This is a genomic window from Bacteroides coprosuis (genome assembly GCF_020741705.1).
Lineage (GTDB): Bacteria > Bacteroidota > Bacteroidia > Bacteroidales > Bacteroidaceae > Bacteroides_E > Bacteroides_E coprosuis.
Map to the genome: position 1 here is coordinate 1 of NZ_DYYK01000009.1, position 40,431 is coordinate 40,431.

A 40,431-nucleotide genomic window follows, 5' to 3' on the forward strand; every position below is an offset into this window, starting at 1 on the left:
AAAGGATCTACATTCAGTAAATATTCCCGCAGATGATGGCAAGAAAAAAGTCGATGGAATAGCATACAACATTCCAGGCAAAGCAAGTGTTATAGTGAAGTATAAAGATCAAATCATAACACAGGGCGAGCTACCTATTACACAATTTGGAGGAGTTGAGTTCCTTGCCCCAGCTTTATTTAATAAGAAAAGTAAAATTCAAGCTATATTTGACCCTATAACAGGTGGACTAATAAAGGTTGACCAAGAAGACTTATAAGTTAAAAAGCGAGTAGACACCTACTCGCTTTTTAATTGCAGCTTACTACCGCTATAGATTATAGTATAAGTTTCTCCCTCAATGGAAGAAAATTTTAATTGAGAATTCTTATATAAAACACTACAATCTCCCCCTTTACGAGAAAATATCTGAGCTTCAATGAGTTCACACTCTTTCCAAACCATTGACACTTCAAAATTACCTCTTGCCACTAGCCCAGAAATAGAACCAGTATCCCATGCATCAGGCAAAGCGGGTAATAGATGAATAAATCCCATATGGCTTTGCAAAAGCATTTCCATAACACCAGCAATTCCTCCGAAGTTCCCATCAATTTGAAAGGGAGGATGGGTATCCCATAGATTAGGTAATGTTCCACATTGCAACAGATTCTGAAACAACTTATAAGCATGATTCCCATCTAGTAAACGTGCCCATTGATTCAACTTCCATCCCATACTCCAACCCGTTGCAAAATCACCTCGATGTTCTAAAACAACCTTTGCTGCATCTGCCAATTGAGGAGTAGTTATAGGAGATATAGAATTCCCTGGGTGCAAACCGAATAAATGATTGACATGTCGATGATTATCATTTGGATCATCAATATCTTCAGACCACTCCATCAGCTGTCCATATCTCCCTACTTGATATGGAGCTAAGTTATTCAATACTGCAATCCACTCTTGACGATTATCATCATCTTCTCGTAATAACTTACTAGCTTCTATAGCATTGCTCAAAACTTGTCTAATAACAGCATGCACAAATGTAGCTCCTCGATCAATAGGACCATGTTCGGGTGACGTTGATGGTGCTGCTGAATACATACCATTAGGCATTTTCCACAAATAATCTACTGCAAAATTAGCACTCTCTTTTATTAACTCATACCCAGTTTCTTTTAAAAAATCAAGATCTTGAGTATAATCAAAATAATCCCATACATGAGTTGCCAACCATGGTCCAGCCATTGGATTAAAATTCCAACTCATGTCTTTACTAGATAAGGGTGCCGTAAATCCAAAGATATTAGAAGAAATAGAGGCAGTCCATCCTCTTGCATTATAATAAGACTGTGCTGTTACCTTCCCCGGTTTAACCAATGTCTTTATAAAATCAATTAATGGTGGAATACATTCAGATAAATTCGCAGTAGAGGCAGGCCAATAATTCATCTGAATATTAATATTATTGTGATAATCGACTCTCCATGGACCATCAATATTATTATGCCATAACCCTTGCAAGTTTGCAGGCATAGAACCTATACGAGAGCTGGCAATTAACAAATATCGTCCATACTGATAATAAAGTTCCTCAAAAGCTTTATCTAACTTTCCCTCTTTGTACTGAGCTAAGCGTAGATCAGTTGGGAGTGATGAAAATGAATGAATAGAATTTAGATCAATATGAACACGATTAAATAAAGATTGATAATCTTGGAGATGCTCATTTAGCATTTGATTATAATCCTGACCATTCAAACGAAGCAATCTTTGAGATGTTTTAATTTCTGGTGGAAGCCCAACGTATGTCTTGGGATCAGAAAAATCAGGATTGAAATTCATTTGATAATCTGTAGCTGCCGACAAGACAAATACAACTTCATCAGCATCGCAGATAGAAATACCATTCTCTATATTCTCATAATACCCACCAATAGGAATACATTTAATTTCTAGCGCAAATTGCTGATTATTATTTAGGAGTTCCCTTTTGAACAAAATACGATCACTACCTTTCTTTATACAAACTCCTCTAGACTCTGGATTTGGGGCATAGAATAGCTTAATATTCTGCTTTGCCTTCTGCTCAGAAGTATATCGAATAACAATAACACTATCTGGATAAGAGGCAAAATAGGATCGAGAATACATTGTGTTCTTCTCCTTAAAACTAACATTTACTACAGCTGAATCTAGAGAAAGAGCTCGCTTATAATCTGATATTTCTTTCTCTTCCAACCCTGTTTCAAGATACAGCTCACCCAGAGTTGTAAATGAACCAAATCGAAATGGAGATTCATCAGTCTCTTCATAAGCCGCTAAACCATTAAAATTATTTTCGGTTAACGTTCTTACCTTATCTAAATCTTTATCCATAAATGCTTGCCTGATGATAGGTAAGTATTTGGCAGATAGCTTGTTTACATTCCAGTAATAGGATGCACCATTAGCGGTGTTAGGACCACCCCGCCAAAGAGTTTTCTCGTTTAGAGTAACTCTATCAACGGAAACAGATCCCATTATATTTGCACCAAAAGAACCATTACCAATAGGTAAAGAGTACTGTTCCCATATAGAATCTGGATTCATACCCAGACCTCTATCCTTTATCCAGACTGATTGACCGCTTAAATCTGTCGGTTTATCAAACCAAATAGAATATTTGCTATGAGAATTTGTCTGAGCAAAACCAAAAGGAATAAATAGAAATAATAATATGATCTTAAAAGTGAGTGTCTTCATAAGTTGTTCGTATATGCTATATTACAAATATAAAGTAATATTCTCTCACAAAACGAACAAAGGTAAAAAGGATATTAAATTACGACTTAAGTTTATCTCCAAGGTTGAATAAATCTTGACCAGTAGGACTTTGGAATACTCTTAAATCAAATGTGGAAATAGCGGCCAATAGATGATCAAAAACATCTGCTTGAAGAGCCTCATATTCAACCCAATTGGTAGTATCAGAAAAGAAATATAGTTCAAGTGGTATTCCTGTTTCTGTAGGCTGTAGCTGTCGAACCATGCACATGAACCCTTCATTTCTATTCACCCCAGGTAATGTGCGTAAATAATTATTCAAATAACTTCTAAACACACCTAAGTTAGTCTGACGTCTCCCATTAATTAAAATAGAATCATTTACTTCTTGAGATGCATTGTGATTTAATATCTCTTGTTCTTTTTCAACAATATAATGTTTCAGTAAATCGATCTGCTTAAACTTTTGAAGCATCTCTGGAGTACAAAACTTCACGCTTGTCATATCAATATTTATAGATCTTTTTACACGTCGTCCTTTTGCATCAACCATTCCTCTCCAGTTTTGAAAGGAATCTTTTATTAAAGCATATGGAGGCAATGTTGTGATAGTTTTATCAAAGTTTTGGACTTTTACCGTATTCAAAGTCACTTCTATAACTGTTCCATCAGCATCATACTTTGGAACTGTAATCCAATCTCCTACTTTCAACATATTGTTGGCAGAAAGTTGAATCCCCGACACAACACCCAATATACTATCTTGGAACACCAACATCAATACAGCAGCAGAAGCTCCTAGTCCAGTAAGCAAATAACCTGGTTTTTCACCTATAAAAGTACTGATTATAATAATTACACCAATTACAAACACGATTGTTTGTCCTGTTTGAAGCAATCCTTTAAGTGGACGATCTTTAAATTCTTCTTTTCTTGAATACTGATCAAATACAGCAGCCATTAAAGCCATTATTAAACGTATAATTACTGCTATAATATAGACTTTACACAATCTCAAAAAGAAAGTAACAATACCAAGCTCTAAAGAAAATAAAAAAGGTATCGCTGATAAGAGTATAAAGGGAGTTACTAATTGGCAAACGCTCTTTATTATTCGTGGAGAAAGTATATTATAAACAAAGGAGTATTCTGGAATATTATTCCTAAACTTTTTCGAGATATTTAATATTATCTTTTTAATAACAGACTCTAAAGCAAAAGCAACTAAAGTTATTAGTAATAAAGAGATCATCTGAGAAAAAAACACAGCCCATGATTCGGACAATCCCCAGCTTAAAAATAAATCATTGATTAGCTTAACTCCTGTTTCCATAATAAAATAGTTTGATAAAATAAGTTTAATCGTCGTGTATCCGATCTACGAAGTTTTTCAAATCGGAACGAAGCCAATGATAAGCAAAAAGATTCTTAAAGCCAAAGTTTTTCTTCAAAGCCTGTTCTACATCACTAATACTATTTTGATAAGATGTTAATTCATTTTCATATTGAGTCTTATGCTGAGCTAATCTTTTAATATACCGCTCTCGCTGTTGACGGAGAATAGAACAAACTGGTCGGAGAATTTTTAGAACAACTTGATCAAAAAGATGATGCCCTTGTATAAAAAGGTATGTCGTCTGAGGTATTAAGCCTAATGACTCCAATTCTTTTCCGAGACGAGGTATTAAATCTATATTCTGAGGATAATTCCGTTCTAGCTCACTGAGTTTCTGTTCGACTTTACGCTTAATCCTATCCAACGATTTTTGAGGATCATTCACTTGAAAAGAATAAACTCTTGTCAAGTTATTAAAGTTATACATAGGAAAAGCACGAGTATCTCTTTGCCTTAAAAACAAGATAGTCCATAAAAACAATGGATATACTATTTCTGAATACTCACCTAGATATCGTTCAAAATCAAAGATAACCTTATCATTTAGTGTAGCTTGCACACAAACCTCATGCAAACTCTCTGCAAAGCAAAAATAATTTTCTATGGCATAAGCATAGGTATGAAAAATATATTGATTGGTATTTAATGCTTTTGAAACAGAGGTAGCTTCTTGTAGTAAAAAATCATAGTCGCTATCTACGCAAGCGATAAGACTTTCTCCAAAGTTTTCTGCTTTTATAGAATTCATCAAAACGATTTTCTTTCCTTTAGTCAATGTATTTGCTGAAGGAAGCATTACACGAAAGCATTTTGTTTCATCCTCAAACTCCTCTAATAATGTACGCCAGAAAGCCACATCATCATAACTCTCGACATAAGCTACAATTTGTTTGCGCTCCTTTTTTGAGTATAATTTATGAGCAGCTTTAAAGTAATCTGATGATAAATTTCCCTTTAGTGATAGAGCCATAACTCACTCTTTTAAAGTTGAAATATCACTCACTTCTGTTACCGCATCTAACCACCCCTCCATTATTACAGCAGGTGAGTGCGTAGTTAATATTAATTGTGCGTTAGGATTTAACTCTCTAATTATGGAGATTAATTTTTGTTGCCATTCTATATGTAAAGAAGCTTCTGGTTCATCCATTAAGAGGACAAAATGATCAAAATCTTGAACCAAAGTAGTTAAGAGAATCAGCAACATTTGCTTTTCTCCTGACGACAGCTGATAGGGTAAGAGTAATTTACCTCTCTGATTGAACACAATCTCGTTTCTTGTTCTATCTATTTTTTTATGAGTATAAGAAAACAGCTCATCAACAATATCTTGAAATCTTGTTTTATTATGAGCAATCTCTATCGCTTTGGCACGAACATCAGGATCATTACTACCTAAACATTCTATCATTCGGTTACCTACATTCACTTGATAATCCAAGTATTTTCTTTGCAAAAGATAAAGTTGCCAATCTAATTCAGATCGAACATTTCGATCGACTCTAGAGGTTACTTCTTTTACCATTAAGGGTCTATCATAACTCCTAATGACATTATAAGGTATGTACTGAGCTTGGGGGCTGTCAAAATAGACATTCACCCCCTCAATATCCTCAGTTGGAGTAACCTTTTCCCCTTCATGCTCTTCAAGGAAGCTAATAACTCGATTCAATATGGTTGTTTTCCCTACTCCATTAATACCTGCTAAGATATTAACGTCGGGTCGTAAATCCCATTTTACAGTTAATCGATTCCAAAGGTTTTTAATTTCAATTCTCTTGATATATTTTGCCTTTTCTTCCATAATGTAACAAGTTTAGGGGAAATATAAATTCCCAAAATATTTAGTAGAGATTCTAGAATCTACTTCTTTATCTCATTAAAATAAGTATCCAATAATTTTTTTGCAGCCACAAAAGAGGTAACATTTCCTTGAAGTACAGAATCTTCATATTGAGTAAGTATTTCTTTGATATAGCTATTATTATAGAAACTTGATTTTAAGGTTTCATCAATCGATTCATACATCCAGTACTTACTTTGCTGATTTCTATGATGATCAAAATACCCATTATCTTTAACGAAGTCCATATATTCATCGACCATATCCCAAATCTCTTTAACACCTAAGTTATAGAAACCAGAATAAGTAAGAACTCTTGGAGTCCATCCAGATTCAGGAGCTGGGAAAAGATGTAAAGCATTTCTGAACTGAGTTGCAGCCAAGTTTGCCTTATCAATATTATCACCATCAGCTTTATTTATGACTATGGCGTCTGCCATTTCCATAATACCACGCTTTATACCTTGAAGCTCATCGCCTGTACCAGCCAATTGAATAAGTAAGAAAAAATCTACCATAGAGTGAACAGCAGTTTCACTTTGCCCTACACCTACTGTTTCTACAAACACCTTATCATATCCTGCTGCTTCACATAAAATTATAGATTCTCTGGTTTTTCGAGCAACTCCACCGAGTGAGCCTGCTGATGGACTAGGGCGAATAAAAGATCTTGGATGAGCCGACAATGCTTCCATACGTGTTTTATCTCCAAGAATACTTCCTTTACTTCTCTCACTGCTTGGGTCGATAGCAAGAACTGCCAATTTGCCTCCCTTTTCCAAAACATGCATACCAAAAGAGTCTATTGAAGTACTTTTTCCTGCTCCAGGCACACCGCTGATACCTATCCTCACTGATTTACCTGAGTAGGGTAAACATTTTTCAAGAACTTCTTGAGCTATTGACTGATGATCAGGGTTTATACTTTCAACTAATGTAACAGCTCTACTAAGCATACTTACATTACCCTTAACTATTCCTTCTACATAATCATTTACAGATAACTCTCTGCGCTGTACACGTTTATTTCTTAAATAAGGACTAACAATTTCTGGTTGAGCTATCCCCTTGTTTACTTTAAGACCTTTGTACTCTTCATTATTTTCGGGGTGTTTTTCCATAACTTCTAAGATTCTAAGATTATATTCTAATGCTTAATTTCTATTACAGTCTTTGTATGATAGGGATCATTGGTAATCATTAATATATCCAAATTATCACTATCTGTCAACTGTTTTTTCTTATCTATTGTAATTTTCAATTTAGCTATTTCTCCGCTGTTTAAAGAAGCTTTATTTAATTTTAATTCTACAGCAGGGCTAAATGTCTGTAATTTCAAAATTTTAAGTTCCCCATTTCCCCTATTTTGAATCATTATTTGATCAGAAACTTTATTCTTATTTGCAAAATCAGCAACTAAGTTAAGTTTAGATTTAGTCAACTCCATATCAGGAATAGCTATACTTAAATCCTTTCTACTATCTGATAAATTAGGAATTAACGTAAATGAAAAAGGTATTCTATTATCGGTTCCAACTTTATCTCCAATAAAACGAGACAGATAAAGCTCGGATTTAAACTCTCCAAAATTAACAAGCAAGTCTGTATCCAAAGTAATATTAAAACTTCCTTTACCTCCTTTGGGAATATATAAATCAGATGCTTTAACCAGCATATAAGGAGGGGTATGCATTAATATGGGGGAATAAGGAGAATCTGTTTCATTAACTATATTAATAGTAAAATCAACTTTAGAACCAGCCAAAATATCACCAAAGTTTATAGAGTCTTTATCCAAACGAATACCTCCAATCTTTAACGGATGAGATTTACTAAAATCTGTTATTTCTCTTACAACCTCACCTTTAAAGTTTAGATATACTATGTCAGGAGTAGAATTGCTATAGATTTCAACTTCCTTATAAAACTCACCCAAAGCCTTAGCATCAAATTCTACACTAATGACTCCTTGCTTTCCCGGTTCTATCGGCATATTCGGCCAAGATGCAACAGTACAAGCACATGAAGAAGTAACATTTGCAATGATTAACGGGATATCACCTGAGTTTGTAACTATATAATCCACAGTTACAGGTTTATTCCACTCTATTTGACCAAAATCAAACGATTCTTTATTTGCAGTCAAACGTGCTTGAGCCATAAGCTGCATAGAGCTTACAAGAAGTAGTATTAATATGAATGAAACGCGTCTCATTAAGTTCTGTATTTTTTGTTAGTTTACTTACAAAAATAGTTTTTTTAATGTAACTATTCTAGTCTATTGTAAATAGTTTGGAATATCATTCTACTCTTTTGTTATTTTACATTTAAATAAGCACTTCCAGAGTGGCCAGATAATTCGGGTGCAAACATGCTTTGTATAGTAACAATTCCAGACTGATATTTACCTGTTCTACTTACATAAGAACGATTCTCAAGAATATAAGTTCCCTTTTTTAATGCATTATAAAAATACTGAGTAGATGCATCTCGTACGGCTACATAAGAAGGAACATGGTTTGGTCCAAAAAACAAAACACCCCAACGATAGCCTGATTGCGTATCCATTGGTTCTAAGCAAGCAGCTCTACTATCTTTGATAAATACTAAGTCTAAATCATTTTTTACTGTAAAGTTTATTCTACTTACTACTACATATCCTTTTTCTATAAAATCTCCCTCATTCAATGACTCTAGGACTCTCTCACCCTCTTTTGTTTTTTCAATAAAATATTGAGTGTTCACAGAAATATCTCCTTGATAAGATTCTATCTGATCTAATTTTTCGGTAAACGTTGCATATACCCCACCCCAAATTATTTGAGATCCTTCTTTTAATACAGAGATATTCGCTATTTGCTGTTTATCCACATTAAAAGTTCTCTTAACATAAGGGTTTTCACGGTTTACTTTTATCCATTCATTACCCACCTTTATTTCTATGCTAGAGTTTTCTATGGATATGTTTTCACCTAAATTAGAGATTGAAAACAAAGCATCATTTAGTAATAGCCCATTAATAAAGTCTTGTCTTTCTAACTTTTGAGCCAACCAATACTTCATTTGATTTAATAAGTTCTCATCTTTACTCCAAGCATATAAAGCTTTCATAGCTTCAATATGTGTTTCTACTTGATAAACTCTGTTTCTTTGATCATATTGTCTTCCACCAAAATGGGCTCCGTCTACTTGAGAAATTAACAAATGTTCTTTAATAGAATTAGCAAAGTGGTTAGCATTCTTTTTATCTCCATCCATTAATAAAATACGCAAAGCATTCGATTTTATAAGTAAGTCGCTTTTCTCCAATAATTCTGGGACATTCTTTACGACTTGTTGATTGTACAGCTTTTCTTCCTTTGTGAAAGGGAAATCAGGAGTACCTAAAGTCAAGAGAACAACCTCTAATTGATTGTTGTAGAGGTTTACATTGCTATTGTCAAACTTATAATACTTTAAAAGATATTGATATAAATAATGGCATGCATTCTCAAACATTTCTTTCGCTTCATATTCCAAGTCTTCTTTTAGCATATTTCCTTGCATTAAATAATGCAACGATTGAGCTATCGAAAATGTAATATAATAATTGGAATCCATTCCATTATACCAACTAAAACCTCCATCTGCATTTTGATACTTACCCAACTGAGATAACAAAGAGTATATAACTAATGGAGAAGTGTTTTCTATCGTCTTTATCCTAAGCTGAGAAAAGAGTTCTTTCTCCGTTTGAGATTTCAGATTCCAAGGAGACTCTTCCATTATTATATTCCGCAAAGATTCATTTTCGCTTAACATCTTGTATGAAGCTCCTGTTGACTGATCTAATTCAAAATACAAGGGATTTTCAGATATCAATTTATAGGCAATATTACTTGCCATTAGCTGCTGGATATAAGTTAAAGAACTAATACTTTTATCATTCCATATTCTCAACATAGGCTGAATAACAAACCATGTTGGATTTGCTGTAAACTCAATTGTTAGTTCTTTATTTTTAGCTGTTTCACTCTGCTTATTAAATAAGTCAGCTAAACTTATAGTTGATTTACCAGATTCCTGTAATATAACGGGCTTACTCTCTACTAAAGGTTCCTCATTTGATAATATAGGAATTATATGCTGCTCTCCATCACTAAATTTAGAGTTACTTGCTATTATACGAATACCTACAGCATCCAAATTATCCAATTTAGGTAATTCAAAATTCACACTTTCTTCAGACATCGAATTAACATTCACTTTTTGAGATACAGTATAAATTTGTTTCTCCGTATAGGGATTAAATAGCACTAATTGAACAGATACATTTTGGTTTTTGTCTCCAGCATTCTTTAGGGTAGAAGTTAAAATCACCTCATCTCCTATTCTTACAAAGCGAGGAACATTGGGTGTGATAGAGAATTTCTTTTCCGTAAATACAACATCTTCTATTTTACCTAAGTTCATTGTTTTTGTATGAGCTAAAGCTCTTACATTCCACTTTGTCAATTGTTCTGGTGCGGTAAAACTAATACCAACAATACCTTTTTTATTTGTTTTCAAGTGAGGTTTAAAGAATGCCAATTCACTAAAATTCGAGCGAACTTGTGAAGCACCCCCTTCTGCTATAGGAGAAGCCGCATCATTTACTACTATACTTTCTTCTAAGACCATATTATTTGCCTTAGCTACACTCCCTGTAAATACTTTATCAGTACGAAGATGATAATTTGTGCGAGTAGATGCACCTCGAATTCTTAATGGTTCAACATCGAAAAGAGACAGAAGGAAAAGCTCGTCAAATTTTAATACTTTTACTTCATAACTATTATCTCTAAACTGTGAAGAATACCATTCAGTACTAATATTTGGAGAATTGACATAAACTGAAGGAATCTGAACAATTGGATTTAAAGAGAAGTTGAATTGATTTCTATGGTAAGGTATTAATTCATCAAGGGATGCATCATACATTAATGCCATAACTTCAACTTCTATTGGCTTGTCATTTTGATCAAGCACCTCCAAAGACCATTCTTCCTTTGAGCCAGGCAACAACTTATCTCTAAAAGTCTTCCACTTCAATTTTAAATTTGATTCTTCTAAATCTCTCCTTATTTCAATAGTACGATTATACATCTTGTTATTCTTGAAATAAATGAAAGAAAGAATTATACCATCTTTATATTCAGCTTTATAATCTAATTTAAAGCTTTGATAGACTTTGCTCATGACTCTTTCTTCTGTCAATTTAACGCCATCTTGTGAATAGATATCGATATATACATAAGCACTTTCATCACCTGTTCCATAAAGAATCTCAGCAGGCGATGTAGTACCAAATGTAGCTTTTTTCACGTGTAGCCAATCACCACTTGACACAGGTACGGCATCTTCGTTTTCCGAATAGACAGCAAAGACTCTCTCTAGTTTACTAGCAATCCCTTCTCCTTCGTAAGTTATTCGATAAGTGGCAGTAGGAAGTACTGAAAAATCAATTAGTAACGAGTCATTAGCTACAAAAGAGCCTTGCTTTTCTGTAATATACTTAGCCTCTCTACCGACTGAATCTTCTACTCTTTCCAGAGTATAAGCACCTTTAGCCTCAACTCTTTTATTATCAAAATTCTTTGCATAAACAGACAAGTTAACAGGAGAGTTTTTCTCATAGACACTTTCTACTGAGTTATCTAGTTTATAAGAATCGGTACCTACTAAAAACTCTTTATGAGCATCTTGAGTTTCTCCTCCTAAGGAAGTTACTTTGATATTTACAGAATAATAGTCTTGTTCATTTGTTGTAGGAATTTTTAAATAAAAAGTCGCAGCATTATCTAATTCTATCTCATTATGAGTTAGTAGTTTTTCTTTTCCCTGAATTACAAAAAAACAAGGTCTAGGTAAAGGCATCATATTATAAGTAAAAGTTGAAACCTCTGCTTTAACACGTGCTTTATTGAGTAATGAACCACTGAAGCTATCTACTTTCCCTTTCAGTGTAATCGTATCACCCGCGGCATATTTGCCTTCAACTGGCAAAAACTCAATCGTAAATGTAGGACGTTTATATTCTTCTACTAAAAAGGAGGTATATCCGTTTCCTTTTTGAGAACGTACCTGCATATAACCAGGCAATACTTTATCTGGAAGATTGAAATCAATAGAAAATGTTCCAAAGTCATTGGTTTCAATTGCCTGCTTTAATAATTCAGCACCTGAATTATCACTAATAATTAATGTATCCCTATAGTTGGATACAACTTCAAAATGACCCTCTTGTTGCTGGAATACATAACCTTTTAATTGGACAGATTGACCAGGGCGATATATTTCTCTACTCATAAACATTTTCATCGCAACATTTTCATCTATATTATCTTCTGCTGCGTATGAGTTTCTATAGGGTATATAAATATTTTCACTAAAAAGATATTGCTGTCCTCTATAAACTTTAATTTCACTTATATATAAATCATCCTTGAGGTCATTTAAATTGTATGAAGCTCTACCCACTTCATTGGTTTCAATAGAACTAATATATTTATCCTTTCTCCTATCCATGAGTTCAATTTTAATATTGGAGATTGGATGACCAGACAATGCATCTACAGAGAAAAAATCAATACTTCGATTGTTTTTATAAGAAAAGTTCGATGTTATTATTTTAACATCGGATACATACAACCACTTATATTCCTCTTGAGTATTTTTACTTGTTGATAAACCGACTAAATAAATTCCTTCCTTATTGATTTTATAATCTATGGAATCTATCTTTTGTGATCTATACTCTGAATTATAAAGATTATCTAACTTATGGGTTTTTATTAATTGACAATTAGCTGATACAAACTGATTGTTTAATAAACTATCATCTGTAAATACCGAAACATCAGGCACTTCATAAATTTCAATTTTAGCCCATTGTGCATTTCGATAAGATAAGTCTCTAAAAATGATTTCATTGGTATGAATTCGAGAAGGAAAGTCCAACTGAAACGACTCACTCTTAACCTCATTCAGTAAATTCTTTAGAATATTTATTCTTGAGTAATTGGGGTATTTAGCAATATACTGTTCTGATAACTCAGCCACCTTTAGATAATTACCTTCTCTCTCCTTTGAATTCAACAAAATAACAGCCTTTTCATGAATAGCCTCAACAACTAGTTCACTATCCTGATACTCATCAATCAACAAATCTAGCTCTTGCAGCTTTTTCTCTCTAGAGCTATCATATGACTCATAAGGATGTACACGGTCATGTGTCATTCTCTTGATTTTTTCGAGTTTTAGAAGTAAAGTAGCCTCTCGATTATCTCTATATTCTTCTAAAGCCGCATCTATACTCATAGCAAAAGTCCAATCTTCATTTTGATAATTAAAAAGAGATTGCTCTTGAATAGATAATGTAAACCCAAAAAGAACATGGAATAAATCATGATTAAAGTATTCTCCAAAAGGATTTATCTCAATAAAAGGAGTATAGTCTTTAGCTGATTTCTTAAGCAAAAGATCTTTATCTTTAAAGATACGATAATACAAATATTTAAATTTCTCTTTAAATTGTTTATCCGACCACAAATCAATATTACTCAGCACAGAATCATTACTTATTACATCTGTCCGTTCGCTTATTGCAAATTGATTGTTTCGATAAAAATTAAAATATTCATGTAATAGAATAGCAGAAAGAATAGCTTGATCTTCTTTTTCTTTCGTATTTTGAAGCCATTCCTCTAGATTTTGGATACTCGATTTTTCTTCTATTTCCCCTATATACTCTTCTATCGTGTTGTAGAGCACATAAGCTTTGAAATAGTGGCCTATATCTTTACTATTCTTCGATTTCTCCATAATTTCAGACAACGATTCCATACTCGAACGAGGCAAACCTTTTTCTATACTAGCTTCATATTTTTCCCATAACTTCTTATATGAACTACTAAATGACATAGCTGTGAATGCTAAGCATGCAACAACAACAAAAGATAACCATTTTTTCATATTGTATAATAATTTCTTTATATCGATTAATGAAAGGCTTATATATATAAATATAGACAAAATCTTTCTATATAATGCACTTATATAGAAAAACCCCTAAAAGGACAAATCTTTCCTTTTAGGGGTTCAGTATTAATAAATATTAAGTATTTATTCTTTTATAGGAGTTGCTTCAAGAGCTACTACTAATAAATCATAGAATTTATCAACAGATTCAATATGAACTCGTTCTGCTGGAGAGTGAGGAGATTCTAGTGTAGGTCCAAATGAAATCATATCCAATCCTGGTACAGTAGCACCAATTATACCACATTCAAGACCCGCATGAATAACTTTTATGGAGGGTTCTTTCTTAAACAACTTTTCATAAGTTTCTTTCATAGCCTTTAAAATAGGCGATTCAATATTAGGATTCCAGCCTGAATAAGCTCCACTAAATTCAACTTTCATACCAGCCATACCAAAGCATGATTCAATCATCGTTGCTAGATACTCTTTCATAGAATCACTAGAACTACGAGTTAAGAATTTAACTTCAGCTTTTCCCTCTTTTATATCTACAATAGCCATATTAGTAGAAGTCTCAACTGTGTCAGGAATAGCAGGAATCATTCTTAACACTCCATTGTGACAAGCATAAATAGATGAAATTAAATTATCTTGTATTTCTTCAGGAACAACACCTTTCGGTAAGTCAACTTTGCTCGTCAATATTTTAATAGGTGTTTCAATAGCACCAAATTCTTCATTAAATAGAGTTTCACAGTATTCAGCTAAACCTTCTAAGTCTTCTAAATTATCTTTTGGTATAGTTAGTACAGCATGTGCTTCACGTGGAATAGCATTGCGCATATTACCTCCTTGCCAAGAAGAAAGGCGAGCTTCAACAGATACGACAGCTTCTCTTAAGAAACGTACCATTAATTTATTCGCATTTGCTCTACCTGAGTCTATTTCCATTCCAGAGTGTCCCCCTTTAAGCCCTTTTAAAACGACTTCTACAGCAACATCATCTGCATCAGGTTCAACTTCTTTGTATTGTAATGAAGCAGTAATATCTACTCCCCCAGCACATCCTATGAATAAATCACCTTCAGATTCAGAGTCTAAGTTTAATAGGATCTCTCCTTTTAATGTATCAGCTTTAAGACCAAACGCACCAACCATACCTGTTTCCTCATCTGCAGTTACAAGTACTTCTAGTGGACCATGTTTGATATCTTTAGATTCTAGCACAGCCATAGCAGCAGCTACCCCCATACCATTGTCAGCACCTAAAGTTGTACCATTAGCTCTAACCCATTCTCCGTCAATAATTGTTTCAATAGGGTCTTTTTCAAAATCATGAACAGTGTCATTATTCTTTTGAGGAACCATATCCATATGGCCCTGTAAGATTACACCTTTACGATTTTCCATACCAGGTGTAGCTGGCTTACGAATAACAACATTTCCGATATTATCTACAAATGACTCTAAGCCTAAATCTTTACCAAATTTTACGAGGTATTTAGTTATTTCCTCAATATGTCCTGAAGGACGTGGAATTTGTGTTAAGGCGTGAAAGTGTTTCCAAACAGCTTTTGGATTCAATGATAGTATTGTACTCATTTTTTAATAGTTTTTGTTGGATAAGGGAAGAGCCACAAATCCATAGGTTCCTAACAAAACTACTAAAAACGATTGAATAGTATGTACTATTAAAGCAAAAATTCCCGCATCTATTTTATCGACACCATAAAGCATCATCATAGTTATAACTGCAAAGTGCCAAGGACCAGCACCATTTGGCGTTGGAACAACCACTGCGAAACTCCCTACTATAAAGAGGGCCAAGCCAGCCAATGGTCCCAAATCAGAGGTAAAGGAGAAGCAATAAAACGTCAAATAAAAATGCAAGAAATAACACACCCAAATAAGTGCAGTAAATAGCCAATATAGATTTGCTTTTTTAATTTTTCGTAAAGCAATTACTCCCTCCCATATATTTTGTAAAATACCTTTTGCTCTATCTAGCAAAGTTAATTTTTTGGTTAGCCAATACAATAATATTATCACAGCTATAAAGCAGAAGATAAATATATAAAAGGAACTATTTGATAATAGTCCTTCGGCAGGAATTTGAATTCCTGTATTTTTTAAAAAAGCAAAAAAGTAATTTCCCTGCAATAAGATTGCTAGAAACAGAACAAAGAAGGCACAAGCAGAATCAACAAAGCGTTCAGCGACAACACTTCCTAGAGATTTCGAAAAAGAAACTTGATCATATTTGGTTAAGACTCCACACCGAGTAAATTCACCCAACCTAGGTACAACAAGATTCACAGCATAAGAGGTAAAGATAGCATTTACAGCATTGCTGCGTTTAGGTTTCACACCTAAAGGCTCTAAAGCAAGCATCCATCTCCAACCTCTTAGAACATGACTTAATACTCCAAAAAACAGAGAAAGAATCATCCAATACCAATTGGTCTCATTCTCAAGCACATTCCACACTTTATCAAAATCTAAATCTTGATAGATCCAATAAATAATACCTACCCCCAGACCAAATGCAATGAGTACTTGCATTGTATATTTTAAACCTTTCTTTGTTTCCATTTCTATTTATGAAGCTACAAAACTACTTATTTTATTAGAATTTACCCAAATTCTACTTGCTGCTATTCATGAATGATGATTTTATAAAGAGTCAATCTAAAAATATTTGTTCTTAAGAAGAATAAATATCACACCTTGTCCAAGCATACAAAACTTGTTTTCTTACGGTCATTAAGGAGATATTCTCACTAGTACATATTACCATCATGACACCGACATGTCATCATCATGTCGGTGTCAAAGCATGAACATATCGGTGTCAAAAATACTCTTGTCGTGTTTTAAATCATAATTCATTAATGAAATACGAGAATCACTTAGAGCTTTCATCATGGGCTTTTTCTAAACTAGTATTTATGACTAAAATCGTAGACAAAGCAACTCATTCGCATAACCCCACACATCCATACGCTCAACAATTTATAAAATCATCTAGAACAGAATATATCATCTATAAAGTTACAACAGTGATTATTTTATCGCCCTATTTAGATAAAATGAAGTATTATTTAATAATTGGTATGAATTAGGTTATCTTTGTCCCTGTTATTAATATATAGTAGAATCACTGCATGAAATTAGTCAAACCAAAAAAATATCTAGGACAACATTTCCTTAAAGATCAGAAAATTGCACAAGATATAGCGAATACTGTAGACCTTATACCTGAAATTCCTATACTTGAAGTAGGACCAGGCATGGGTGTGCTTACTCAATATCTTCTACCCAAAGAAAGACCTATTAAAGTAGTCGATTTAGATACTGAGTCTATATTTTATCTATATGAAGAATTTCCTGCTTTAAAAAACGACATCATTGAAGCTGATTTTTTAGCAATGGATTTAAATCAAGTTTTCGATGGAAAGCCTTTTGTCCTTACAGGCAATTATCCTTATAATATATCGAGCCAGATATTTTTTAAGATGCTTGACAACAAAGAGATTATTCCACTATGTACAGGCATGATTCAAAAAGAAGTTGCTGAAAGAATTGCAGCCAAACCAGGGAAGAAAACCTATGGAATACTATCTGTACTTATCCAAGCTTGGTATGATGTAGAGTATCTATTTACTGTCAGTGAAAAAGTATTCAACCCACCACCAAAGGTGAAAAGTGCTGTTATCAGTATGAAACGAAATAACGTTTCAGATTTGGGGTGTAACGAGAAATTATTTAAACAAGTAGTAAAAACCACATTTAATCAAAGAAGAAAAACCCTAAGAAACTCCATAAAGCCCATACTAGGTAAAAACTCCCCAATAACAGAAGATGATATTTTCATGAAACGCCCTGAACAACTCAGTGTAGAGGAGTTTATTAAAATAACAAACCTAGTAGAGAAAGAGCTACAAAACACATAGAGATAAACCATATGTAGTTAACATTTAAAAAAGGAATTAAGTCGTGAACCAAGAATTTATTGATCACATTAAAGCATTGATCAAAAACAAAGCACAATCCCAGCTTAAGGATGAATTGCAAAAGTTACACCCAGCAGATATTGCTGAGCTGTTAAATGACTTATCCTACACCGAAGCTAAAGATATCTATCGCTTACTCGACAATGAAATAGCAGCAGATGTTTTAGTGGAAATGGATGAGGATATTCGTAAAGACTTTCTAGAGCTTCTACCTTCGGCGACGATTGCTAAACGCTTTATTGATCATATGGATACCGATGACGCAGTAGACTTAATGCGTGATCTGGACACCGAAAAACAAAGCGAGATTCTTTCTCACATAGACGACGTAGAGCAAGCAGGTAACATTGTCGACCTATTGAAGTATGATGAGCATACTGCAGGGGGATTAATGGCCACAGAAATGGTAAAGGTGAATGAAAACCTTAGTATGCCCGAATGTCTAAAAGAGATGCGTGCCCAAGCTGAAGAACTAGATGAGATACACTATGTATATGTTGTCGATGATGATGATAGGCTTCAAGGTGTTTTCCCTTTGAAAAAAGTGATTACTTCTCCTTCTGTTTCCAAAGTGAAGCATGTAATGAAGAAAGATCCTATTTCAGTAAAAGTGGATACTCCCTTGGATGAGGTTGCACAAATCATTGAAAAATATGACTTAGTAGCCCTTCCTGTCGTTGATAGTATTGGAAGATTGGCTGGTATCATTACTGTGGATGACGTGATGGATGAAATCCGTGAACAAGCAGAAAAGGACTACCAATTGGCTTCGGGTTTATCTCAAGATGTTGAAACAGATGATAATCTATTTAAACAAACAAAGGCCCGTCTTCCATGGCTACTAATCGGAATGATTGGTGGTATGGGTAACTCCATTCTTATTGAAGGTTTTGAATCTACCCTCACTACAGAAATGTCTTATTATATCCCTCTTATTGGAGGAACAGGAGGAAATGTGGGAACTCAATCCTCCGCACTAGTAGTACAAGGATTGGCAAATAGTTCACTTGACTCAAAAGAAACAGTAAAGCAAGTATCTAAGGAAGCAGTAGTAGCATTAGTCAACGCAACTATAATATCTATGTTGGTTTATATTTTCAACTTTTTTAGATTTGGACCAACAGCTATCATTACATACTCTGTTTCATTGAGTCTTTTTTCTGTAGTAATGTTTGCCTCTATCTTTGGTACTTTAGTACCTATGACACTAGAAAGACTTAAAATAGACCCTGCAATTGCAACGGGACCATTTATTTCAATAACCAATGATATTGTAGGTATGATGTTTTATATGATGCTAACACGCTTACTATCATAAAATAAATTTATATATTCACAGAATAAAATTATATCATTTTCTTTAACTGATGTACAAAACAATAAATAGGCCGAGCCTATTCTCTTAAATGATTTTACAATGATGGATTCTCAAGAAAAGAAAGATGCTTTAAAAACTCAGAATACTCCAGAAAACAAAATAGACATGGATTCTGAGAACAATACTGAGAAAACTGTTTTTAATACAAAACAAGAAATTATCGACAGGCTAAGACTGCTATTAAATGATGCAGAGAACACTAATAAATCTGAGCTAGATACTCTAAAACAAGTTTTCTATAAGCTGCACATGCAAGAGTTAGCCGACAAACAAGAAAAATTTGTTCAAGATGGCGGGAAAGTTGAAGATTTTAAGCCTACTCCAGATCCACTAGAGATAGATTTAAAAAATTTAATAGATCAAGTTAAAGAAATCCGTCGTAAAATTGCTGTACGATCAGAGGAACTTAAAGAAGAAAATCTAAAAAAGAAAACAGCGATCATTGAAAAAATTAAATCTTTTGTGGATTCTCCCGAAGATGCTAACAATTCATACAAAGAATTTAAGGAGCTTCAAAATCAATGGAATGACATCCGATTAATACCACAATCTAAAGCAAATGAATTGTGGAGAACATATCAATTGTATGTTGAGCAATATTATGATATGCTCAAGCTAAATCATGAATTTAGAGAATATGATTTCAAGAAGAACCTTGAGCTTAAAACAGAACTTTGTGAGTTAGCTGAAAAGCTTGATGAAGAACCAGATGTTATCTCTGCCTTTCATCAGTTACAAAAGTTCCATCAACAATGGAGAGAAATTGGCCCAGTAGCCAAAGAATTGAGAGAAGATTTATGGGAGCGTTTTAAAGAAGCATCAACTGTAATCAACAAAAAGCACCAAGCTTATTTTGATGAAATAAAAGCTCAGGAGGTAGAAAACCTTAAGGCAAAAACGGAAATTTGCGAAACTATTGAAAAGATAGAATTAGACAAGCTAGAAAACTTTACAGATTGGAATAAAAAAACAGATGAAGTTTTAGCTTTGCAAGAGCAATGGAAAACGATAGGATTCACTCCTAGAAAAATGAACACTAAAATCTTTGAGCGTTTTAGAGCTGCTTGTGATCTCTTTTTTAATACAAAGGCTGAATTCTTCCAAGATGTAAAAGAAGAAATGGTCGATAATTTAAGTCAGAAAGAAGCTCTTTGCGAACAAGCTGAAGCATTAAAAGATAGTACAGACTGGAAAAAAACAACAGCTGATTTTATCAAGCTTCAAAAAGATTGGAAAAAGATTGGACCTGTTCACAAGAGCAAATCCAATATGGTTTGGAAGAGATTTAGTGCTGCCTGTGATTATTTCTTTGAAAAAAGAAATCAGCAAAATGCTGAACAACGTAAAGCACAAACAGATAATCTCGCTCTTAAGAAGGAAGTTATCACCAAACTTGAAGAATTAACTCAAGATGAAACTAAAGCTTCTGAAGTAAATGAAGAAGTTCACGAGCTAATAAAACAATGGAATAGCATCGGTCATGTACCTTTTAAAGTCAAAGATTCTATATATAAACAATACAGAGACCTTATTGACAAGCATTTCCAAAGAGCCAATAAAGGTCAGGCCCAGCAAAAAATAAGTAATTTCAAAACCATTGTAAGCTCTATACAAGAAGGAGGTAATGAAAATGCTCTTTACCGAGAAAGAGAAAAGCTAATGAGAAAAGTAGAAAGATTGAAATCTGATTTAGCGACTTACGAAAACAACTTGGGTTTCCTAACGTTATCTAGTAAAAAGGGGAATAGCCTAATTGAGGAAGTAACAAGAAAAGTAGAAAGATTAAGAACTGAACTCGAAGTGTTTAATAAAAAAATAGAAGTCATTGATCAATCTATCTTTAGAAAAGACGAAAAATAAAACTAATTCATAAATTTCAGAAAAGGCTACTTCAACAAGTAGCCTTTTTATGTAAAAAATAATCATAAAAAAAGTTCATAATCAGAATTATCTAATTATGAACTTTCAGTGTTGGGCTACCAGGACTCGAACCTGGAATATCAGGACCAGAATCTGGAGTGTTACCATTACACCATAGCCCAAGAATACTGTGCAAATATACAAAACTTTTTATAATTAAAAATGAGAAGGATAAAAATCGAAACTATTTTAATAAATATTTGTTCTACAAAGAATACTATTTATCAAAAATACGAGAAAGATTGTTGCGTTTTATATAATAAGTTGCAATGATCCAAGAAATCAATGTATATTTGTATATTAAGATCAAATGACATATTACCTCATACATTACATTTACAAGAGAGGTAAGCTAGTAATTGCGAACTAACAGAAAATTAAAATAACATTGAAGAAAACAAACACTGAATTTTTATTAAATCAAATTGTTGAATCTATACAAGATAAAAAAGGTAAAAAAGTGGTGGTGGCAGATCTTACTTCAATAGAAGATACTATTACCAACTACTTTATCATATGCGAAGGGTATTCACCGAATCAGGTTAGCAGTATTGCTAACAATGTGAAAGAAGAAGTAAAAGAAAATGCTGGTGAAGCTCCTTTAGTGGTTGATGGATTACGCAATGCAGAATGGGTAGCTATGGATTATGCAGATGTTATCGTACACATATTCCAACCAGAAGCACGTAATTTCTATAATCTAGAGACACTTTGGGCTGATGCTCAACTAAAATCAATACCTGATATCGATTAATTAATCATAATGAACAAAAGAATCAAAAGACCTAACAAGCCTAATATGCCAAAATTTAATTTAAACTGGCTATTCTTTTTTATAGCAATGATGCTCGTTGGGCTGTTAATCACCAATCCTGGAAGCTCACTCAACAAAGAGGTATCTTATGATGAGTTCCAAAACTATATCCGCAATGGATATGTAGAAAAAGTGATCGGCTACGACGACAATACAGTAGAAGCATACATAAAACAAGTAGCTGTTGCAGATGTTTTCGAACGCGATTCTACTCGTGTAGGAAGAAATCCAATGGTACTAACTGAAGCTCCTTCTAGAGCTGCATTAGGAGAATTCATAGAAAAAGAAGCAACAGAAGGTAACTTTGACGGCTCAATTACTTATGACAAGAAGAAAGATTATTTCGGAGCACTACTTTGGAACATCTTACCTATTTTGGTCATCATAGCCTTCTGGATCTTTATCATGAGAAGAATGAATTCTGGTGGTGGAGGTTCTGGTGGTGGAGTCTTCAATGTAGGTAAATCAAAAGCAAAACTTTTTGAAAAAGGAGAATCTACTAATGTAACATTTAAAGATGTTGCAGGTCTGAGTGAAGCAAAACAAGAAATTGAAGAGATTGTAAACTTCTTAAAAGACCCACAAAAATATACTCGATTAGGAGGTAAAATACCGAAGGGAGCATTACTTGTAGGCCCTCCAGGTACAGGTAAAACTTTATTGGCAAAAGCTGTTGCTGGTGAAGCACATGTACCTTTCTTCTCTATGGCAGGATCTGATTTTGTTGAAATGTTTGTTGGGGTAGGTGCATCACGTGTCCGTGACTTATTTGAACAAGCTAAGAAGAAAGCTCCATGTATCGTCTTCATTGATGAGATTGATGCTGTAGGTAGAGCTCGTGGCAAAAATCCTTCCATGGGAGGCAATGATGAAAGAGAGAACACCCTTAACCAACTTCTTACCGAGATGGATGGTTTTGGCTCAAATAGTGGAGTTATTATTTTAGCAGCTACAAACCGTGTAGATGTATTAGATAAAGCTCTTCTACGTGCTGGTCGTTTCGATAGACAAATTTATGTTGACTTACCAGATTTAAACGATCGTATTGAGATATTCAACGTACATTTACGTCCTTTAAAAACAGACGATTCTGTTGATGTAGAATTATTAGCTAGACAAACTCCTGGGTTCTCCGGTGCAGATATAGCTAATGTTTGTAATGAAGCTGCACTAATTGCAGCTAGACATAATAAGGAGTATGTTACAAAACAAGACTTCTTAAATGCAGTCGATAGAATTGTAGGTGGACTTGAAAAGAAAAATAAAATTACAACAGAAGAGGAAAGAAGATCCATCGCTATTCATGAAGCTGGTCATGCTAGCATCTCATGGGTGCTAGAACATGCTAATCCTTTAGTAAAAGTAACCATAGTACCTAGAGGTAGAGCTCTTGGTGCAGCTTGGTATCTTCCTGAAGAAAGACAAATTACAACCAAAGAACAAATGCTTGATGAAATGTGTGCGTTACTTGGAGGTAGAGCAGCAGAAGATGTATTCTTAGGAAGAATATCAACCGGTGCAATGAATGACTTAGAGCGAGTAACAAAACAAGCTTATGCTATGATTGCCTACTTTGGTATGAGTAGAGAACTACCCAACCTAAGTTACTACAACAACAATGAATATAATTTTAGTAAACCCTATAGTGAAAAAACGGCTGAACTAATTGATATAGAAGCTAAAAGACTTATCAACACTCAGTACGAAAGAGCAAAAGATTTATTAAAAGAATATTCTAAGCAACACAATAAGCTTGCAGAAGAATTAATGGATAAAGAAGTAATCCTTGCAGATGATGTAGAAGCTATATTTGGTAAGAGAAAATGGAAATCTCGTACCGACGAAATTATGGCCCTACAGCTAGAAGAAAAGAGGAAAGAAGAAGCCAAAAAGAATAAAGAATCTGAGAATACTCCTACATTTAATGAAGGAAATACAACAGAAGATACCACTTCTAAAGCTTCATCAACTTCGGATGAATCATCTGATTCAGTAATCAATCAATAACTCTAATTGACATCGTGAAATCAAATTTTATACAACGATCAATAACAGGCCTACTATTTGTTTTACTCTTAGTAGGCTCTATTGTTTATAGTCCTATCACATTCGTGGCTCTATTTTCAGTAATTTCTGCCTATACAACTTATGAGTTGAGTGGGCTACTCAACAACAGTGGCAAGTATAAGATAAACAGACTAATCAGCTCTTTGGGTTCATTCTATCTTTTTATTGCTTTTGCTAGTTATGTATCAGACTTAACAACATCTGAAATATTTATCCCTTATCTAGGTATTATTCTTTACTTAATCATAAGTGAATTGTACCTTAATCAAGATAACCCTATTGGGAACTTAGCAGGCACAATGCTTACACAGATTTATGTAGGACTTAATTTTGCCCTTATAAATACAATATGTTTCATTGTTAAAGATGGAGGATTACATATTGCCTATTACAACATAATGCCTTTAGCACTATTTATTTTTATATGGGTAAGTGATTCAGGAGCTTACTGTGTGGGTAGCACGATCGGCAAAAATAAGCTTTTCCCTAGAATTTCTCCTAATAAGAGTTGGGAAGGAAGTATTGGGGGTGCATTATTTGCAGTAATAGCAGCTTTAGTTATAGGCTATTTTAGCCCTATTCTCAATTATGCTCAATGGGTAGGATTTGCCTTAGTAGTCGTAATTTTTGGTACATGGGGAGACCTCACAGAATCTTTATTTAAACGTCAATTAGGCATTAAAGACTCAGGAAATATTCTTCCAGGACATGGAGGATTCCTTGATCGCTTTGATAGTACAATACTAGCTATACCAGCTGTTGTTTTTTATCTATATCTTACACGATTATTCTAAAACAGTATATAATAGGAACTAATAAAATAAGAGGGTGTCTAGTTGCAATTAGACACCCTCTTATTTATTATTCATTTCAATCTTATTACTCTAGATTAGCTTTCTTATCACTCTCCACATCTATCTTCTTATTGTCTATATTTTTTAAAGGAACATCAATCGTACTTTCTTCTCCTTTTTCGTTCTTCCAGAGAATTTTTATACCCGTTTTGCCTGATAAATCTATCGTATTCAAATTAAAAGAGGCCATACTATTACTTACATAACTAGAGTTATTATTGTATGTATTATATCTAAATTCTAAATAAATAGAGCTATCATCAGGGCTTTCTTTTAATTGGTTTTCTACTAATGATACTTTATGAGCTTTTGCTTCAGATGGCAAACGATAAGTAAATTTAATATTTAAATAATCATTGCTTACCCACATCTCATTTACAGATGGTATTCCATCATTACCAAACTTTTTATCATCTTCTTCAGACTTAACAAACTCCACATTTTTAGTTAAAATCTCATAGAGGTAGTTCACTTTCACAATATGATCATAACCATTGTAATTATCCCCCAAAATGGTATAGTCTGCTACTACACGTTGGCCATCAACACTATTATAATTAATCCAACCGGCTCCCACCCATAACTTTTGACCCGAGTCAAGTTTCAGAGAATATGTATTTCCTTCACGCACCACGGTAGCATAAGAAATCCAAAAATCACCTAAAGAGTATCCATCATCATCATTACAACTTTGAAATCCAACTAGCATTGTTACACTTAAACAAGCTAGAAATATTTTTTTAATCATTGTTTTCATCTGTATAAAAATTAATGAGTTTACTAAGTATAACATCTCTCTATACTTAATAAACTCATCAATCTCTAAAATACTGCTTTATTGGAGGTATATTAATTATTTTTTAACAAATCAATCATTTTAGAAGCAGCATGTGTAGGAGCACCCTCCTCTCCTAGTATCACTTGCATTTCTTTATAATTGTCAAGCATTGTCTTACGATATTTATCATCTGAGATAAGTTTATTTAATTCCTTATCCAAATGCTTCTTAGTCATTGTATCGGCTACCAATTCTTGAATTATTAATCGATTAACAATAAGATTAACTAAAGAAATATATTTTACTTTTAACACCTTCTTACGTAGAAAAGCAATTATCTTACCTACTGGAGTATAATAACAAACAACTTGAGGCACTTTAAAAAGAGCAGTTTCTAACGTCGCTGTTCCTGAAGTTACTAAGGCAGTATGAGAATGACTTAAAAGAGGATATGTCTCACCAAAAATCAATTGAACATTAGTACCTTTTATAAATTCATCATAATATGATTTATCTACTCCAGGAGCACCCGCTAGAACTAATTGATAGTCTTTATAAGCTGATGCCGATTCAATCATCATAGGCAAGTTGTCTTTTATTTCTTGCTTTCTACTTCCTGCCAACAGAGCTATTATAGGCTTTGTTCCTAAATTCGTTCTAGAAGTAAACTCTCCAATAGTTTCTTTATAAGATGATTTAAAAGCCACAATTTCATCCACTGTGGGATTACCTACATAATGAATGGGATAGTTGTGTTTTTTGTAAAAATCAACTTCAAAAGGAAGAATTGAAAACATTTCATCAATGTCTCTGCGTATATTTTTTATGCGATACTCTTTCCATGCCCAGATCTTGGGTGAGATATAGTAGTAAATCGAAATAGACGTATTTTTCTTTATATACTTAGCGATATTTAAATTAAAGCCAGGATAATCAACAAGAATTAGAACATCTGGATTCCAACTCACAACATCTTCTTTACAAAATCGCATATTAGCAAATATAGTACGCAAGTTTAAGAGCACAGGAATAAAGCCCATAAAAGCAAGATCCTTGTAATGTCTTACTAAATTTCCTCCTACCGCTTTCATCAAGTCTCCTCCAAAGAAACGAAACTCTGCAGAGGGGTCTTGCTTTTTTAACTCACTCATCAAATGAGATGCATGCAAATCTCCTGAGGCTTCTCCAACTATCAAGTAATACTTCATGTACTAACTACTCCTCATCTTCCATTAATAAACCTGCTACTAAGCTGTCTAATTCCTTAGCAAATTTATAATCAGTCATATCTACCAACGTAGGTGTAATAGCACCATAACCATTTGCTAAAGCCCAATTGTCACTTTTCTCATGTCCTTTCTTGAGTGGAACAAATGAACCTGACATCCAATAATAATTTTCATCAAAAGAACGAGGACAAGGTTCCCATTCATTAGACCAACTACCTCGAGCTTGTTGACAAACCTTTAATCCCTTAATTTCTTCAACCTTAGGGAAATTAACATTTAAGCAGGTATAGTCTGGCAAACCATTAAGCAAAACCATTTTCGTTAATTCTCTAACATATTTACCCATAGGTTCGAAATCGGCACCTTGATCATGATCACAAAGAGAAAAACCAATAGCAGGTATTCTATTTACACAAGCTTCTATTACCGCCCCCATTGTTCCAGAATAATGTACATTGACTCCTGAATTATCACCATGATTAATTCCACTAAGTACTAAATCGGGGTCTCTATCTAAAATGGCATGACGAGCCAGCTTTACACAATCAACAGGAGATCCAGAGCATCTATAAACGGTTAATCCAACATCTTTACGAATCATTTTAAAGTGCACAGGTTGAGTTACTGTTAGAGAACAGCCACTACCGGATCGAGGAGCATCTGGAGCTACAACAACAATTTCTCCTAGGGGACGAACAAACTTTACAAGCTCACTAATTCCTTTGGCTATAAGGCCATCGTCATTCGTGATTAATATTAATGGTTTATTATGACTCATTTCTTTTTTATTTTAAATTATATGCTACAAATATAACCATATTTATGGCTTTTTGGTTGAGGAAGTGTAAATCCGTTATTATATTTAGAGATTATAAGCATCTGCAAGCTAGGAAAAAACGAATAAAATTGAATAAAAATTAGTATATTTGCTTAATAGCAAAATATTTATAATAGAGTTGTTATATCATTCCTAGCTCTAAGAGTTATAAACATAAGATATAACTTATCAACAGTTTTAATAAAGTTCATCTTATTTATGAGGACTTCTTATGTATTATCACTTATTTCGCTTTTATTAATTGATAAATTGATATGGGAAAAATAATCACTTTGGCTAACCAAAAAGGTGGAGTCGGCAAAACTACAACGACTATCAATCTTGCAGCATCACTTGCTACGCTAGAAAAGAAAGTACTCGTTATTGACGCTGATCCTCAAGCCAATGCTACATCTGGGTTAGGTGTAAATATGAGACAATCTGCTCACAGCATTTACGAATGCATTATAGATAGAAAAAACTCTAAAATAGAAAATGCTATCCTTACGACAGAAATAGATACTTTACAAGTAGTATCCTCGCATATCAATTTAGTAGGAGCTGAAATTGAGATGCTTAGTCTAGACAATAGAGAGAATATTCTTAAAGAAATTCTAACCCCTCTTAAGAAGAGATATGATTATATTTTAATTGACTGCTCTCCATCATTAGGACTTATTACGGTAAATGCTCTAACTGCAGCAGATTCAATAATTATTCCCGTACAGGCTGAGTATTTTGCATTGGAAGGAATTAGTAAATTATTGAATACAATTAAAATTATCAAATCAAGATTAAATCCAAATCTTGAAATTGAAGGATTTTTACTTACAATGTACGATTCAAGATTGAGACAAGCTCGACAGATACATGAAGAAGTAAAAAAACACTTCCAAAACTTAGTTTTTAAAACCGTTATTCATCGTAATGTAAAATTAAGTGAAGCCCCAAGTTATGGGCTACCAACCATTTTATATGATGCAGACTCTAGTGGAGCTAAGAATTATCTAGCTCTAGCAAAAGAGTTAATCAAAAAGAATAAATAGTTTAGTGAATTATGGCACAGAAAAGGAATACTTTGGGAAGAGGATTAGACGCTTTACTCTCAATGGATGAGATTAAAACTGATGGTTCTTCTTCTATCAATGAAATTGAAATTTCTAAAATTTCAGTTAACCCTAATCAACCTCGAAGAGAATTCAATCAAGAAGCTTTAGAAGAGTTGGCTAGCTCTATCTCTGAAATTGGAATTATTCAACCAATTACTCTAAGAGAATTGTCTCTTGATAGATACCAGATCATTGCAGGAGAAAGAAGATTCCGTGCCTCTCAATTGGCTGGATTAAAATCTATCCCAGCATATATCCGTAAGGCAAGTGATGAGAATGTACTTGAAATGGCTCTTATTGAAAATATTCAAAGAGAAGATCTCAATGCTATTGAAGTTGCATTAGCTTACCAACACTTAATTGAAGAATATGACTTAACTCAAGAAAGACTAAGTGAAAGAGTAGGTAAAAAGAGAGCTACTATTGCCAACTATGTTCGACTATTAAAGCTACCTGCTCCTATTCAAGTTGCTCTTCAACATAGACAAATTGATATGGGACATGCTCGAGCTTTATTGCCTCTCGAAAACCCTAAGCTACAAATAAAGCTACTAAAAGATATCATCAAGAATAACTACTCAGTTCGCAAAGTGGAAGAGATTGTAAAAGATCTAAACGCTGGTGAAGAGCTGAGTTCAGGTAAGAAGAAACAAAATGCTCAATTACCCGAAGAGTTTAATATTCTTAAACAACACCTTTCAGGTTTTTTCAATACAAAAGTTCAACTAACTTGCAGTAGCAAAGGAAAAGGAAAAATCAGCATCCCCTTTGGGAATGAAGAAGAACTTGAAAGAATTATAGAAATATTTGATTCACTCAAAAAATAAATGAATAAAGCAAAGAGCTTAATATATTACACCCTCCTTGTTTTGGGTACACTAATAGGTAGCTTAATGACCACTCGGGTACAAGCTCAGGAAGTAAAACAAAAAACAGAGGAAGAAGTACTTAAACAACTAGAGAGTCAACAAAAAATTGATTCTCTTTTGAGTACTATAGACACTGTAAGCCCTCAAGGCAACATCATCTCTGATAGTATCTTGTTGGCTGATAGCATTCAATCCATTAATCAAGCTCGCTTGGATAGTTTAAATCATGCTACCCCTAAAATAGCACCTATGGATGAACCAACTATTGATCCGAATCAATGGAGACCAAATCCTACTAAAGCAACATGGTATGCTATTATATTCCCTGGAGGAGGACAAATCTATAATCGTAAATACTGGAAACTGCCCATTTTCTATGGTGGTTTTGCTGGTTGTGCTTATGCCCTTAATTGGAATAACACAATGTACAAAGATTACTCTCAAGCTTACAGAGATTTAAAAGACAATAATCCAAATACCAATAGCTACCTAGAGCTACTTCCACCTAATGTAACTATTGATGAAGGAAGACTTGAAACCATATTAAAAAACAGGAAAGATAAATTTAGACGTTACCGAGATTTAAGTGTCATTGCTTTTATTGGAGTCTACGTTTTATCTATAATTGATGCCTATGTAGATGCTGAGCTATCTAACTTTGATATTACACCTGATTTAAGTATGAGAATTGAACCAACAATAATAAACAACAATACAAATACTTCTAATAATAATATATTACAAAATAATTCTGTAGGCTTACAGTGTAAGTTTACGTTTTAAAGAATACAAGGGATAAAATAATGAAGAAAGTAATAGTAAGCGTATTCATCTTCATCAGTCTATTCATGACTGTTACAAGTAAAGCGCAAATACAGAACCAAACCATAGATGAAGATATAGAAATTCCTGAAACCATGATTTGGTCTATAGATAGCTTATTGAATGACTGGAAAACACAAAAGTATCTAGACTTACAGAAAGACTGTCAAACAGCAAAAGACAATCCTTTCTTCCCAGATTCTATATACAATCATCGACTAAGTCGCATTCCATCTATTATGGAAATGCCATACAACTCTGTTGTACGTAGTTTTATTGATCTTTACTCAGTAAGGCTAAGACAACAGGTAGCTATTATGCTTAGTTCTACTAATTTCTACATCCCCATTTTTGAAGAAGCTCTAGATGCCTATAACCTACCATTAGAACTAAAATACCTACCTATTATTGAATCTGCATTAAATCCAACAGCCGTATCAAGAGCTGGAGCAACAGGATTATGGCAGTTTATGCTCAGCACAGGCAAGGAATACGGATTAGAAACAAACAGTTTAGTAGATGATAGAAGAGATCCAATAAAAGCAACATGGTCTGCCGCTAGATACCTAAAAGATCTTTATGAAATCTATCACGATTGGAACTTAGTTATTGCTGCATATAATTGTGGACCAGGTAATATAAACAAAGCAATACGACGTGCTGGAGGTGAATCTGATTATTGGGAAATCTACAATTATTTACCCAAAGAGACAAGGGGTTATGTTCCTGCCTTTATCGCGGCAAACTACATAATGACCTATTATTGTGATCATAATATATGCCCGATTGAAAGCACATTACCAGTTGTTAGCGACACTGTAATTGTTAATAAAGAAATTCACTTCGACCAAATTAGTAGCATCTGTAATATAGACAAAGAAGAATTAAGAAGTCTAAATCCTCAATATAAAAGAGATATTATTCCTGGTAATACCAAACCTTACGCGCTAAGATTACCTCATTATACCATCCCAACATATATAGAAAATCAAGATTCTATATACAACTATAAACGAGACGAATATTTTACAAATAGGAAAAAAGTAGAAGCTAAGCAAAAACCTAAAGCACCAACATCTAGAACTACTTATTACAAGATTAAAAATGGGGATACTTTATCTACCATAGCTCGTAAACATGGCGTTAGTGTAAGCAAATTGAAACAATGGAATGGGCTTAAGAACAATAATATTAGAGCCGGTAAGACATTGAAGATTATAAAGTAGTTCCTTTAGTTGCCTTATTGCTATTAATAACTATTTTTGTACCTAGTAGAACCATAAATGCTGAGTTGAATGAATAAACAAACTGAAAAAGAAAAAGCCGAAGAGGTGATGATTCAAGAAGCCTTTCAAGAGTTGTTAAACGATTACCTAGCAACTAAACATAGAAAAAGGATAGAAATCATTACTAAGGCTTTTAATTTCGCAAATGAAGCTCATAAAGGCATCCGTAGGAGATCTGGAGAACCTTATATTATGCACCCCATTGCTGTGGCAAAAATAGTGTGTAATGAAATTGGTTTGGGATCTACTTCAATTTGTTCTGCTCTCCTTCACGATGTCGTTGAAGATACTGACTATACTGTAGACGACATTGAAAACATATTTGGTCCTAAAATAGCACAGATTGTTGATGGATTAACAAAGATATCTGGTGGTATTTTTGGAGATAGAGCTTCAGCTCAAGCAGAAAACTTCAAGAAGTTATTGCTTACTATGTCTGATGACATTCGAGTTATCTTGATAAAAATAGCCGATCGCTTACACAATATGAGAACGCTCGGTTCAATGCTACCAAGTAAACAGTATAAAATAGCAGGAGAAACCCTATACATTTACGCTCCGTTGGCTAATCGCTTAGGCTTATATAAAATCAAAACAGAGCTAGAAAACCTCAGCTTCAAGTATGAGCATCCACAAGAATATGAATTCATCAGTAAAAAACTAGAAGAAACTGCTGCTGAACGTGATGTGATATTCAAAACATTTGCTACTCCTATAAAGCGAGAACTCGATAAGATGGGCATACAGTACCGTATTATTGCCCGTATTAAATCCATCTACTCCATCTGGAACAAGATGCAAACCAAGCACATCCCTTTTGAAGAGATCTATGATATATTAGCAGTTCGTGTAATCTTTGAACCTAGAAGTAAAGCGGAAGAATTAAACGATTGCTTTGATATTTATGTTGCTATTTCTAAGATTTACAAGCCTCATCCTGATAGATTAAGAGATTGGGTTAGCCACCCGAAAGCAAATGGTTACCAAGCCCTTCATGTTACTTTAATGGCAAACAATGGTCAGTGGATTGAGGTTCAAATCAGAAGTGAAAGAATGAACGACATTGCAGAACAAGGTTTTGCTGCTCACTGGAAATACAAAGAAGGAGGAGGTAGTGAAGATGAAGGCGAATTAGAAAAATGGCTTAAAACCATTAAGGAAATATTAGACGATCCACAGCCAGATGCAATGGATTTTCTTGATACTATAAAATTAAATTTATTTGCCTCAGAAATTTTCGTATTCACACCAAAGGGAGATATCAAAACAATGCCACAGAACTCTACAGCGCTAGATTTTGCATTCGCCCTACATACAGATATAGGAATCCACTGCATTGGAGCTAAAGTAAACCACAAACTAGTTCCTTTAAGTCATAGACTTCAGAGTGGTGATCAAGTTGAAATCCTTACATCTCAACAAGAAAGGGTTGAACCTTTTTGGGAAAACTTTGCAACGACTGCTAAAGCAAAGACAGAAATAGCTTCGTATTTACGCAAGAAAGATAGGGTATTACAAGTAGAGGGGGATAAAGCCTTAGTTTCCTTTTTTAAGGATATCGATATAAAGCAAAGTCCAAATCTAGTAAACAAACTAGTAACACTACATAGCCTTAAATCTAGAGAAGAACTAACAAAGGCTGTTGGTTCTGGAGAAATTGTATTGGGTGATTTAGAAAAAGAACAAATTTTAGGTAAGCAAGTACCTACTTGGAAAAAGTATCTTACATTTTCTTTTGGCAATAAAACAGATAAGGAAATGCCTAAGACAACAGAATCTGTAGAACAAAGAGTTGATCCTAAAAAAACATTTATTCTTACTTCAGAAGAATTAAACAAAACCTATCAATTAGCTAGTTGTTGCCATCCTATTCCAGGAGATTCGGTGTTAGGATATTTGGATGAAAATGGAAGACTTTTTATCCATAAAAGACAATGTCCCGTAGCTACTCGACTAAAAAGTAGCTTTGGAAATCGAATAATAGCAACAGCATGGGATGACAACCACACTCATTCATTTCTAGTAATTATCTATATAAAAGGGATCGATAGCTTGGGCCTATTAAACGATATTACTCAAGTTATATCCAGACAGTTAAATGTCAACATTAAAAACATTACTTTTAATACTGACGATGGTATTTTTGAGGGAAAAATAAAGATTTACGTACACGATGTAGACGAAGTAAATAGCTTGACAGAAGAACTTAAGAAGATACAAGGAATCAAGCAAGTATCAAGAATAGAAGAATAACTAGCGCTGGTCTAATTCTTTCCTCATGGCTAGAAGTTCAGCCTTAATATTCTTAAGATGCTGTAACAAATCGAAACAAGATAGAGTTACCTCTTTATTATGAGTCATTTTTTTACGAGCTCCAGCAAGCGTCATCCCTTTAACTTTCACTAAATGATAAATTAATTCTATCCGCTCAATATCTTCTTTCATATAAAGACGAGCACCTCTACGATTTTTTTTAGGCTTTAATGTTGGAAATTTCTTTTCCCAATAACGAAGAAGAGATTCATTCACCTTAAACATTTCAGCGACCTCGCTAATTGAGTGATATAATTTCATCTCTCCCTTTAACATTTCATCTACTTTATCTTTTATCGCAGCAGCATCTTTGTCAATTTCTGTACTATCTACTAGCACATCTTTATTTATTTCATATAAGTTCTCTTGCACATTTCTCTTATGATCTTCCATATTACTATAAATTGTCTCTTGTGTTTTCTACTAAATTGATGATTCTAGAATAAAATAGATCCTAGATATATTCCTAAAATATTGAGTTTTATCTAAATAAACAAAGAATTTAAACAGCCTCAAACTTTGTTACCAATTAATTTATTCGCTAATTAAGCCACAAAAATAATAAAATCAAGTTATCTTTGTTGATCCTTTCATAAAGAATATTAACCTCGAGGATAGAGATATAAATATGATGACGGCAAAAGAAATTAGAGAATCATTTAAAGAGTTCTTTGAGTCTAAGGGACATCAAATAGTTCCTTCAGCTCCAATGGTTATTAAAGATGACCCTACATTAATGTTTACTAATGCAGGTATGAATCAATTTAAAGATATCATTCTTGGTAATAAACCTGCCAAATATAAAAGAGTCGCCGATTCTCAAAAATGTCTTCGTGTAAGCGGTAAGCACAATGACCTTGAAGAAGTAGGTCATGATACTTATCACCACACCATGTTTGAGATGCTAGGTAATTGGTCTTTTGGTGATTACTTCAAAAAAGAAGCCATCGAATGGGCCTGGGAATATCTTGTTGATGTTCTTCAATTAGACTCAAACAGATTATATGCTACAATTTTTGAAGGTAGCCCCGAAGAAGGTCTTGACCGTGATGAAGAAGCATTTTCTTTTTGGGAAAAACATCTTCCAAAAGAACGCATTATAAATGGCAACAAGCACGATAACTTCTGGGAAATGGGTGATACGGGTCCTTGTGGTCCTTGCTCTGAAATACATATTGACTTAAGAAGTGAAGCTGAGCGTAAAGCTGTAGATGGTCGTTCATTGGTGAACCATGACCACCCTCAAGTAATTGAGATATGGAATCTTGTGTTTATGCAATTCAACCGTAAAGCGGACGGGACTTTAGTAGATCTTCCACATAAAGTAATTGATACGGGTATGGGATTCGAACGTCTATGTATGGCTCTTCAAGGCAAAATATCAAACTACGATACAGATGTTTTCCAACCTCTAATCCAAAAAATAGCATCACTAGCTAATGTTAAATATGGGGAAAGTAAAGAGTTGGATATAGCCATGCGAGTAATAGCAGACCATATCCGAACTATAGCATTCTCAATAGCTGATGGTCAATTACCATCTAATGCAAAAGCAGGATACGTTATCAGACGTATTCTTCGTAGAGCAGTACGCTATGGATATACTTTCTTAAACCAAAAAGGTGCATTTATGTACAAGCTTCTACCTGTACTAAACGAAAGTATGGGAGACGCTTACCCTGAACTAATAGCTCAAAAGGTACTGATTGAAAAAGTAATTAAAGAAGAGGAAGAATCTTTCTTACACACTCTTGAAACAGGTATACACCTTCTTGAGAACACAATGGATGAAACTCGCAAACAAGGAAAAACAGAGATCAGTGGTAAAGAAACGTTTACTCTATATGATACTTATGGATTCCCTCTAGATTTAACAGAACTAATCTTAAGAGAACATGGTATGACTGCTGATTTAGAAGGCTTCAATGCTGAAATGCAAAAGCAAAAAGACAGAGCTCGTAATGCAGCATCAATTGAAACATCAGATTGGGTAACAGTAAAAGAAGGTACTACAGAGTTTATTGGTTACGATTACACAGAATATGAAGTATCTATTCTTCGCTATCGTAAGATTACTCAAAAGAAGAAAACATATTTCCAACTTGTCTTAGATAAAACTCCTTTCTATGCAGAAAGCGGAGGTCAAGTAGGTGACACTGGTGTCCTTGTTAACGACAACGAAACAATTGATATTATTGATACAAAGAAAGAGAATAATCTCCCTATCCATATTACAACAAAGCTTCCTACTGATCTTGAAGCTACATTTATGGCTTGTGTCGATAGAGAAAAACGTGCAGCTTGTGCTGCCAACCATAGTGCAACGCACTTACTAGACCAGGCTTTACGGGAAGTATTAGGCTCTCATGTTGAGCAAAAAGGGTCGCTAGTAACACCTGAAACTCTGCGTTTCGACTTTTCACATTTCCAGAAAGTAACAGATGAAGAAATCCGTCAAGTAGAACAAATCATAAATGAGCGTATTCGTCAGAATATTTCATTAACAGAATATCGCAGCATTCCAATCCAAGAAGCCAGAGATTTAGGTGCTATAGCCCTTTTTGGTGAAAAATATGGAGAAGAAGTGCGTGTAGTTCAGTTTGATAAATCTATTGAATTCTGTGGTGGTACTCATGTGCCAGCAACAGGAAGTATAGGTATGTTTAAAATCATATCAGAAGGATCTATTGCTTCTGGAATCAGACGTATCGAAGCATGGACAGGCGAAAAAGTTGAGCAACTCCTATATGAGGTAGAAGATACACTTAAAGACTTAAGATCTTTATTCAATAATACTCCTGACCTTGTTTCTACAATAACTAAGTTCATTGTAGAAAACACCGAATTGAAGAATCAAGTTGAAGACTATATGAAAGAAAAAGAGGCTTCAATCAAAGAAAGATTACTTCAAAATGCAGAAGTTATAAATGGAGTAAAAGTTATTCAAACAGTGAGTAATCTTCCTGCACATATTGTAAAAAATATTGCATTCCAACTTCGTGGAGAAGTTACTGAAAACTTATTCTTCGTTGCTGGTAGCATAGAAAAAGGGAAGCCGATGTTAACTGTTATGTTAAGCGATGACTTAATAGAAAGAGGACTAAAAGCTGGAGACCTAGTTCGCCAAGCAGCTAAGCTTATTCAAGGCGGAGGAGGTGGTCAACCTCATTTTGCCACTGCTGGAGGAAAAAATCCAGATGGATTACATGCAGCAGTAGAAAGCATTATTGAGTCTGCTAATTTGAGATAATTTTAGATACCACTAATAACATAAAAAAGAGAGTCAATTCTATGAGTTGACTCTCTTTTTATACTATATCAATTGATCCGCAGGATAATTCACAAGATATAAATGCTCTGTAGCACGAGTAAACGCAGTGTATAACCATCTAAAATATTCTGTACTTAAATAATCAGTACTCATATAACCTTGATCGAGAAATACATTTTTCCACTGACCACCCTGTGCCTTATGTCCCGTAATAGCATAAGCATATTTTACTTGTAAAGCATTAAAGTGAGGATCTTCTTTAATTTTCTTAATTCGCTCTCTTTTAATTGAGACATCCTCATAATCTTCTAAAACAGCATAAAATAACTTTTCTTGATCATTCCGAGATAATGCAGGAGTATCTGTATGCAATGTGTTCAATAGTAGCTTCACATCCATTTCATAGTGATCATAATCAGGTAGCGATATTGTTGCATCGGCAAAGCGAAAACCATACAGTTCATAAGTACTGTTTAATCGCTCCACTTTTACAATTTCTCCATTGGCTATAAAATCTATTTCCTTATACTCTTTAGACCAAAAGTAATTATTTTTATTTACCATAAGTAAATCCCCCGTATTGAGTTCATCTTCACGATAAAGTATCGCTGCACGGATACCTTTATTATAGAGATTCGCTCTTTTATTCGATCTACAAACAACAATCGTTTCGTCCATCCCTTCTCTTCCATAACAAGTGTTTAGTTCTTCTATCAACTCAGTACCTGGAACATTTTTAATATCAAGGAAATCTTGAAGTTTTATCTGTGGCAATTTAAGAACATCCCCCTCAGATAAATGAGTCCGTAACTGCGTTGCATTATATAAAATTCCAGAATTTTCTTCTTGTCGTACAACATCCGTCATTTCACAATTATGAACTCGCAGTCCGTAACCAGAAAGCTGATCTGAGATTAAAGCAGGACTCAAATCCTCTCCTATGGGAGGTAACTGTGCAGTATCTCCCATCAAAATCAATTTGCAATTTGTTCCAGAATACACATAGTGAATAAGATCATCGAGCAAGCAACCCGAACCAAAAGAAGATCCTGAGAGACCTTGATTCGCAATCATAGAAGCCTCATCAACAATAAACAGAGTATTGCTATAAAGATTTACATTTAACTCAAAGTTACGATCTTCAGCACCAAATTTCTTCTCTCTGTATATTCTTTTATGGATAGTAAATGCTGGATAATCAGCATAAGAAGAGAAAACCTTAGCTGCCCTACCGGTAGGAGCCATCAATATGACTTTTTGTTGTAAAGAAATCAAGGCTTTAACCAATGCTCCAACAAGAGACGTTTTACCTGTTCCAGCGTATCCTTTCAGTAGAAAAATATCATCTGTTTTTTTAGATGAGAGGAAGTGAGATAATTGGATAATTACCTGATTTTGTTGATCAGTGGGACTGTATCTAAAGTTTTCTTTTATCTTTTTAGCGAAAAAAGTGTATAACATCCTATTAGTGTGAAAAAGTTTTTCTATTCTATCGTTAAATAGATTAATTTATTCTATTTTTGCAAGTACGAATATAAACTAAAAATAATACATATCATGAAAAAAGTAACTAATGTCGTATTAGCTATTTGTGCGGTAGCTTTACTTTACATGTGCTATGCAAGTATCATGGGCCCTATTAACTTCGATAAAGAGAAAAGCATCAGAGAAAAAGCTGTTATCGCTCGTTTAATCGAAATTAGAGAAGCTCAATTAGAGTACCGTAAACAATTCAGCCACTATGCTAACGATTTTGACAGTTTGATTGACTTCATCAAACATGGTAACATTCAAAGTCTATATAAAGTTGGCGAACTTACCGACCTTCAAAAAGAAGATGGTCTTACAGAAGAAAAAGCTATGAAGATCATCAATAAAGCAAAAGCTACAGGTGATTGGAAAGAAGTTGAGAAGAACGGTTTAACAGAATTCAAGCGTGATACGATTGAAGTTCCTGTTCTTGAGACTCTTTATCCTAAGGGATTTGTTGCTGACTCAATTCAATTTGTTCCATTTACAGGTGGTGCTAAATTTGAACTTTCAGCTAAAGTTGATACTATTCAATCAGGTCCAGCAAGATTTTTCCAAGCTCAAACTCCATACCATGTTTATTTAAAAGGTCTTGACGAACAAGAAATTAAAAACATGACCTACTTACGCCAACAACTAGACAGATATGCTGGTCTTAGAGTTGGTTCTATGGAAGAACCTATTACAACAGGTAACTGGGAATCTCTATAATAGTATAGAGAACAACTTAACTTCTAATTAATCGAAGTTATAAACACTAGAATATGTCTCCAATAACTACAATTCAAGAAATGGATTTTAGCAAATCGGAACAATATACATTATCCATCCGTATTAATACGGATGGATTTTCTTTTTCTATCTACAACCCATTAAGCGATAATCCTTATACCTTTTTTGATTTAGATATTGACAGAAAACTTCCTTTGATTGCTAATTTCAAGGCACTAGTAACCAATCATCCTTTTTTAAGTCAACTTTATAAGAGAGTAAATATATTGATTGGAGATACAAAAACAATAGTTCACCCCCTCAATTTATTTAATCCTGACATTTGCCAAGAACTCTATTATTTTGGACAAAAGCTACTCAACACAAATACACAAGTATGCTATAACACTTTAGAGGCAAACAATCTTACTATTATTTATGGGGCAAATAAGATTCTATACAAATTTCTAAATGAACACTTCAGGAACCCTCGCTTCTTCGCTCAAAACACTCCTTTAATAGCTTATTACTCACAAAAGAGTAAAGAAGGCAATACTAAAAAGATGTTTGTTCATATTCAAGCTGAAACAATGCATTTGTTTTGCTTAAATAAAGGAAAACTATTACTAACGAATGCATTTAATGCCTCAGAAACTAGT

30 protein-coding genes and 1 tRNA gene are annotated in these 40,431 nt (G+C 34.0%); 16 read left to right on the plus strand and 15 right to left on the minus strand.

The window, feature by feature from the left end:
- On the plus strand, window positions 1–259 hold a 259-nt coding region (locus K8V80_RS00265), incomplete at its 5' end, for a DUF4831 family protein (protein ID WP_276774464.1).
- Between the two features lie 20 nt (window positions 260–279).
- On the opposite strand, the gene K8V80_RS00270 is transcribed toward K8V80_RS00265, so the two are convergent.
- The 9 genes from K8V80_RS00270 to K8V80_RS00310 all read right to left on the minus strand — a co-directional run bounded on the left by K8V80_RS00270 (window position 280) and on the right by K8V80_RS00310 (window position 16,583).
- Window positions 280–2,730 carry a glycosyl hydrolase family 95 catalytic domain-containing protein gene (locus K8V80_RS00270; RefSeq protein WP_276774466.1) on the minus strand — a complete coding sequence of 817 codons (2,451 nt, stop codon included), beginning with the start codon at window positions 2,728–2,730 and terminating at the stop codon, window positions 280–282.
- 79 nt (window positions 2,731–2,809) lie between these two features.
- Entirely contained in the window at window positions 2,810–4,084 is a 1,275-nt protein-coding gene (locus K8V80_RS00275) for a mechanosensitive ion channel family protein (protein WP_276774468.1), read from the minus strand.
- A gap of 25 nt (window positions 4,085–4,109) precedes the next feature.
- A complete protein-coding gene (locus K8V80_RS00280) occupies window positions 4,110–5,117 on the minus strand; it encodes a DUF4435 domain-containing protein (protein ID WP_006744089.1) in 1,008 nt (335 codons plus the stop codon).
- A 3-nt stretch (window positions 5,118–5,120) separates the two neighbouring features.
- The gene (locus K8V80_RS00285) at window positions 5,121–5,951 is read right to left on the minus strand and encodes an AAA family ATPase (RefSeq protein ID WP_276774473.1); all 831 of its coding nucleotides are present in this window, start codon (window positions 5,949–5,951) and stop codon (window positions 5,121–5,123) included.
- Between the two features lie 59 nt (window positions 5,952–6,010).
- On the minus strand, window positions 6,011–7,111 hold the full coding sequence (gene meaB, locus K8V80_RS00290; RefSeq protein WP_006744087.1) for a methylmalonyl Co-A mutase-associated GTPase MeaB: 1,101 nt from the start codon (window positions 7,109–7,111) through the stop codon (window positions 6,011–6,013).
- Between the two features lie 26 nt (window positions 7,112–7,137).
- The gene (locus K8V80_RS00295) at window positions 7,138–8,205 is read right to left on the minus strand and encodes a DUF1573 domain-containing protein (protein WP_006744086.1); all 1,068 of its coding nucleotides are present in this window, start codon (window positions 8,203–8,205) and stop codon (window positions 7,138–7,140) included.
- A 101-nt stretch (window positions 8,206–8,306) separates the two neighbouring features.
- A complete protein-coding gene (locus tag K8V80_RS00300; RefSeq protein ID WP_276774479.1) occupies window positions 8,307–13,982 on the minus strand; it encodes an alpha-2-macroglobulin family protein in 5,676 nt (1,891 codons plus the stop codon).
- A 150-nt stretch (window positions 13,983–14,132) separates the two neighbouring features.
- Window positions 14,133–15,593 (minus strand): aminoacyl-histidine dipeptidase, encoded by a 1,461-nt coding sequence (locus K8V80_RS00305; protein WP_276774482.1) that lies wholly within the window; start codon window positions 15,591–15,593, stop codon window positions 14,133–14,135.
- 3 nt (window positions 15,594–15,596) lie between these two features.
- Window positions 15,597–16,583 carry a lysylphosphatidylglycerol synthase transmembrane domain-containing protein gene (locus tag K8V80_RS00310; RefSeq protein WP_276774485.1) on the minus strand — a complete coding sequence of 329 codons (987 nt, stop codon included), beginning with the start codon at window positions 16,581–16,583 and terminating at the stop codon, window positions 15,597–15,599.
- 356 nt (window positions 16,584–16,939) lie between these two features.
- On the opposite strand from K8V80_RS00310, the gene K8V80_RS00315 reads away from it, so the two are divergent.
- The 4 genes from K8V80_RS00315 to K8V80_RS00330 all read left to right on the plus strand — a co-directional run bounded on the left by K8V80_RS00315 (window position 16,940) and on the right by K8V80_RS00330 (window position 21,242).
- Complete coding sequence (locus tag K8V80_RS00315) at window positions 16,940–17,113, plus strand: hypothetical protein (RefSeq protein ID WP_276774487.1); 174 nt, start codon at window positions 16,940–16,942, stop codon at window positions 17,111–17,113.
- 42 nt (window positions 17,114–17,155) lie between these two features.
- On the plus strand, window positions 17,156–17,944 hold the full coding sequence (gene rsmA, locus K8V80_RS00320; RefSeq protein WP_276774490.1) for a 16S rRNA (adenine(1518)-N(6)/adenine(1519)-N(6))-dimethyltransferase RsmA: 789 nt from the start codon (window positions 17,156–17,158) through the stop codon (window positions 17,942–17,944).
- A 43-nt stretch (window positions 17,945–17,987) separates the two neighbouring features.
- On the plus strand, window positions 17,988–19,322 hold the full coding sequence (mgtE, locus tag K8V80_RS00325; RefSeq protein ID WP_006744080.1) for a magnesium transporter: 1,335 nt from the start codon (window positions 17,988–17,990) through the stop codon (window positions 19,320–19,322).
- A gap of 99 nt (window positions 19,323–19,421) precedes the next feature.
- On the plus strand, window positions 19,422–21,242 hold the full coding sequence (locus tag K8V80_RS00330; protein ID WP_006744079.1) for a DUF349 domain-containing protein: 1,821 nt from the start codon (window positions 19,422–19,424) through the stop codon (window positions 21,240–21,242).
- A 111-nt stretch (window positions 21,243–21,353) separates the two neighbouring features.
- Here K8V80_RS00330 and K8V80_RS00335 read toward each other — a convergent pair.
- Window positions 21,354–21,424: transfer RNA gene (locus K8V80_RS00335), tRNA-Gln, on the minus strand.
- Between the two features lie 266 nt (window positions 21,425–21,690).
- Between K8V80_RS00335 and rsfS the strand changes: the two genes are divergently transcribed.
- Genes rsfS through K8V80_RS00350 form a run of 3 tightly spaced genes read left to right on the plus strand, consistent with a single transcriptional unit; the run spans window position 21,691 to window position 24,977 of the window.
- Window positions 21,691–22,056 (plus strand): ribosome silencing factor, encoded by a 366-nt coding sequence (gene rsfS, locus K8V80_RS00340; RefSeq protein WP_006744078.1) that lies wholly within the window; start codon window positions 21,691–21,693, stop codon window positions 22,054–22,056.
- A 45-nt stretch (window positions 22,057–22,101) separates the two neighbouring features.
- Complete coding sequence (gene ftsH / locus K8V80_RS00345) at window positions 22,102–24,123, plus strand: ATP-dependent zinc metalloprotease FtsH (protein ID WP_276774496.1); 2,022 nt, start codon at window positions 22,102–22,104, stop codon at window positions 24,121–24,123.
- 14 nt (window positions 24,124–24,137) lie between these two features.
- Window positions 24,138–24,977 (plus strand): phosphatidate cytidylyltransferase, encoded by an 840-nt coding sequence (locus tag K8V80_RS00350; protein ID WP_006744076.1) that lies wholly within the window; start codon window positions 24,138–24,140, stop codon window positions 24,975–24,977.
- Window positions 24,978–25,062: 85 nt separating this feature from the next.
- Here K8V80_RS00350 and K8V80_RS00355 read toward each other — a convergent pair whose 3' ends face one another.
- The 3 genes from K8V80_RS00355 to surE form a co-directional block, all read right to left on the minus strand.
- Window positions 25,063–25,785, minus strand: a complete 723-nt coding sequence (locus K8V80_RS00355) for a NigD-like protein (protein WP_172633416.1) — start codon at window positions 25,783–25,785, stop codon at window positions 25,063–25,065.
- 101 nt (window positions 25,786–25,886) lie between these two features.
- Window positions 25,887–27,023, minus strand: a complete 1,137-nt coding sequence (gene lpxB, locus K8V80_RS00360; protein ID WP_276774502.1) for a lipid-A-disaccharide synthase — start codon at window positions 27,021–27,023, stop codon at window positions 25,887–25,889.
- A 7-nt stretch (window positions 27,024–27,030) separates the two neighbouring features.
- Entirely contained in the window at window positions 27,031–27,822 is a 792-nt protein-coding gene (gene surE / locus K8V80_RS00365) for a 5'/3'-nucleotidase SurE (RefSeq protein ID WP_006744073.1), read from the minus strand.
- 314 nt (window positions 27,823–28,136) lie between these two features.
- Here surE and K8V80_RS00370 point away from each other — a divergent pair, with 314 nt between their 5' ends.
- The 5 genes from K8V80_RS00370 to K8V80_RS00390 all read left to right on the plus strand — a co-directional run bounded on the left by K8V80_RS00370 (window position 28,137) and on the right by K8V80_RS00390 (window position 34,200).
- Window positions 28,137–28,907, plus strand: coding sequence for a ParA family protein (locus tag K8V80_RS00370; RefSeq protein ID WP_006744072.1), 771 nt, complete (start codon window positions 28,137–28,139; stop codon window positions 28,905–28,907).
- A gap of 8 nt (window positions 28,908–28,915) precedes the next feature.
- Window positions 28,916–29,797 carry a ParB/RepB/Spo0J family partition protein gene (locus K8V80_RS00375; protein ID WP_157450697.1) on the plus strand — a complete coding sequence of 294 codons (882 nt, stop codon included), beginning with the start codon at window positions 28,916–28,918 and terminating at the stop codon, window positions 29,795–29,797.
- A complete protein-coding gene (locus tag K8V80_RS00380; RefSeq protein ID WP_006744070.1) occupies window positions 29,798–30,622 on the plus strand; it encodes a DUF5683 domain-containing protein in 825 nt (274 codons plus the stop codon). It abuts the gene before it with no gap.
- Window positions 30,623–30,642: 20 nt separating this feature from the next.
- Complete coding sequence (locus K8V80_RS00385) at window positions 30,643–31,887, plus strand: lytic transglycosylase domain-containing protein (RefSeq protein ID WP_006744069.1); 1,245 nt, start codon at window positions 30,643–30,645, stop codon at window positions 31,885–31,887.
- A 69-nt stretch (window positions 31,888–31,956) separates the two neighbouring features.
- On the plus strand, window positions 31,957–34,200 hold the full coding sequence (locus K8V80_RS00390; protein ID WP_276774511.1) for a RelA/SpoT family protein: 2,244 nt from the start codon (window positions 31,957–31,959) through the stop codon (window positions 34,198–34,200).
- Here K8V80_RS00390 and K8V80_RS00395 read toward each other — a convergent pair whose 3' ends face one another.
- The gene (locus K8V80_RS00395) at window positions 34,201–34,653 is read right to left on the minus strand and encodes a MerR family transcriptional regulator (protein WP_006744067.1); all 453 of its coding nucleotides are present in this window, start codon (window positions 34,651–34,653) and stop codon (window positions 34,201–34,203) included.
- Between the two features lie 235 nt (window positions 34,654–34,888).
- Between K8V80_RS00395 and alaS the strand changes: the two genes are divergently transcribed.
- A complete protein-coding gene (alaS, locus tag K8V80_RS00400; RefSeq protein WP_276774513.1) occupies window positions 34,889–37,510 on the plus strand; it encodes an alanine--tRNA ligase in 2,622 nt (873 codons plus the stop codon).
- A 63-nt stretch (window positions 37,511–37,573) separates the two neighbouring features.
- Here alaS and K8V80_RS00405 read toward each other — a convergent pair whose 3' ends face one another.
- Window positions 37,574–38,992, minus strand: a complete 1,419-nt coding sequence (locus K8V80_RS00405) for an ATP-dependent DNA helicase (protein WP_276774515.1) — start codon at window positions 38,990–38,992, stop codon at window positions 37,574–37,576.
- Between the two features lie 96 nt (window positions 38,993–39,088).
- On the opposite strand from K8V80_RS00405, the gene K8V80_RS00410 reads away from it, so the two are divergent.
- Both K8V80_RS00410 and K8V80_RS00415 read left to right on the plus strand, forming a co-directional pair.
- Window positions 39,089–39,772 carry a hypothetical protein gene (locus K8V80_RS00410; protein ID WP_006744064.1) on the plus strand — a complete coding sequence of 228 codons (684 nt, stop codon included), beginning with the start codon at window positions 39,089–39,091 and terminating at the stop codon, window positions 39,770–39,772.
- 53 nt (window positions 39,773–39,825) lie between these two features.
- Window positions 39,826–40,431 (plus strand): DUF3822 family protein (locus tag K8V80_RS00415; RefSeq protein WP_276774519.1); only part of this gene is annotated, 606 nt, incomplete at its 3' end.

Bases quoted from the DNA above. Each gene is read 5' to 3' on its own strand.
- K8V80_RS00270 (WP_276774466.1), bottom strand. From the start codon at position 2,730: ATGAAGACACTCACTTTTAAGATCATATTATTATTTCTATTTATTCCT.
- K8V80_RS00275 (WP_276774468.1), bottom strand. From the start codon at position 4,084: ATGGAAACAGGAGTTAAGCTAATCAATGATTTATTTTTAAGCTGGGGA.
- K8V80_RS00280 (WP_006744089.1), bottom strand. From the start codon at position 5,117: ATGGCTCTATCACTAAAGGGAAATTTATCATCAGATTACTTTAAAGCT.
- K8V80_RS00285 (WP_276774473.1), bottom strand. From the start codon at position 5,951: ATGGAAGAAAAGGCAAAATATATCAAGAGAATTGAAATTAAAAACCTT.
- meaB (WP_006744087.1), bottom strand. From the start codon at position 7,111: ATGGAAAAACACCCCGAAAATAATGAAGAGTACAAAGGTCTTAAAGTA.
- K8V80_RS00295 (WP_006744086.1), bottom strand. From the start codon at position 8,205: ATGAGACGCGTTTCATTCATATTAATACTACTTCTTGTAAGCTCTATG.
- K8V80_RS00300 (WP_276774479.1), bottom strand. From the start codon at position 13,982: ATGAAAAAATGGTTATCTTTTGTTGTTGTTGCATGCTTAGCATTCACA.
- K8V80_RS00305 (WP_276774482.1), bottom strand. From the start codon at position 15,593: ATGAGTACAATACTATCATTGAATCCAAAAGCTGTTTGGAAACACTTT.
- K8V80_RS00310 (WP_276774485.1), bottom strand. From the start codon at position 16,583: ATGGAAACAAAGAAAGGTTTAAAATATACAATGCAAGTACTCATTGCA.
- K8V80_RS00315 (WP_276774487.1), top strand. From the start codon at position 16,940: ATGACTAAAATCGTAGACAAAGCAACTCATTCGCATAACCCCACACAT.
- rsmA (WP_276774490.1), top strand. From the start codon at position 17,156: ATGAAATTAGTCAAACCAAAAAAATATCTAGGACAACATTTCCTTAAA.
- K8V80_RS00330 (WP_006744079.1), top strand. From the start codon at position 19,422: ATGATGGATTCTCAAGAAAAGAAAGATGCTTTAAAAACTCAGAATACT.
- ftsH (WP_276774496.1), top strand. From the start codon at position 22,102: ATGCCAAAATTTAATTTAAACTGGCTATTCTTTTTTATAGCAATGATG.
- K8V80_RS00355 (WP_172633416.1), bottom strand. From the start codon at position 25,785: ATGATTAAAAAAATATTTCTAGCTTGTTTAAGTGTAACAATGCTAGTT.
- lpxB (WP_276774502.1), bottom strand. From the start codon at position 27,023: ATGAAGTATTACTTGATAGTTGGAGAAGCCTCAGGAGATTTGCATGCA.
- surE (WP_006744073.1), bottom strand. From the start codon at position 27,822: ATGAGTCATAATAAACCATTAATATTAATCACGAATGACGATGGCCTT.
- K8V80_RS00370 (WP_006744072.1), top strand. From the start codon at position 28,137: ATGGGAAAAATAATCACTTTGGCTAACCAAAAAGGTGGAGTCGGCAAA.
- K8V80_RS00380 (WP_006744070.1), top strand. From the start codon at position 29,798: ATGAATAAAGCAAAGAGCTTAATATATTACACCCTCCTTGTTTTGGGT.
- K8V80_RS00385 (WP_006744069.1), top strand. From the start codon at position 30,643: ATGAAGAAAGTAATAGTAAGCGTATTCATCTTCATCAGTCTATTCATG.
- K8V80_RS00390 (WP_276774511.1), top strand. From the start codon at position 31,957: ATGAATAAACAAACTGAAAAAGAAAAAGCCGAAGAGGTGATGATTCAA.
- K8V80_RS00395 (WP_006744067.1), bottom strand. From the start codon at position 34,653: ATGGAAGATCATAAGAGAAATGTGCAAGAGAACTTATATGAAATAAAT.
- alaS (WP_276774513.1), top strand. From the start codon at position 34,889: ATGATGACGGCAAAAGAAATTAGAGAATCATTTAAAGAGTTCTTTGAG.
- K8V80_RS00405 (WP_276774515.1), bottom strand. From the start codon at position 38,992: ATGTTATACACTTTTTTCGCTAAAAAGATAAAAGAAAACTTTAGATAC.
- K8V80_RS00410 (WP_006744064.1), top strand. From the start codon at position 39,089: ATGAAAAAAGTAACTAATGTCGTATTAGCTATTTGTGCGGTAGCTTTA.